Here is a 53,778-nt window from a genome sequence, read left to right as displayed (position 1 = left end):
AGGCGCGCCATCTGCGCATCCGTCAGCCAGAAAAGATCAGACATGTTCTCCGCTCGGTTTTCGAACCGTGAATCACGCCCCTACGCGGAAATCAATGGGTCCTGACCCTAGTCGGGGAATCATACGAAGTTCCGCTCCATAGTGCGAAACAAATCTCCTGTCTTCTAAAAAGAGAATTGCCCTTTCAACATCAAACAAATACCTGTCACACGGTGGCAGAGATCGACCCCACCAAAACCAGTAATCAGATTGATAGTTTATGACAGCCACTGCGCTACTCAGGCTTTTATTTGCGTGAAGGAGCTTCTTTTTTATGTTTAGGTTTATTTTGACCATTGGAGTGCGCGATCTTATGTCTATGGATCTGAAATGAATTTGCCAAGGCTTAGCAAGACAGTGACGAGAAGCCAAGCACCCCACACTCCACCCTTGCAGCCCAGCGCCCTCTCCTCCACGTTTGAAATCACAAATTGTGATTCCAAACGGACGCTATGACGAACGCCAAGAACCTGCCCTCCACGCATGAGGTCCAAAGCGCCATTCACCGGGTGCGCGGCACCCGCGTGGTGCTGGCCGAGGATCTGGCACGGTTCTACGGAAAATCCGTGAGCGCCTTCAATCAGGCCGTCGCGCGCAACAAGGACCTGTTCGAGGGCTACCGCTTTCAGCTGACCGATGCCGAGGTCGCCGATTTGATATCACGGAATGTGATTTCAAAGCCCAAAGGCCGCGGTGGGCGGCGGGTCAATCCGTGGGTCTATACCGATTACGGCGTGGCCATCGCCTCGACCCTGTTCAAGGACCCGCGTGCGATCAAGATTACCCGGATGATCACCGAGGCCTTCGTCGACGGCGCCAACGCCCTGGCTGAAACCCCACGCAGCGCGCCCGAGATCCTGCCGCCCGAAGGTACACCCGCCCCACTGCTGCCCAATGGCGAGCAGTTGAGGGCGCTGGCCGAAAACATCCTCGATTCCGGGCAGCAGAGCCTGGTCGACTACATCGCCAACCCCACCACCAAGCGCCAGCAGGCGGTGGCGGTGATCATGAAGACGCTGGCCGAAACCGCAGGCGAAGAGGTGCGCACCCAGCACGAGCGCCTGCGCCTGCGCATCGCCGAACGGTTGGCCGCGGGCGATTACGCCGATGACGATGATCGCAAGCGGCTGATCGAACTGTTGCAGGCGATGAAGGGCTAAAGCCCCAGCTCTGCCCGCATCTTTTTCGTCAGCCTGGCCACGACCATCTCGTAGGACGTCACGATGTGGTCGCGCAGGGACGCGTCGCTCATCCCGCGTTCGTCGTAAACCTGCAGCCATTTCATGCCGCGCGAGGCCAGGTAGGGCGCGGGCCGGATGCCGGGCTGATCCTGCAGTACTTCGTAGGTCAGATCGGTGGCCTTGAAAGTAAAGGCGTCCTTGCCGTCGTTCCAGCCGCAGATCGCAAACACCTTGCCGCCCACCTTCCACACATCCGCGTTGCCCCACTGCACAACGTGGCTCGTGGCCTTGAGAGAGGCGCAGAAGGCGTTGAATTCGTCCCGGGTCATGGGGCGCAGTGTCACCGACCCGCTCAACACTGGCAAGCGGGTAGCGATGGCCATGCCAAAGGGATCAGCCCTTGTCCCAGTGCGCCACCACATCAAAACCGGCCGGCGAGGGCGGTCCTTCCATGAATTCGGCGAAATGGCCCCACAGCTCGGCCACCTTCGGCGCATTCGCGTTCGAGGTTTCCTCGCTCTCGACCACCGAAATCACATATCCGCTGCCGTCTTCGTTCATCACGTTGGTAAAGCTATGCATGCCGGGCATGCCCATTATTTCGGCCTTCAATTCATTCATTTTTGCCGTGGCCGCCTCACGCGTTCCAGGCTTCATCTTGAATTGGGTAATTCTTGCAAACATGGTTTTTCTCCCTGTCTGTGGGCGAAATTGCCGCTTGCAGCTTAGCATACACGGGCAATTTTCCGTACAGACACAGGCAGAACGATCGCTGCATGCGGACGAGACAACCGCAGGTCAATCCACTTGGGGACGAACGAATTTGGCAGCGCCAATCTTACGTTGAGTTTGGCTGTTGGACCGGTCGGGCCTCGGCGCGACCGATTGAACTGGCGCCGGCGCGTTGAACCGATCTGTCGCGCCGGTTTCGCAGGCGATCCCGTTGCCACCGGGGTCGTTGCGCTCGTGATACCCCAATTGCCCCTTGCGCATCGGGCCAAGCCCGACCGAACGCGCCGCCTCGCAGCCCGCCAGCGCCCAAAGGTGCATCATCGCACCGGTGCGGTCATACTCGGACGTGCGCAGGTAGATACCCAAGGCGATGCCCGCAACGGTCACCGGCAGGGTCAGCACCATGAACAGGATGCGCCACGGTGAAAGCGCCCGCCGCCGCGTGGCATCCGCCCTGCGTTGCCTCCGCAAGACACGTCTGTCGGTAGCCGAGCCTTGGGCGGCCTTCGTTTCATCGATCATGCGCCGTTTCTGAACCAACACTGTGGCAATGCCGTGGCGCCGACACCGAACCGGCCCACGGCGTCAACGCACCACATGCACCGCGCATTTGGCGTGGCGCACCACATGGGTCGCCGTCGACCCCAGCAGCAGATCCTGCATGCCGGGCCGGTGCGAGGCCAGAATGATCAGGTCAGGCTTGTTGGACTCGGCCCAGTCAAGGATCGTACGGCCTGAATGACCCTCAACCACGACGCCCTTGGCGTTTGGCAGCTTTGCGGCCAGGGTGTTGAGCTCGTCCTGGATCGCCTTGCGCGCCTCGGTCAGATATTCTGCCGGCATATAGGAAATCGCATAGTCGGGAATGTGCTCGACCACATGCAACAGCGTCACCTTCGCATCCGGTGTCGCCAGGATCTTCGCCAGTTTCAGCGGCGCCGAGGTGTCACGCTCGGCATCGAAGGAAATCGGGACAAGAATATTGTGATACATGGCTCGCGCCTCCTTGAGTTTCGCCGGCAGAATGAAACGCCCGGCGGAAACGGACCTTGATCCAGGTCACGGTCAGTCGAAAGTTTCGGCAACGTCGTACATCACCGGCTCGAAACTTTTGCACAGTTCGTTGATCCGACGGTTGCGCTCTCGCATCTCGGGCGTCCGCAGCATGGCCAGAAAGTCCTCGCGCCGCCGCCACTGGGAATAGTTCGCGATCCGCGTCTGGGCGTCGTTGACATGCAAGCCCGCGGCAATGAACCCGGGCTGCTTGGAAATGAAGTTCGCATAGGCGTCCGTCAGCGCTTCGAGCAGGTCCTGGCATGTGCCCGGCGTCATCTCGAACGTGGTGATAACGGTCTGAACATTCGCATCTTTTGAAATCCTGGGCATCTTGCTCCTCCTGTTTTGAGATCAAGATTATCACAGCTTTTCGTAAGGTCTCGGTTTTCCTGCATTGGCGGGAACGCCCCGGTTCAAATGGCATTCAGAGAAATGAAAGCAAAGCTAACACTCTGTTAACCAAGATTGACGAATTTGCCTTCATGACCCGTTTGATCGCGCTTCTGCTCTCTTGTCTTCTTGCGTCCGGCCCGGCGCTGGCCGGTGCCTGGCTGCGCGAACAGAACAAGGCGTTCACGGCCCTGTCCGTGACCGGGTTCCGCCAAGAGGATGGCGCAACCGCCTACAAGACGTCGCTGTATGCCGAATGGGGGCTGCGGCCGAACCTGACCATAGGGTTGGACGCCGAGGAACACCGCGATCTCTACGGCCATGCGCTGGTGTTCGCGCGGGTTCCTGTGGCGGATCTCGAAGAGGCGGGGCGTTTTGCCGCCGAATTCGGCATCGGCGCCCATCATCGGCAGCTTCAGGCCTGGGCGATGTACAAGGCGACATTGTCGTGGGGAAAAGGGTTCAAGACCCGGGTCGGCGGAGGGTGGATGGCGGTGGACGCGTCTTTTGAATACCGAACCCACGAGGCGGTGATCCGAAAGCTGGACTTTACCGCAGGCCTGTCCTCGCCGCGGCGCATCGACCCGCTGTTGCAGGTCGAAACCTCTTATGTGTCCGGGCGCCCGTTCTATTGGAGCGCCCGGCCATCCATCATGTATCGCCCGAAAGACGGCCCAAACACCTGGCTCGTGGGGCTCGAGAAGAACTCGTTCAAAGATTCGGTCGGCCTCAAGCTATCCCTGTGGCGCGATTTCTGATCGCAGGCGACCGGCAGCGCCGAGACTGCCGGTCAACGGGCGATCACCTCTCGACGCGCATGACCACAGTGACCTGACCACTCAGGCTTTCTGGCCACCGCAACCGCACCCGATCCTCTGCGCCACCCTGTTGCAATTGTACGTAAGGGGCCGCATAGCGAACCGCGCCCAGCGATGACTTGAGCGCCGCAACGGCCACGACACTGTCGCAACCGCGGGCTTGCCCGCCAAAGGGCAAGGCGCCACCGGAATCGACCAACCAGGCTTGCGCGGCCGAGTTCTGTTCGTGGCGCACCCGCAGAGGGTTGGCGGTTTTAATGGTCACGTTGTGATAGGTATTGTTGGCGAAGGTGACGTTGACAAAGCGGTCTGGGTCCAGCCCGGCAAAGCTGGTGTCGACGCGATCCACCCGATCGATCTTCCCATTGGCGGTACGGAACTTGTTGCCCGTAACCGTCAGCCCGTTCAGGAAGTGGCCGCTTCCATAGGGCCGGATAACGATATAGCTGAACCAGGCCGCGACATCGCTGCTGTAGAAGATGTTGTCAGTGATGCTCATGGCGCTGAACGAAAAGCCCGAGGCATAGTCAGGCGCGGCATCTCGTTCGTTGGTCCATTCGACAAAGCAGTTGTCAATGTAATTCTCGGCAATGGCCGAGCTGTTGTACGTGCCGGTCATGACCAACCCGGCGTTCCGCACCCCGTTCGGAACGCTGTCCCCCTGAAAGAAGTGGTTGCCTAGAACAAGGTTGTTGTCGCCGCCCAGCACCGCAAAGTGATGGAACCGCACCGCCCGGTTGTGGCGCAACTTGACGTCATTGGCGTTGGCATTCAGCGCGATCGAACTGCGATCCGGCACATCAAGGGCCTCCTCGCTGGACAGAAACTGACACCCGTCGATCAGCATCCCCTGGCAGCCCACCCCGATCGAGGTGATGCCGCGATCCTTGGGCCGGCTGACGAAACAGTTCTTCAATACGAAGGTGTTGCCACCCGGTGCCAAGCGAATGCCGCTGGACCGGCCGTTGCACTGGAATTCGATGTCCTCCATGCCGAATTTCTGCAACGCGCTGAAGCCGCTGAAGTCCAGCAGATACTTGAAATCCACGAAAGTGTAGGTCTGTGTTCCGGCGGCGTCATGGATCGGAGCGTTCAACGTGATCTCGCCCGCGCCTTCGTTTTTGGACCGCACATAGATTTCGCGTCCGACGCCGCTTCCCTGGACCAGGGCGCCGACCGGAATGTTGGCAACGTTTGCCACGTTGGTCAGCCTGTATGGATCCGCCGGATCATAGGTCGCGGTCGAGGTGAACGTCTGGGTATCCCACGCAGTGCTGTCCTTGACGTCGAACTGCCCGTTTCGGATCACGCGGCGGGTGGAATAGCTGGAGCGGTTTGGCACGGCGGCCTGCATGTCGATGGGGGCCGAGACCGAAATCTTGCGGCCGCACAGATCCAACGACTCATGATCGACGTTGTTCAACAGCGCCTGAAACGCCTTCTTGAAGGCAAGTGTTTCGTCGCCAAACGCTGTGACATAGGTCGACAGGTCGAAATTCTTGGTCAGCAGCAGCATCCGGTCATCGGGCATAATGACCGTACCTTCGAAATCGACCTCCGAGTCCAGCCCCACGTCCTGCCCAAGGTAATAGACGCCCTCGGGCACATAGACCCGGCGGCCGTTGGCGGCTTGATCGGCGGCCTTGAAAGCCGCGGAATCATCGGTGACCCCGTCGCCCACGGCACCGAAATCGCGCACGTCCACCAGGCTGATCATGTCGCGCAGAAACACGCCAGTTACGTCGGTGATCTCGATGTCATCGACGCGCACCACGGCCCCGTTGGCGCCTTCGATATCCAGCCCGAAATGCCCATAAATGGCCGACATGCCCCACGGCATGTCCACGCCGGAGCGCTGGCCGGTGCCGACGATGGCCGTGATCTCGTGAACCAAGCCATAGGCCGTCAGTTGCGTGTCAGGCCCCTGTTCAACCAGTCCCGGAACATGCATGTCGCCGGCACCGCCGGCCCAACCTGCAATCCGTACTCGCGGCAGCGGACCGCTGACCGCCTTGACCCGTGCCTTGATCTGCAAATAGCACCCTGGCAACAGCGGTGTCTGTCCCATATAGCGCAGCTGCTGGATTGTATTGACCTTCAGGATCTCCAGGCACCCGCCGAAATCCGCATCCGCCGGCACGAACGCCCCCGAACCCGATCCATCGTATGTGGGCGTACCGGGCGTCCCGTCGCCGCTTGACCATACATCCAGACCATTCGCGAATTGCGGCGGCATGAACACGATGCCGTCGGTGATTGCCTTGTTCATTGAATACCCTTTCCCAATCGCGCCACGCTCCAACGCGGCACAGGCCAACTCCCCGGCCCGGATGTTTCCGGACACGCGGGCTTGAGATATCGGAAAGGATTTAACCGCCGCTCACGGCACCGTGACGGTGGGTGTTGCGTCAGGCCGCGGGGTCGGCGTTGCCCAGAAGGAGAACGCCATTGATTTTCCAACCGTTCTCCCGCTGCACCATCTGATAGTCCAGGATATGCGCCCGACCGTCACCATCGACCACCATAACCTTTTGCCACCACTGGCCGTCGATCTGACGCAGGTCGAGAAACCTGACATCGGCAGGTCGCCAAACCATCGGATAGCCGTTGCGCACCATGGCACCGAAGTTTTCGGGCGTACGAAACAGGGTCTGGATTCCGGGGCTGGCGTAGGTGAAAGCGGTAACGAAGTCATCCGCCTGGAACGCCCGCATCTGGGCGCGGATATTCGCCTCGATCTCGGCGTTCTGGGCCAGGGCACCGGTTGCCATACCGGCGATCAGAGAAACGGCAATCAACAAACGACGCATGGGGCCACCTCCTGTGTCAGAGCGTAGCCCCGGGCGCGTTCGGGTCAAATCAGGCCAATTCTCCGGCCAGGGCCTTATCGATCAGGGCGATGGTTTCCGGCACGCCATAAAGCGCGATGAACCCGCCGAAGCGCGGCCCCTGGCTGGCGCCCAGCAGCACCTCGTACAGCGCTGTGAACCAGGCGCGCATCGGATCGAACCGTTCGCGGCCGATCGCATAGACCACCGATTGCAACGCTTCGTCTTCGACCGGGCCGTCATAGGTTTCCAACGCCGCCTGCAATGCCTCCAGCGCCTCGCGCTCCTGCTCGGTCGGCAGGCGGAACGTGCGGGTCGGCTTGACGAAATCGTTGTAGTAACGCACCGCGAACCCGGCCGCCTGATCCAGGTCGGGATGGGTCTCGGGTGTGGCCTCGGGCGCATAGCGGCGGATGAAGCCCCACAGCGTCTCCTTGTCCTCGGCGCCGGATACCGAGGCCAGGTTCAGCAGCATGGCAAAAGGCACGATAAGGGTAGATTCAGGCACCTCGCCGCCGTGGATATGCCAGACGGGGTTGTTCAACTGCGCCTTCAGCTCCTGCCCCGGATAGGCCCGCAGTTGCTGATGATATTCGTCCACCGCCTTGGGGATCACGTCGAAATACAGCCGCTTTGCCGTCTTGGGCTTCTGGTACATGAAGTACGACAGGCTCTCGGGCGCGGCATAGGTCAGCCACTCCTCCATCGACAACCCGTTGCCCTTCGATTTCGAGATCTTCTGACCGTGCTCGTCGTTGAACAGCTCATAGCTCAGCGACTCGGGCGGCTGCTTGCCCAGCGCCCGGCAGATCTTGGAGGATTGCGTGACCGAGTCGATCAGGTCCTTGCCCGACATCTCATAATCCACGCCCAGAGCGGCCCAGCGCAGCGCCCAATCGGGCTTCCACTGCATCTTGACGTGACCACCGGTGACCGGGATCTCGACCCGCTCGCCATCGGGTTCTTCGTAGACGATGGTGCCCTTGGCGACATTGCGCTCCAGCGTCGGCACCTGCAACACATGGCCCGTCTTGGGCGAGATCGGCAGGAACGGCGAATAGGTCTCGCGCCGCTCGGGGCCGAGCGTCGGCAGCATGATCTCCATGATCTTGTCGAACCGTTCCAGCGCCACCAGCAGCACCTCGTCAAAGCGACCGCTGGTGTAATACTCGGTGGCCGAGGCGAACTCGTAGTCGAACCCGAAACTGTCGAGGAATTCGCACAGCCGCGCGTTGTTGTGCTGGGCAAAGCCCTCATGCGTGCCAAACGGGTCACGCACCTTGGTCAGCGGCAGGTTCAGGTCCTGCTTCAGCTCTTCCTGCATCGGCACGTTGCCGGGCACCTTGCGGAACCCGTCCATGTCGTCGGAAAAGCAGATCAGCTTGGTGGGGATGTCGCTCAGCTGCTCGAAGGCGTGACGCACCATCGAGGTCCGCGCCACCTCGCCGAAGGTCCCGATATGCGGCAGGCCCGAGGGGCCATAGCCGGTCTGGAACAGCACATATCCCTTTTCCGGCGGAGCCTTCTGATAGCGTTTGAGCACCCGGCGCGCCTCTTCGAAAGGCCAGGCCTTGGACGACATCGCGGCTTCACGCAGTTCAGACATTTGATCGGGTCTCCATCGGGACAAACAGCGCCGGCCACCCCATGCAACCGGACCACCCCTCCTATTGTGCCGGTGCAGCATAAGTCAATAAAGCACGCCCCCTCTTGCCCGACAAAACTGCTGTTTTTCGCAGCAACCTCGCACCCGCCAGGTCCTGCCGCACACCAGGGTCGTTCGGCGCGTTCGCAAGAAGCGGTTGAACCCTGCTGCGCGCGCTCCTATCGTGCCGCGGCAGACAGCGCAATTCAGGACGAACCGATGACCCAAGCCGTTGCCCACCCCATGTCGCCCCAGGACTGCCTCGTGGCAATCATGGTGGCCGTCTCCGCATCTGACGAGAACATCCGCACGGCCGAACTGGTCAAGATCGAGGCTGCGGTGAACATGCTGCCGGTTTTTGCCGAATACGACATCGACCGCATGCGGCGCGTCTCGCAGATCGTGTTCGACCTTTTCGAGCAGGAAGACGGCTTGGATGCGCTGTTCGGTCTGATCCGAGACAACCTGCCGGAGCGGCTGCATGAAACGGCCTATGCGCTGGCCTGCGACGTGGCTGCCGCAGATGGTGCGCTAGCCGAAACCGAGCTGCGCCTGCTGGAAGAAATTCGCTATGAACTGAGCATCGACCGCCTGCATGCCGCCGCGATCGAACGCGGCGCCCGGGCCCGGCACACGGTCTGACGCGGTTCGGCTCAGCTTCCGTACAGCGCGCCCCAGCGTTCGATCAGCGCCTTCTGCAGCCTGCGAGACCGACGGTTCCAGCTGCGCGCGCCGTCGGGACGTTCCCGGGCTTGACGCGGGATAGTCGCACGGTGCGCCATGTCGGCGGTGAAGATCGCAAAAGCCAGATCGGTTCCGCCGGCCGTGGTCAGAAACCCGCCAAGACCGGACACGAAGTTCAACGTCCCGGTCTTGGCATCGACCCGGACCGGGTTTCCGACCACACGCCTCCCCTTGGCGTCCGTCAACGTGAACGGCTTGAGTAACGGCCGCAGCAGCCCATCCTGCCGGGCGGCGACCAGCGCCTTGACCAGATCCGAAGGCGCCATACGAGACGCTTCACCCAGACCCGAATGATCCACCATCGCAATCCGTCTGGTCCCGTATTTTGCGGCGGCCCAGCGGTTCATTTCGGCGGCGGATGCCGCCAATGAACCCGGGTACACCCCGCGCGCCCTTGTCGCAGCCATCCCCACCATCTCGGCCGTCAGGTTCGTGGAATATTTGAGCATGCCCTTCAGGATGCTGTCCAACGCATCGCTCTGATGCACAACCAGCACCTGTCCCCGTGGGGCCTGCCGCGTGACCTGCACCCGGCCCAGAACGATCCCGTTCACCCGGGCCAGCGTTCGGAAAACGTCGCCGGCATAAAGCGCCGGCTTGCGCACCGGCAACCACCGCGCGCCGCCCTTGCCCAACGCGCCCTTGGCCACGGTCCACCGGTCCTGCCGGGCGCTGCGTTTATATGTGTAGATCGGCAGACTGCGCGGCTCGACCCGAATCCGCGCCATGTCCACGGACGGGGTGTAGTTGGCACTTCGCGCATCCATCGACACGTCGTACCCCGAAGTCCCCAGTTTCCACTCGAAATGCACGCGGTTGAAGTTCAGCGAGATACCGCTGACCGACGGACTGTAACCCACATGGTCCGGCTGACCCGGGTCAATGCTGAACACATAGGGCAAGGCTCCGTCATACACCTTGAAGGCGCCGCGCACCTCGGTCACCCCGGCCTTGCGCAGATTGGCGGCCATACCTGCCAGCGCATCGGTATCCAACAGCGGATCACCGCCGCCCGCCAGAATCAGATCGCCCTTCAGGATACCGTTCTCGATGGGGCCATCCGCAATCAGCGCCGTCTCGAACCGATGGTCTGGTCCGAGCACATCCAGCGCGTAAAGCGCCGTCAGCGCCTTGGCGACGCTGGCTGGCGGCAACCCCTGATCGCCCCCGAAAGCCTCAAGTTCTGCGCCTGTTTCGACATCGGCTACGGCAAAGACCACCTCGCCTTTAAGGCCCGCCGCCGCAACGATCCTCTCGGCCGCGGAGAGCTCGGCACCCCGAGCAATCGGCCGCAACGACACCGCTGGCGCACCGGCCGCGCCGACTGTGGGGATCAAACTGGCCCCCAATCCCCCCAAAAATACACGGCGCGAAAAACGATCAGGCATGGGTCAATTAAAATCCCATAGATCAGAGCAGACAACTACTCAAATCCAATATGCGCCAACAGGGGCCATTCCGGCAACACTTCAACCTGTCCATTCGCCGCTGGAACGAATCTGGGTCGAACTGACGTCAATCATCGGCACGTTCACGAAACACCAAGCAGGAGAGTCGGCACGACCCAGCAGGTGCCGTGCAGTCCCGTCGATGCGATACCGCGCATAGATCCGCGCCGCGGGCGACATCCGCGCCGAGATCCTGTCTCCGGGCCGGGCAACAACACCGACCGAAACGTTGTCCATGATCCAGCGCCAGTCCTTCCAAAGGTGGAACTGCGCGAGGTTGTCGGCGCCCATCAGCCAGACGAACCGAACGCCGGGATACAGGCGGCGCAGGGCGGCCAGCGTATCGGCCGTAGCCCGCGTGCCGATGCGCGCCTCGATATCCGTGACCGCGACGCGGGGATGACGCAAGATCGCGCGCGCCGCCTCCATGCGGCGCATCAATGGCGCGGGACCGCGCTCCTTCAGCGGGTTGCCCGGCGTTATCAACCACCAAACACGGTCCAGCCCGAAGGCCTTCATCGCCTCCAACGTCGCGTGGACATGCCCCGCATGCGGCGGATCGAATGACCCGCCGAACAAGCCAACGACCTGCCCGGGCCGCGCGAATGGGATGGCGCTGCGAAACATCCTCCGTGGATGTTCAGAACCGGGCGGACTTGTCAATCCAAGGCCGCCACCGGACGGCGAGCGAATGCACGGAACGCATCAGCTTGCCCCGCCTGCCATGCTTGGCTATCAAGCGGGTCAACCCGAATTCCCCGATCCAGAGGACGTGACATGGCCGCCTATCAATATGTCTACCACATGCAGGGTGTCTCGAAGACCTATCCCGGTGGCAAGAAGTGTTTTGAGAACATCCACCTGAGCTTTCTGCCCGGCGTGAAGATCGGTGTCGTCGGCGTCAACGGCGCCGGTAAATCGACCCTGCTCAAGATCATGGCCGGCCTCGACAAGGACTTCACTGGCGAGGCGTGGGCCGCCGAAGGCGCCAAAGTGGGTTATTTGCCGCAGGAGCCGCAGCTGGACCCGAACCTGACCGTCCGTGAAAACGTCATGCTGGGCGTGGCCGAGAAAAAGGCCAAGGTCGACCGCTTCAACGAGATCGCGATGGAAATCGCCGAGAACTACTCGGACGAGTTGATGGAAGAGATGACCGCCCTGCAGGACGCGATCGACGCGGAAAACCTGTGGGATCTGGACAGCCAGATCGACGTGTCGATGGAGGCGCTGCGCTGCCCGCCCGACGATGCCGATGTCACAACCCTTTCGGGCGGCGAGAAACGCCGAGTGGCGCTGTGCAAGCTGCTGCTCGAAGCGCCTGACATGCTGCTGCTCGACGAACCGACCAACCACCTAGATGCCGAGACCATCGCCTGGCTGCAGCAACACCTGATCGACTACAAGGGCACCATCCTGATCGTCACCCACGACCGGTACTTCCTGGATGACATCACCGGCTGGATTCTGGAACTCGACCGTGGACGCGGCATCCCGTACGAGGGCAACTATTCCTCGTGGCTGGAACAGAAGGCCAAGCGGCTGGAGCAGGAAGCCCGCGAGGACAAGTCCAAGCAGAAGACCCTACAGCGCGAACTGGAATGGATGCGTCAAGGTCAAAAGGCCCGCCAGGCCAAATCCAAGGCCCGCATCAACGCCTACAACGAACTGGCCCAGCAATCCGAACGCGAAAAGCTGTCGCGCGCCCAGATCGTCATTCCCAACGGCCCGCGCCTGGGCAGCAAGGTGATCGAGGTCAACGGGTTGTCCAAGCACATGGGCGACAAGCAACTGATCGAGGATCTCTCGTTCAGCCTTCCGCCGGGCGGCATCGTCGGCGTCATCGGCCCCAACGGCGCCGGCAAGTCGACCCTGTTCAAGATGCTCACCGGCCAGGAAAAGCCCGATGCAGGCACCATCGAATACGGCGATACGGTGCAGCTGTCTTATGTCGATCAATCGCGTGACGACCTCAACGACAACGACACCGTGTGGGAGGCCATCACCGGCGGCGCCGAGATCATCCAACTGGGCGATGCACAGGTCAATTCCCGCGCCTATTGCTCGTCGTTCAACTTCAAGGGCGGCGACCAGCAGAAAAAGGTCTCGCTGCTGTCAGGGGGCGAGCGCAACCGCGTCCACATGGCCCGCCTGCTGAAAGAGGGCGGCAACGTCCTGTTGCTGGACGAACCCACCAACGATCTTGACGTCGAAACCCTGCGCGCGCTGGAAGACGCGCTGGTCGATTTCGCCGGCTGCGCGGTCGTGATCTCACACGATCGTTTCTTCCTCGATCGGATCTGTACGCATATCCTGGCCTTCGAAGGTGACGCCCATGTCGAATGGTTCGAGGGCAACTTTGCCGACTACGAGGAAGACAAGAAACGCCGTCTGGGGCCGGATGCGCTGGAGCCCAAACGGCTGAAGCACAAGAAGTTCGCGCGATGAGACGAAAGCTGATGCGCGGCGTTGCGGCTCTGCCGTCGCGCTTCGAAAAATGGCGACGCAGTGCGCAAACGACGGCGTATCGCACAAAGCAGTTTGTGCGGAAGTCCATCAAACCCGACCGCTGCGTCATTGTTGCCAGCAATGGCAGGTCGGGTAGTACAATGACCTACGAAGCCCTGTTGGAAGGGCTTCGGAAGCAGGACGTCGGCGCAGCAAAAAAAGCGACCTTCATCGCTCGGCTCCGAGACGCTGAATTCAGCGCCCCGTTCTTGTACAAGACACATGATTTTCCTGACGCCTTGAAAAGCGGTCCCAAGAATGTCCGTGTGGTTTTCTGTTTCGGCCCCACCAAGGATTCGACCTTTTCCGTCTACACCGCCAAGGACCGCTATGGGCCGGACTGGATCCGCCAGCACTTTTATCACCTGCATGCGACGGGAACCTTTGACGATCTATTTGCCAAGGACGTGCTGCAGCAGGCCCGTCAGATTCGCGAATGGACGACGTTCGAAGATGTTCCCGTGCTGTGTGTTCGCTATGATGCTATCTGGAAACACAAGGACGACATTGCCAAATTCACGGGGCTTCAATTCCAGCCCCCCGAACGTCGCGCACGCGAACCCAAGCAGATTCCGGAAGAACTGCAGCAGGCGGCAAGCCAGATCTATGATCCGATCGATAAGGTTATCGACGCATTGCCGGATTGCTTCCTCGCATCTCGGTCATATGAAAGGGTTGTCTGCAAACTTCCGATCTAGGCGAGCCTTTACGACACCATTCGGACTGTGCGTTTTTCTCTACCTCAGACTATGCTGACGAAAAGTGAAATCGCGATGAGAAATTGGTAACATTCACCAACACAACCGCCCGATACCGGTCGAACCAGAGTAAAAGAATACCGTCCATGAAGAAATTTCGTAATCTATTCAATAAGAACCATGAAAACGGGCCATCGGATACTTCAGCGGTCGCCCCGAATGTGGTCGCCCCATCTATCATAAACGCGCAAAAACGCATTTTGTTTGCACAGAACAGGAACAAGTCCAGATCCTCAGTTTTGTTCTTCACGACGCACAAATGCGCATCCACATTCGTGACTGCTCTGCTGGACGAACTGGCAGATCAAAGCGACTATGAAACCTTGAACCATGAAGCCGCATATTGGGAACTTGGCGACCAAGTAGACGCAAGCAATATGCACATCAGCGATTTCCTTATGCAGAACTACGACGCTATGTTTCGCAAGCACGGAGAGATCTATGGCCCGTTGCGGTTCGCCGTCGACTTTCCCGGCCGAAAGAATTTCAAGCACATCTTTTTCTTTCGGGATCCACGCGATGTTCTGGTTTCCATGTATTATTCCTTCGGGTTCACACATCCCGAACCGATCAATGCGGAAGTCCGGCAACGTTTCCTCAAGAACCGTGCGGAAATTCAAGCCCAAGGAATTGATGAGTATGTCCTTAAGAAGGCTGCAGAGAACCTCATTCCTAGATTTGAAGGATTTCGAGAACTGGCCGAAAACTCTCCGGGTTTCTTGAATCTGAACTACGATGAGTTCTCGCAACACACGGATGTCTTCCTGCGCAAGGTCACCGACTATCTTGAGATCGACCTGAGCGAGGAAAGCATTGAAAAACTGTCGAATTTTGCAAGCCCCATCCAGAAAGGCGCGCCAAAGCTGGAACACAAACGTTCGGGCAAAAGCGGGCAGTGGAAAAATGAGCTCAAGCCGGAAACCGCCGACGAACTGAATCGGATTCTTGCTCCGATTCTGGACTATTGGCGTTTTTGATCCCGACATGTTCGCCCCGGTCGTGGTGACAATCGCCCTTGTCACCTGACCCGGGCAATGCCATATACGGAAGGCTTACGTTTTTCTACTTCGACCTACTGTCTCCGATCTCGGCGTTCAGTCTATCGATACAGACAACGACGCCAGGCTGCCGCACTTCCGCGGGCAGCACCAAAACAGGAGACTACGGAATGCCTGCAGGCACCGTGAAATGGTTCAACACCACCAAAGGCTATGGCTTCATCGCACCCGAAACAGGCGGCAAGGACGTGTTCGTGCACATCTCGTCCGTCGAGCGTTCGGGCCTGACCGGCCTGGCCGACAACCAGAAAGTGACGTACGAGCTGCGTTCGGGCCGTGACGGCCGCGAAAGCGCCGACAATATCGAACTGGTGTAAGACCCTAAGGGTGGGCGCTCAAGCCCACCCTATCCCTTCACCCACGCCACGATCTGCCCGTCCCGCATCGCGCCGGACTGCCGCTTGGTCTCTTTCCCCCGCTGAAACTCCACCATCGTCGGGATACCCCGTATCCGATACCGCGCACCGGCGGATTGGTGTTTCTGAGTGTCCAGCTTGACCAACCGGGCCTGCCAGGCCAGCGTGTCGGCCGCTTTCGAGAACTCGGGTGCCATCATGCGGCAGGGTCCGCACCACGGCGCCCAGAAATCGACCACCAACGGCAGGTCGTCATGTTTTGCCGCCTTCTCCAATATGGCCGGGTCCACTTCGACCGCCTTGCGCGGAACCAACGCAGCGCCACAGGTCCCGCATTTAGGACCGGCCGCCAGTTTTTCTGCGGGTACGCGGTTGAGTTGACCGCATTCCAGACAGGTCAATGTCTTGTCAGCCATTCCGGCCCTCCATATTCAACTTCTCGAATGCATATAGGCAGGATGGCCGACCGTGCAATGGCCGCACCAAACACGCTCCATCCGTATTTCACGACCAAGCAGCACAAGGCAATCAGTACTGAAACGTCGGTGCATCAGAAAGCCCGCGCGAACTTTCTAGCGATCCTCTTTGACGGCTTCGACCAGCTCCAGAACCCTCGGGCCAAGGTTTTCCACGATCAACGCCACCCCTCGAGAGTTGGGATGAATGCCATCGGGCTGCATGTATGCCCGGGCCGCGCCCGGGTCGCCCCCAGCCGACAGCCCGGCAAAAAAACTGGGCGCAAAGATGGTGCCGTATTGTTGGGCCAGCTCCGGATAGATGGCGTCGAACGCGTCTTTGTAGTCCGCCCCGTAATTGCCCGGCGCCTGCATGCCGATCAGCAGAACCGGAACGCCCGCGGCCTGGGCCGTCTGCAGAATGCCCTCGAGATTGGTGCGCGACACTTGCGGCTCGATCCCTCGCAACAGGTCGTTGCCACCCAGCGCGACGATCATGGCGTCGACATCCGGCGTCAGAGTCCAGTCGACCCGCGCCGCGCCGCCCGCCGTGGTATCGCCCGAGACCCCGGCATTGATCACCCGCGCCTCAACGCCGCGTTCCCGCAACCAGCGGGTCAACTGCGGTACGAACCCGTCCTGCTCGATCAGCCCATAACCCTGCGTCAACGAATCCCCCAGCGCCGCGATGACGACCTGCTCGGCTGTGGCCGCAAAGCCGCAAACGGCAAATGCGCCCGCCGTCAGCACCTTGCGCAAATTCCGCATCGCTCCATATCCCATCTAAATCGCTCCAGCCGGATTGCCCGATGACTACACCCGTTCTGACCCTTGAAAATGCCGCTTTGACGCTGAATGGCAATGCCGGACCCATCGAAATCCTGCACGACATCTCCCTTTCGGTAGGCCGGGGCGAGTCTCTGGGCCTGATCGGCCCGTCCGGATCGGGCAAGTCGTCTCTGCTAATGCTGATGGGGGGGCTCGAACGGGCCTCGGCGGGCCGAGTTACGGCGCTGGGGCACGACCTGACCACGATGGACGAAGACGCGCTGGCCCGCTTCCGCCGTGATGCAATGGGTGTCGTCTTTCAGAATTTCCACCTGATCCCGACCATGACCGCTTTGGAAAACGTCGCCACACCGTTGGAACTGGCCGGCCACCGCGATGCCTTTATCCGGGCCGAGGCCGAGCTGGACGCGGTGGGCCTGTCGCACCGGCGCGATCACTACCCCGCGCAGTTGTCCGGGGGCGAGCAGCAGCGGGTCGCCCTGGCCCGCGCATCGGCGCCGCGCCCGCGGATTTTACTGGCGGACGAGCCCACCGGCAACCTGGACGAAGCCAACGGCGCCGCGATCGTCGATCTGCTGTTCGGCCTGCGCGACCGCCACGGCGCGACGCTGATCCTTGTCACCCACAGCCGAAGTCTGGCCGCCAGATGCGACCGGGTCGTGCACCTGCGCGACGGCCGCATAAACGAAGATACCGCGCAAGAGGCCGCGGAATGAGCCTGGGTCAGGCCGCGCGGCTGGCCCGGCGCGAATTGCGCGGCGGGCTGAACGGATTCCGGGTATTCCTGGCGTGTCTGACCCTCGGCGTGGCGGCGATTGCCGCGGTGGGGTCCGTCCGCCAAGCCATTCAAACCGGCCTGACGCAAGAGGGCGCGGCCCTTTTAGGGGGCGACGCGCAGATCGAGCTGACCTATCGCTTTGCCGATGATGCCGAGCGCGCATGGATGGAACGCACCGCGGCGCAGGTGTCCGAGGTAGTCGATTTCCGCTCGATGGCCGTGACCCGAAACGGGCCCGGCCCCCTGCGCGGACTGACGCAGGTCAAGGCGGTAGACGACACCTATCCCCTGATCGGCACGGTTGTCCTGAATCCCGATATCCCGCTCTCCCGCGCGCTCGATGGTGAAGGCACCCGTCCCGGTGCTGTGATGGATCCGGTTCTGATCGAACGGCTAGGTCTGGCTATCGGCGACCGTTTTGCGCTGGGAACCCAGGAATTCATCCTGACCGCCGCCTTGATCCACGAACCCGATGCCGCTGGCGACGGGTTCACGCTGGGCCCGCGGACCCTTGTCCGCACGCGGGATCTGCGCGCCTCTGGCCTGCTGCAACCCGGCACGCTGTTTTCCACCAAGTACCGGCTCGACCTGCCGCCCCAAGCGGATCTGGCCGCTGTATCGGCGCAAGCGGCGCAGGTCCTGGACGGGTCCGGCATGCGCTGGACAGATGCGCGCAACGGGGCGCCGGGCATTGCTGAATTCGTGGCGCGTCTGGGCGCGTTCCTCGTACTGGTCGGCCTGTCCGGGCTGGCAGTGGGTGGTATCGGCGTCTCGGCCGCGGTGCGCGCCTATCTTGCCCGCAAGATCGAAACCATCGCCACGCTGCGAATCCTAGGCGCCGACCGGGCCACGATCTTTCAGACCTACCTGATCCAGATTGGCGTTCTGTCGGTCTTCGGAATCGCCGCCGGCGCCTTGCTGGGCGGTTTGGCACCGGTTCTGCTGGCCCCGGTGATCGAGAGCCACCTTCCCGTTCCTGCGGTATTCGCGCTCTATCCCATGCCCCTGTTCGAGGCCGCGCTTTATGGCCTGCTGACCGCGCTTGTATTCACGCTCTGGCCGCTTGCCCGCACCGAAGACGTCCGTGCCGCTACCCTGTTCCGCGATGCGCTGTCCGCGGCCCGGTTCCTGCCGCGCCCGGCATTCCTGTTGGCCACGGCCATGGCCCTTACTGCACTGATCGCCACCGCTGCAGTGTTCAGCGGATCCACGCGGCTGACGCTCTGGACGGCTGCAGGGTTCCTTGGCGCCCTGACGCTGCTGGCCCTTTCGGCCTTCGCTATCCAGCGGGTTGCACACTGGTCTGCCCGGCGGGCCCGAGGCCGCCCGGCCTTGCACTGGGCACTGGCCGCCATTTCCGACCCGCGCGAAGGGGCGGCCCCGGTCGTTCTGTCGCTGGGGCTGGGCCTGTCGGTTCTGGCAGCCGTCGGCCAGATCGACGGAACCCTGCGCAACGCGATCTCGGGCAACCTGCCCGACGTGGCGCCCTCGTATTTCTTCGTGGACATCCAGAAGGACCAGATGTCCGGGTTTCTGGACCGGCTGGAAAACGATCCCGGCGTTACGCGGGTGGAAAGCGCGCCGATGCTGCGCGGCATCATCACCCGGATCAACGGCCGTCCCGCGCACGAGGTGGCCGGAGACCATTGGGTTCTGGAAGGCGACCGCGGCGTGACCTATTCGGAACGTCCACCGCGGAATGCACGCATCACGGCAGGCGACTGGTGGGCGCCGGACTATTCCGGCCCGCCGCAGATCAGCTTTGCCACCGAAGAGGCCGAAGAGATGGGCCTGAAACTGGGCGACACCCTGACCGTCAATATCCTGGGCCGAGACATCACGGCCACGATCACCTCGCTGCGCGAGGTGGACTTCTCGACCGCCGGCATGGGCTTTGTCATGTCGATGAACCCGGCCGCACTGGCCGGCGCGCCGCACAGCTTCATCGCCACCGTTTATGCCGAGGAACGGGCCGAGGCCGCCATCCTGCGCGATTTGGCCGATCAATTCCCCAACATCACCGCGATCCGCGTGCGCGACGCGATCGACCGCGTCTCGGGCCTGTTGGCGGGGCTGGCGTCGGCCACATCCTATGGGGCGGGCGTGTCGCTGCTGACCGGGTTTCTGGTGCTGATCGGGGCGGCGGCCGCCGGTGAACCCGCCCGGCGCTACGAGGCCGCGATCCTCAAGACCATCGGCGCGGACCGCCGAAAGATCCTACTCAGCTTTGCGCTGCGCTCGGCCTTGCTGGGCTTGGCGGCAGGCAGCATCGCGCTGGCTGCAGGCGTACTGGGCGGGTGGGCCGTGGCGACCTACATTTTCGATACCCGGTACACGATCATCTGGCCCGCGGCCCTGGGGATCGTGGCGGGGGGGTTGATCGTCACACTGCTGGCGGGCCTTGCCTTCGCACTGCGCCCGCTGTCCGCCAGCCCGGCGCGCATCCTGCGCGCCAGTGACTGATAATCACCGAGCGCAAGTCACGGGCTGCAGAATCTTCAACAACGGATCGTTGTCACAGACCAACGCATCCAGCGTGATTTCGTCCAACGAAGCAAAAAACACCTCGGCCGCATCCTGCAGGGCCAGGCGCAACCGGCAGGCATCAGTCAACGGGCAGGTGTTGTCGGCATCCGCAAAACATTCGGCGATCGGCAAGTCGCCCTCGACATGGCGAAAGACCGACCCGATCCGGATCTGATCGGCCGAGCGGCCCAGTTCCATCCCGCCGTTCCGGCCACGCTGCGTGCTCAGATACCCCAGCTGGCTGAGCTGGTTGATCACCTGCGCCAGGTGGTTTTCCGAGATGTTGCACACCTCGGCGATTTCCGACTTGGTCACCAGCCGGTCGGGATGGGCGGCGCAATACATCAGCAGCCGCACCGCGATATTCGTTCGTTTGGTGATCCGCATGAGATCCTCCCCCCGAAAAACAAGATGCAGCCTTATTGCACGCACCGCAAAAAAACGGTTTGACATACATCAATCGAAACTTCGGACAGCGCGTGAATGACTGACCCGTATTTCTTTGGCTATGGCAGCCTCGTGAATCTGGCCACACATGACTTCCCCGACCCGCATCCGGCCCGTCTGCGCGGCTGGCGGCGCGCCTGGTGCCACACCGACCTGCGCCCGGTGGCCTTCCTGACAGCGGTCCCCGACGCAAAGTCCGAGATCGACGGGATGATCGCCCATGTTCCCAAGAACGACTGGGCCGCGCTGGATGAACGCGAATGGGCCTATGACCGGGTCGCGGCCACCGAGCAGGTCAGCCATCCCCTGCCGCGCGAGATCGAGATCGCGGTCTATGCCGTCCCGCTACAGCGGCAGAATGATCCCAACCGGAATCATCCGATCCTGCTCAGCTATGTCGACGTGGTAGTGCAGGGCTATCTGCGCGCCTTCGGTGAAACGGGTGTCCGGGATTTCTTTGACACGACGGATGGCTGGAACGCCCCAATCCTGAACGACCGGGCCGAGCCGCGCTATCCGCGTCACCAGCAACTGCGCCCGGAAGAAACCGACCTGGTGGATGCCCACCTGAACCGCATCGCTGCGCAGATCGTTCAGGCCGCATGACAAAGGCGGGTCCAGTTCGAGCCCGCCTTGTCGTTTGTTCGAGTTCACTCACGCCTGCACGGCACGGGCCTATGTGCGCGCGCGGATAACCTGCAGCAACGGCATCAGAGCCGCCATCTCGGGCCCCCGCTCCATACCGGTCAGCGCCTTGCGCAGGGGCATGAACAGGCCCTTGCCCTTGCGGCCGGTCGCCTCTTTCACAACCGCCGTCCACTTGCCCCAGGTCTCGCCGTCAAACGGCCCCTCGGGCAGCAGTTCCATCGCCTGCGCAACGAATTCGCGGTCCTCCTCGTCGATAAGCGGCTCGGCCCCGTCGCGGCACAGCTCCCACCAACCCTTCAGGTCGTTAAGCGTGGTGATGTTCTCGCGCGCCATCATCCAGAACGGTTCGGCCAGTTCATCGGGCACACCGGCCCCGGCAACCGCGTCGGCAACCTTCTCGAGCGGCAGCGTCTGCAGATACCGGGCCGTCAGCGGGAACAGGTCCTGCACGTCGAACTTGGTCGGCGCCGACCCGAACCGGGTCACGTCGAAACCTTCGATCAGCTCAGCCATGTCGCTGCGCAGTTCCACCGGATCTGACGACCCCAGACGGGCCATCAGGCTCAACAGCGCCATCGGCTCGACACCCTGCTCGCGCAGATCGCGCAGCGCCAGAGTCCCCAACCGTTTGGACAGCGCCTCGCCCTGCGGGCCGGTCAAAAGCGAATGGTGCGCAAAGTTCGGAACGGTTCCGCCCAGGGCCTTGATGATCTGGATCTGGGTCGCGGTGTTGGTGACATGATCGGCGCCGCGCACCACGTCCGTCACGCCCATCTCGGTGTCATCCACCACCGAAGCCAGCGTATAGAGAACCTGCCCGTCGCCGCGGATCAGCACCGGATCCGACACCGAGGCCGCGTCGATCGACACGTCGCCCAGAATGCCGTCTTTCCATTCGATGCGCTCGTGATCCAGCTTGAACCGCCACACGCCGTTGCCGCGCTCGGCCCGCAGCGCCTCTTTCTCGGCCTCCGACAGGTTCAGGGCGGCCCGGTCATAAACCGGCGGCTTGCCCATGTTCAGCTGCTTCTTGCGCTTGAGGTCCAGCTCGGTCGGGGTCTCGAAGGCCTCGTAGAACCGGCCGATCTCGCGCAGCTTGTCGGCGGCCTCGGCATAGCGGTCCAGCCGGTCCGACTGCCGCTCGACCCGGTCCCAGTGCAGGCCCAGCCACTCGAGGTCCTGCTTGATCGCATCGACATATTCCTCCTTCGACCGCTCGGGGTCGGTGTCGTCGATGCGCAGGATGAACGTGCCGCCGGCCTTGCGGGCGATAAGATAGTTCATCAGCGCGGTGCGCAGGTTGCCCACATGAATGTAACCGGTGGGCGACGGGGCGAAGCGGGTCGTTGTCATGGATGTCTCCTGTTGGCGCGGCTCTTGTCATATGGGCGCGTTTTTGTCCAGCGATTGCTGGGTGGCCGACGCCGCCCAGGGTTGCCGGGACGCGCGGCCACCCTAGTTCATCACGCGTGATCACACAGGGAGACAGTTCAATGACACCGAAATTCACCCGCCGCGCCGCTTTGGGTGCCGCAGCTGCGCTGCCCCTTGCCGCCTCGGTCAAACCAGCCCTGGCCGCCGGACCGGGGGCCATGGCCAATTCGGCCGCCGCCCGCAGCTTCATGCTGGGCGATCTCACCGTGACGACCCTGCTTGACGGCAGCCTGCCACGGGACGGCGCCAAGGAAATCTTTGGGGGAGGCGCCTCGGACGAGGAATTCGCCCGAGTGTCGGCGGAAAACTTCATCCCTGCCGACAAGGCCCAGTTCTTCTTCACGCCCACGCTTGTGAACACCGGCAGCGAAATGATCCTGTTCGACACGGGCCTGGGCCAAGGCGGCATTCAAAAGGCCTTGGCCGATGCCGGCGTTTCGCCCGATGACATCGACGTGGTGGTTCTGACCCACATGCACCCCGACCACATCGGCGGGATGACCACGAATGACGCTCCGACCTTTGCTAACGCGCGTTATGTCACGGCCGCGACAGAATATGACTTCTGGTCGGCGCAAGAGACCGGCAACCGCGTCGGTGACATGGTGGCAGCCAAAGTCACGCCGATGGCGGACAAGATGACCTTCGTGGAAGATGGCGCCGAGGTCGCGCCGGGCATCACCGCCATGGCCGCATTCGGCCACACGCCCGGGCATATGGTCTATCACCTGGAAAGCAACGGTCAGCGGTTGATCCTGACTGCGGATCTGGCCAACCACTATGTCTGGTCCTTCGCCCATCCCGAATGGGAGGTTCGGTTCGACATGGACAAGTCTGCGGCGACCGCGGCGCGGCGCAAGGTTCTGGGCATGCTGGCCGCCGACAAGATACCGATGATCGGGTATCACATGCCGTTCCCGGCCGCAGGCTTCGTCGAACAGCGCGGTGAAGGCTTCCGCTTCGTGCCCGTCAGCTATCAGATGATGGGGTAAACGACGGCGCACCATTGGACTGCCCGCGCTTAGCGCGGGCTTTTCATGGCTGGAAGTTCGACAAACAACAGTTGCTGGGTGCCGCTCTGCTGCTCTCAACGCTCGGTCTCGACGCACCCCGCCCGGGCTCAGGCCGCGCCTGCCAGTTCCGCCAGTTTCTGCCTGAAGGTCCCCACCAGGCTCGGCGCGGACTTCCCATCGTCGGGTTCCTCGTCGGCACGCAGATCAGGAAATTCCGGGCGCTTGATCGCTGCGGCCGGTGTTCGGCGTCGTTCCTTTTGCATAATATCCGCGATCGCGGCATCCACGTCCGCCACATCCAAATCTTGCGGCGGCGAATCCATCGCTTTGTACTGCAAAGGAGCATGCAGCGGCTTGTCATAATCGTTAAACATCTCAACACCAACCAACTAACGTTTGGCACCCCACCACGGATGCTTTACCAGCGGCCCTGTCTTTCAAGATGCACGCGGCCGAAACGGCCAATCAAGGCAGGACCTGTACCAAATTATGTCGAAAAGATGTCATCGCAGCAAGGATCTGCGGGGCCAAAGCCTCTATCCGGCCAACAAAACACACAATGATGGATATTCAGATGACATTGTTTCTTTTCGCAAAACTAAACTGTGCATTTTGCCGCCCAAGGCTCATCCCGGGCGTGCGGCTCACCCGCGATCCCGCCAGCGGTTCACGATCGGATAGCGCCGGTCCAGCCAGAAGGCCCGTTTGGTTAGCCGGGTGCCCGGCGCCGACTGGAATCTCTTGTATTCGCTGATGTAGATTAGATGCTCGACCCGGCGGGCATCGGCCTCGTCGAACCCGGCGGCGACGCAATCGGCGATCGAACCGTCCCGATCCACGAGAATCTCAAGAATGCCATCCAGCACCGGATAGTCAGGCAGGCTGTCGCTGTCCTTCTGATCCTCGCGCAGCTCGGCACTGGGCGGCTTGTCGATGACCGAGGAGCGGATGACCTCGCCCCCCGGCCCTTTCATCCAGTCGCGGTGATTGGCATTGCGCCAGCGGCAGGTTTCGAACACCCGTGTCTTGTACAAATCCTTGATCGGGTTGTAGCCGCCATTCATGTCGCCATAGATCGTGGCATAGCCCACGGCGACCTCGGATTTGTTGCCGGTGGTCAGCAGCATCTCGCCGAACTTGTTCGAGATCGCCATCAGCAGCAGACCGCGCAGACGGGACTGGATGTTCTCCTCGGCAATGTCGGCCGGTCGACCCGCGAACAGCGGCGCCAAGGTCTCGGTCACGGCGGCGCGCGATTGGCTGATCGGCACATAATCGTACTGCACGCCCAGCGCCTTGGCGACGGCCTCGGCGTCCTCGAGCGACGCGGCACTGGTATATTCCGACGGCAGCATCACGCAGCGCACGTTTTCAGCCCCCAGCGCATCGACCGCGATTGTGGCCACCAACGCAGAATCGACCCCGCCCGACAGGCCCAGCAACGCCTTGGAAAACCCGGTCTTGGCCATGTAGTCGCGCAGCGCCTGCACCATAGCGCGATAGTCCTGCTCCCACGTGTCGGGCTGTTCCGCGACCGCGCCCGGCGCGATGGTCCAGCCCTGTTCGCCGCGCTGAAGATCGACATGAGTCACCGCCTCGTCGAAAACCGGCATGCGGAAGGCCAGCGCCCCGCCGGGATTCAGGCCAAAGCTGCCCCCGTCAAACACCTGGTCGTCCTGCCCACCGACCATGTTGAGATAGATCACAGGCAAACCTGTCTCGACCACGCGCGCGACCATCTGGTTCAGGCGCACATCGTATTTGTCGCGGAAATATGGGGATCCGTTAGGGATCAGCAGGAACTCGGCGCCGGTCTCGGCCAGCGTCTCTGCCACGTCCTCGTGCCAACCATCCTCGCAGATCGGGCTACCGATCCGGGTGTTGCCCACGGCATAGGGCCCGCCCAGCGGCCCGGCATCGAACAGGCGCACTTCGTCGAAAACCGTTTCATTGGGCAGGTGATGCTTGAATACCTTGCTGACGATCCGCCCCTGGTTGAGGATCAGATAGGCGTTGTAGAGCTTGCCGTCCTCGACCCAGGGCCCGCCGATGGCCATGGCCGGCCCGTTCGCGCAGTCTTTGGCCAGTTGCCGCAACGCGTCCATGGCGGCGGCGTGAAAGGCAGGCTTCTGCACCAAGTCCTGCGTGTTGTAGCCGGTGACGAACATCTCGGGCAGTGCGACCAGATCGGCGCCCGCCGCACAGCCCTGCTCCCACGCGGCCCGGGCCTTGGCTACGTTGCCCGCGATGTCGCCCACCGTTGGGTTCAGCTGTGCCAGCGTGATGCGGAAATGGTCGGCCATGTTTGCCCTCTTGCCCTCGTCACCTGCCAAGGCATTTAGCAGATCGGGCCGCAAGTGAAAGGCCATAGCGGCAAAACCCGTTGCCCGACCGGATGCTGTGTCATAGTTTTGCACGAGCGAACCCAACAGATGACAACCGGGCAGGCGGGACCCAGATGAAACTTCTCAGGAATTCGATTGCCATCGCCGCGATGGGTGTGGCCGGCCAGTCTCTGGCGCAGCAGGGCCAGGTCATCGTTGCCGATGACGACGTGGGCGGTGTCTACGAGGGCACCTTCGAAAACGGTCTGCGCCACGGCACAGGCACCTACCGGCTGCCGGACGGGTTCGAGTATACCGGCGAATGGGTCGAAGGCGAGATCCAGGGCAAAGGGATCGCGCGCTACGCCAACGGCTCGGTCTACGAGGGCGACTTCGTCAAGGGCCGGCCCCACGGCAAGGGCAAGATCACCTTCGCCGATGGCGGCACCTACGAAGGCGAATGGGTGGACGGCGCGATCAACGGCACCGGTGTCGTGACCTATGCCAACGGCATACGTTACGAGGGCGGGTTCAAAAACGCGCAACACCATGGCAAGGGCGTGATGACCGACCCCGGAGGCTATGTCTATGACGGCGACTGGGTCGATGGCGTGCGCCAGGGCAAGGCCAAGATCACCTATGCCGATGGCGCCGTTTACGAGGGCGACATCAAGGCCGGGCAGCGCTTCGGTCAGGGCACGCTGACGATGCCCGACGGGATGATCTATGCAGGTGAATGGTCCGAGGACCGGATCAACGGAACCGGACGCCTGACCCAGCCTAACGGAGACGTCTACGAAGGCCCACTGGTCGACGGCCGGCGTCAGGGCGCGGGCAAGGTGACCTATGCCAATGGTGACATCTACGAAGGCGAATTCGACGATGACCGGCGCGACGGCAAGGGCACCTACACGGGCACCGACGGATATGTCTATTCGGGCGAATGGAAGGACGGCCAGATTCACGGGCTGGGCGAGGCGACCTATCCCGACGGGTCGGTCTATGTCGGCGATTTCAAAGCAGATCTGGCCGACGGGCAAGGGCGCATCACCTATCCCGACGGCTCCTCGTACGAAGGCGACTGGGTTGCCGGGGTAATCGAAGGCCGGGGTACCGCCACCTATGCCAACGGCACGATCTATAAAGGCCAGTTCAAAAACGCCCGCACTCACGGAAAGGGTGTTCTGACCCGCGCCGACGGGTCCAGCTATGACGGAGACTGGGTGGACGGCGTGCGCCAAGGCAAGGGCAAGGCGACCTATGCCGACGGCACCGTATACACCGGCGATTTCCTGAACGGCCAGCGCCACGGCCAGGGCGAGGTGGTGATGCCCAACGGGTTCAAATATTCGGGCGCGTGGTCCGAGGGCAAGATCACCGGATTTGGCGTTGCGACCTACCCCAACGGCGACGTGTACGAAGGCAATTTCGTCAATGGCAAGCGTCAGGGCAGCGGCACGATGCGCTATGCCAACGGGGAAGAAGAAACAGGCACCTGGGAAAACGGCGCGCTGACCGAATCCGGCGCCGAACAGCCGACTGAGGCTGAACCGCAAGCGCCCGAAGCCGAAACGGACCCGGATGCCGCCCCGTCGGACGGGTAGAACGTCACCATGGCACCAGCTTTCCGGCCCAGTCGAAGAACTGCCCTGTCTGCTCGGGACGTAGACCATCGACAACCTGCATCAGGTTGCTCGCCGCCTCGTCCGGCGGGACCGCAGGGTGCCGGCCCAGGTATTTCTGCGTGAACGGGGTCTTGACCGTTCCGGGGTGCAGGGCGACGCAGATCGCATCCTTGTGGGTTCGGGCCAGTTCGATTGCGGCCGTATGCACGATCTGGTTCACCGCTGCCTTGGCCGAGCGATAACTGACCCAACCGCCCAGACGATTATCCCCGATCGAGCCCACACGTGCCGACAGTACCGCGAACACCGACCGACCGTTGCGCGGCAACAGGCGATGCGCGTGTTTCAGCACCAGAGCCGGTCCCACCGCGTTCAGGGCGAATTGATCCATCATGGCCTTAGCCGAAACCGCCCGAATAGTCTTTTCCGGTTCCGCCCCGTCGATCTCGAGCGCACCGGATGCCACCAGAACAAGGTCGAACGGCCCTTCGACACGGCCCAGCATCTCGTCGGCTAGTTCCGGCTGCATCAGATCCAGCCCGTTTTCCGACCGCGACAGACCGACGACATGAACCGACCGCGACAGAAGCTCATTGCAGACGGCCCGGCCGATCCCGCCGCTTGCACCTATGACCAAAGCATTTCTCATCGCTCTCCAGCTAGCGGAGTTGCCTGCGCAATCAATCCCCGTTTCCGATCCTTTCGCGAAATCGGACGGCCGCGCATTTTCCTTCTTTTCATTCCCGGTTCGGGGTGTATAACCTCGAACCCATGATCAACCGCGCAGATATCCCCTCGTTCGACGCCACCGCCCGTGGCGCGTCCCTGCGTGGCCTACTGATCCTAATCCGCCTCTGAGCGTGCCATCCGGCGCGCCCGCTCAGAGGAGGACGCCTGCGCGCCAATGGCTTTAGGACAGACAAGAAAGTGACCCCCATGACCAACGTGACCGACCAAGACCGCGTCTTGATCTTTGACACCACTTTGCGCGACGGCGAGCAAAGCCCCGGCGCAACCATGACCCATGACGAAAAGCTGGAAATCGCCGAGCTGCTGGACGACATGGGCGTCGACATCATCGAGGCCGGCTTTCCAATCGCTTCCGAGGGGGATTTCAAGGCCGTGTCGGAAATCGCGCAGCGCGCGAAGAACGCCCGCATCTGCGGCCTGGCCCGTGCGAATTTCGCCGATATCGACCGCTGCTGGGAGGCGGTGAAACACGCCGAGAAGAACCGGATCCACACCTTCATCGGCACCTCACCACTGCACCGGGCCATTCCGAACCTGACTCAGGACGAGATGGCCGAAAAGATCCACGAGACCGTCAGCCACGCCCGCAACCTGTGCGAAGACGTGCAATGGTCGCCGATGGATGCGACCCGGACCGAATGGGACTATCTGTGCCGCGTGATCGAGATTGCGATCAAGGCCGGCGCGACCACGATCAACATTCCCGATACGGTGGGCTATACTGCTCCGGCGGAGTCGGCCGATCTGATCCGCAGGTTGATCGAAACCGTTCCGGGCGCTGACGAGGTGGTCTTTGCCACCCATTGCCACAACGATCTGGGCATGGCGACCGCAAACGCCCTGGCCGCGGTTGCCGGCGGCGCACGGCAGATAGAATGCACGATCAACGGCCTGGGGGAACGCGCGGGCAATACCGCGCTGGAAGAAGTCGTGATGGCCCTGCGTACCCGCAATGACATCATGCCGTGGAAAACGGGCATCGACACCACCAAGATCATGCATATCTCGCGCAGGGTGGCGACGGTTTCGGGCTTTCCGGTGCAGTTCAACAAAGCGATCGTCGGCAAGAACGCCTTTGCGCATGAAAGCGGCATCCATCAGGATGGCATGCTGAAGAACCGCGAGAATTTCGAGATCATGCGCCCCGAGGATATAGGCCTTTCGGGCACCTCGCTTCCGCTGGGCAAGCATTCGGGCCGGGCCGCGCTGCGCGACAAGCTGGAGACACTCGGCTACGAGGTCGGGGACAACCAGCTCAAGGACATCTTCGTGCGGTTCAAGGAACTGGCCGACCGCAAGAAAGAGGTGTTCGACGACGACCTGATCGCGCTGATGAGCGCTGATGACGCGACCAACGACCACCTGCAGCTGGTCTCGATGAAAGTCACCTGCGGCACCGGCGGTCAGGCCGAAGCCACGGTCGAACTGGAGGTCGACGGCAAGGATGTCATCGCCACCGAGCACGGGGACGGGCCGGTCGACGCCACCTTCAAGGCGATCCGAGTGATCTACCCGAACAAGGCGCATCTGCAGCTGTACCAAGTGCATGCCGTGACCGAAGGCACCGACGCGCAGGCCACGGTTTCCGTCCGTCTGGAGGAAGACGGCATGATCGCCACGGGCCAATCCGCGAACACGGATACCGTGGTGGCGTCGGCCAAGGCCTATATCAGCGCGCTGAACCGCTTGATCATGCGCCGCGAAAAGGCCGGCCCGGGCGCGGATGCACGCGAGATCAGCTACAAGGATCTGACCTGATCAGAAATGGCAGGCAGGGCTCCCGCGCCCGCGGCAGCCCGGCTTCGCCGCGCAGCCTGACGGCCTTGGGCCTGGCACCGCTCCCAAGGCGCGGTGCCGGGCCCAACACGTTTGGCGGCATCTTTGATGCTGTCAGACGGGGCGGGAGACCATCGCCCCTGAAGCGCAGTCAGATCTTTGCGAACAGGTCGGAAAGACGCGCCGCCTCGTCTTCGATCCCGAAGGGTGCATTGACCACGAACATGCCCGAACCGATCATCCGGTGCCCCTTCCGCGCAGGCGGAAACCGAACTTCGTGCACGAACGTTTTGGGAAGATCCAGGCTCTTCAGTGCCGACACCATCGAAACGTGCCGATCGTCCGTCAGGATCGGGTACCACAGGGCAATGAGGCCCACGTTCCACTTGCGGTGCAACTTGGCGATCAGCCCAGGCAGGCGGCCATAATCCGCCTTTACCTCGTAGCTGGGGTCAATCAGCATCATCCCGCGCCGAGGTGTGGGCGGCAGAACCGACTGAGCCAGCTCGAACCCGTCTTGTCTGTACGTCTTGGCACCGCGCCCAGTCAGAGCCTGGTTCAGCGCCGCGTATTCCTGCGGGTGAAGCTCGGCGAAATGCAGACTGTCCTGCGGACGCAGCAGGCTTGCCGCAATCAGCGGCGATCCGGGATAGGCCGTTTCGCCAAACTGCGCCTGAACCGAGTGCAACGCGCGTGCCAGCGGGTGATCATCGGCAAACCACCCGTTGCTCAGCGCGCGCCCGATCCCTGCCGCTGCCTCTCCGGTCTGCACGGCCTCGGGGGCATTCAGGTGATACAAGCCCCGCCCCGAATGAGTCTCGAGATAGCTGATCGGCTTGTCCTTGCGGGTCATGTAGTCCAGCATCCATGCCAACAAAGCGTGCTTTTGCACGTCCGCCAGATTTCCCGCGTGGTAAATGTGTTGATATGAGAGCATGTTGCCTTCTAAAGTCCCTGTCAGAAAGGCGGAAAGGCGCTGACTTACGCGGAATCAGCCCTTTTACCGGGCGTCTTGGCACCCTATAAGTCATCCGTCCCGGAACCGTCGAGTCGCGGGCAGTAGAAATTTCTGACAGACAGGATCAGGGGAAATATGGGGATCTTCGACAGTTTGGGCGGCCTGTTCACAGCGGATATGGCCATCGACCTCGGGACGGCCAACACGCTGGTCTATGTCAAGGGGCGCGGCGTGATCCTGTCGGAGCCCTCGGTTGTCGCCTACCATGTCAAGGACGGGGTCAAGAAGGTTCTGGCCGTGGGCGAAGATGCCAAGCTGATGCTGGGCCGTACTCCTGGCTCGATCGAGGCCATCCGCCCAATGCGCGAGGGGGTGATCGCCGATTTCGACACCGCGGAAGAGATGATCAAGCATTTCATCCGCAAGGTGCACAAGCGTTCGACCTTTTCGAAGCCCAAGATCATCGTCTGCGTGCCGCATGGCGCAACGCCAGTTGAAAAACGCGCGATCCGTCAGTCGGTTCTGTCGGCGGGCGCCCGCCGCGCGGGTCTGATTGCCGAGCCAATTGCCGCCGCCATCGGCGCCGGGATGCCGATCACCGATCCCACCGGCAACATGGTCGTGGATATCGGCGGCGGCACCACCGAGGTGGCCGTTCTGTCGCTGGGCGACATCGTCTATGCCCGATCGGTCCGCGTGGGGGGCGACCGCATGGACGAGGCGATCATCTCGTATCTGCGCCGTCAGCAGAACCTGCTGGTGGGCGAATCCACCGCCGAGCGGATCAAGACCACCATCGGCACGGCCCGGATGCCCGATGACGGGCGCGGCCAATCGATGCATATCCGCGGACGCGACCTGCTGAACGGTGTTCCCAAGGAAATCGAGATCAGCCAGGCTCAAGTGGCCGAGGCTCTGTCGGAACCCGTCCAGCAGATCTGCGAGGCGGTGATGACCGCACTGGAAACCACCCCACCAGATCTGGCTGCGGACATCGTGGACCGGGGCGTGATGCTGACCGGCGGCGGCGCGCTGCTGGGCGATCTGGACCTGGCCCTGCGCGAACAGACCGGATTGGCCGTGTCGATTGCCGACGAAAGCCTGAACTGCGTGGCTTTGGGCACCGGCAAGGCCCTGGAATACGAAAAACAGCTGCGCCACGCGATTGACTACGAAAGCTGAGGCGCGCACCCTCTGATCTGAGGGTCAACGATCGGGCACGAGCAGCACGGGAAGGAGTCCTGTGGCAAAAGACCGGGCACAGCGCGACGACTATACCACCCCCCTGCGCCGCTTGTTCACGGGGATCGTCGTCTTGTGCCTGCTGGGCATCTTTCTGGTCTGGCGCATCGACAGTCCTCGGGTCGAGCGGTTCCGGGCGCAGGTGGTCGATACGGTGGTGCCCTCGATGGATTGGGCCATGGTGCCGGTGACGGCCACCGTTAACCTGGTGCGGGATTTTCAAAGCTATCAGCGGCTCAGCGAACAGAACCGCGAACTGCGCAGCGAACTGCGTCGCATGCGCGCCTGGAAAGAAGCCGCGCTACAACTGGAGCAGGAAAATGCGCGCCTATTGGACCTGAACAATGTTCGACTTGATCCGCGTCTGACTTACATCACCGGCGTCGTCATGGCCGACAGCGGGTCACCGTTCCGGCAATCGGTTTTGCTGAACGTCGGCGAGCGCGATGGCATCGTCGACGGCTGGGCCACGATGGACGGCATCGGGGTGGTGGGGCGTATCTCGGGCGTGGGGCCAGACACGGCGCGGGTGATCCTGCTGACGGACGCGTCCAGCGCGATACCCGCCACCATTCAACCGTCCGGCCAGACGGCGCTGATCCAGGGGGACAACACCCCGGCGCCCGTGGTCGAATTTCTGGAAAACCGCGAACTCGTGCGTCCTGGCGACCGCGTGGTGACCTCGGGCGATGGCGGCGTCTTTCCGGCGGGCCTGCTGATCGGCCAGATCGCGGAAGACCCCAGCGGCCGCCTGCGCGTACGCCTGTCGGCAGATTTCGAACGCTTGGAGTTCCTGCGTGTGCTGCGCTATCACGCGGCCGATCCAATCCGCGATCCGGGCGGGTTGGTCGGTCCGAAACGCCCCGAAGCGTTGCTGCTTCCCAATGACGAGGCCGCCGATGGATAGGGCCGCGTCGCGCTTGTGGATGATGCGGGGCCTCTATCTGGCCTTGGGCATGCTGGTGATGTTTTTCCACCTATTGCCATTGGACACCCGCCCCGATCGCTGGCCGTTTCCCGAATTACTGATCGCCTTGACCTTCGCATGGGTCCTACGGCGGCCTGACGACGTTCCAACCCTCAGCGTGGCGTTCGTCATGTTGATGGAAGATTTGTTGCTGCAACGCCCACCGGGCCTGCTGGCAGCGCTGGTGGTCATGGGCGCGTCCTATCTTCGGTCGGCTGGGCCGGGCATGCGCGATATGGGCTTTGTAGCGGAGTGGACATCGGTCGGGGCGGTCATTGCGGCTATTTTCCTGTCAAACCGCATCGTGCTGGGGCTGCTATCGGTCGAACAGGGGGCGTTGGCGCCGGTTCTGGTCCAGGCGGCTCTGACCGTGATGGTCTACCCGCTTGTCGTCATCTTCGGCCAGGGCGTTCTGGGCGTCCGGCGCCCGTCGGCGGTCGACCCGACGATCCGGGGGGGGCAGGCATGAAACGCCCCACCAGGGACAAAGGCCTGGCCCACAAACGCCTGACCCGGCGGGCCCTGGTACTGGGCGGCATGCAGCTTGCCTTTGCCGGGGGGTTGGCGGCGCGCATGCGGTACATGCAGGTCGAACAGGCCGATCAATACCGGCTGCTGGCCGAAGAGAACCGCATCAACATCCGGCTGATCCCGCCGACCCGAGGTCGTATTTATGACCGGAACGGACAGGTGATCGCGCAGAATTCGCCTTCGTACCGGATCGTCATCGTGCGCGAGGACGCCGGCGACGTCGACAAGGTGATCGCTGATCTGGCGCGGCTGATCCCGTTGAAGGAAGAAGAGATCGAGCGCGCCAAGACCGAAATGCGGCGCACGGCCCCGTTCCTGCCCGTCACCTTGGCCGACCAGGTGACGTGGGAGGATATCTCGAAAGTGGCGATCAATGCCCCGGCCCTTCCTGGCGTCACGCCCGAGGTCGGCCTGACCCGCCAATATCCCCGCTACGAGGATTTCGCCCATGTGGTCGGCTATGTCGGACCTGTCAGCGACTACGACCTGAGCAAGATGGAAGACCCCGAGCCGGTGTTGATGATCCCGCGCTTTCAGATCGGCAAGGTCGGGCTTGAGGCCAAGAAGGAAGACCTGCTGCGCGGCAAGGCGGGCGCCAAGCGGGTCGAGGTCAATGCAACCGGCCGGGTCATGCGGGAACTTGACCGCCGCGAGGGCCAGCCCGGCGCTGACCTGCAATTGACCATCGACGCCGACCTGCAGGAATACGCGCAGGCCCGGCTGGCCGGCGAAAGCGCCGCCGTGGTCGTGATCGATTGTGAGACGGGCGATCTGCGGGCAATCAGCTCTACACCCAGCTTCGACCCCAACCTGTTCGTGCGTGGGATCTCGGTGGCGGATTACCAGGCCCTGACTCAGAACAACCATCGCCCGCTGGCCAACAAGACGGTTCAGGGCACTTATCCGCCCGGTTCGACCTTCAAGATGATCACCGCGCTGGCCGCGCTCGAGGCCGGCGTCGTGGGCCCGGGCAACACCGTCTATTGTCCCGGCTACCTGAAGGTGGGCAGCCGGCGATTCCACTGCTGGAAACGCGGCGGGCATGGGACCGTCGACCTTGAAACCTCGCTGAAGCGCAGCTGTGATGTCTACTACTATGACGTGGCCCTGCGCGTTGGGATCGACAGAATCTCGGACATGGCGCGCAAGTTCGGTCTGGGCATCAAACACGACCTACCGATGTCGGCCGTGGCCGCGGGTCTTGCCCCGAACCAAGAATGGAAACGGCGCGTCCACGGCCAGGAATGGCTGATCGGCGACACGGCCAACGCCTCGATCGGGCAGGGCTACATGCTGGCATCGCCCTTGCAGCTGGCCGTCATGTCGGCCCGGATCGCCACAGGGCGCGCGGTCACGCCGCGTCTGATCCGCAGCGTCAACGGGGTCGAACAGCCCACGGGCGAGGGCGCGCCGCTGGACGTGAACCCCCGCAACCTTGAACAGGTCCGCAAGGCGATGTTTACGGTCTCGAACGACCGTCGCGGGACGGCCTATCGCAGCCGCATCATCGCCGACGAGTTCCGGATGGCGGGCAAGACTGGCACCAGCCAGGTGCGCAACATCACCAAGGCCGAGCGCGCCGCTGGCGTGATCCGCAACGAGGACCTGCCGTGGGAGCGCCGCGACCATGCCCTGTTCGTCAGCTTCGCGCCCTATGACAATCCGAAATTTGCGGTGGCGGTGGTCGTCGAGCACGGCGGCGGCGGTTCCAAGGCGGCGGCGCCGGTCGCCCGCGACGTGATGCTGCAGGCGCTGTACGGTGGCACGCCCCCGCTCGAGGCCTATCCGGTGGCCGACCGAGAGCGTATCAAGGAACAGCAAAAACGCCTGGAAGGCGATCGGCGTCCCAAGGCGCGGCCCGAGAAGAAGGATCGCGCATGAGCTATTTAGAATATGCCGTAAAGACCACGCCGACCGGGCTGCGCAAGTTTCTGTACATGAACTGGCCCCTGACCCTGTTGCTGATCAGCGTCGCCAGCGCCGGCTTTCTGATGCTGTATTCGGTCGCCGGAGGGTCGTGGCGCCCTTGGGCGGAACCGCAAATGGAGCGTTTCGGCCTCGGCCTTGCGGTCATGTTCATCGTGGCGCTGATCCCGATCTGGTTCTGGCGCAGCATGTCCTTGCTGGCTTATCTCGGCTCTCTTGGCCTGTTGGTGCTGGTCGAGCTGTTCGGCACGGTTGGCATGGGCGCCCAGCGCTGGATCGACTTGGGGTTCATGCGGCTGCAGCCCTCCGAACTCACCAAGGTCACGCTGGTGATGGTGTTGGCTGCCTACTACGACTGGCTGCCTTCGGAAAAGACGTCGCGACCGCTCTGGGTGCTTCTGCCTCTTCTCCTGATCCTGATCCCGACCGCGCTGGTGTTGAAACAGCCGGACCTGGGAACCGCGATCCTGCTGCTGGCGGCCGGAGGTGGGCTGATGTTTCTGGCAGGCGTGCATTGGGCCTATTTCGCCGCCGTCATCGCGGCGGGGGTGGGCCTGATCACTGCCGTGTTCAAAAGTCGCGGTACCGACTGGCAGTTGCTGAAAGACTATCAGTTCCGCCGCATCGACACCTTTCTCGACCCCTCAAGCGACCCTCTGGGCGCCGGATATCACATCACCCAGTCGAAAATCGCGCTGGGGTCCGGCGGCTGGAACGGACGTGGGTTCATGCAGGGCACGCAATCGCGCCTGAACTTCCTGCCCGAAAAGCACACCGACTTCATCTTCACGACCCTGGCCGAAGAATTCGGCTTCGTCGGGGGCATCACGCTGCTGACGCTCTACGGGCTGATTCTTGTCTTCTGCCTTGTCACCGCCCTGTCCGCCAAGGACCGGTATTCGTCCCTGGTGACCTTGGGCATCTCGCTGAACTTCTTTCTGTTCTTTGCGGTCAACATGTCGATGGTCATGGGTCTGGCCCCGGTGGTGGGGGTGCCGCTGCCGATGGTCAGCTATGGCGGCTCGGCCATGCTGGTGCTGATGGTCGCCTTCGGCATCGTCCAGAGCGCCCACATCCACCGCCCCCGCTGACCCGAAAGGCTTGCGATGTCGATCAATGTCCTGTTCTCTGCCCGCCCTGCCCTGTGGCCGGTCTATGAACCGCTCTTGACCAAGGGCCTGTCGGGGATGGACGCCACCATCGCCATCGATCTTCCGCCGGAACAGGTGGACTATGTCGTCTATGCCCCCAATGGCGGTCTGCAGGATTTCACCCCGTTCAAGCGGTTGAAGGCGGTGCTCAGCCTCTGGGCGGGGGTCGAGAAGATCGCCGGAAACGAAACCCTGACCGTTCCGCTGGCCCGGATGGTCGATCACGGCCTGACTCAGGGTATGACCGAATGGGTGGTGGGCCACGTCCTGCGCTACCATCTGGGCATGGACCGGCACATCACGGTGCAAGACGGTGTCTGGGCCCCGGACCCTCCGCCTTTGGCGTCCCAGCGAACGGTCTGCGTGCTGGGACTGGGGGCGCTGGGGCAGGCGGCGGCCGTGGCGCTGTCCAGTCTCGGGTTCAACGTCATCGGTTGGAGCCGCACCGCCAAGACCATCCCCGGAGTCAGCGGCATGCATGGGCCTGACGGCCTGCGCCGCGCGTTGCGACAGGCCGACATCGTGGTTCTGTTGCTGCCCGATACCCCGGCGACCGAAAACACCCTGAACGCCGAGACGCTGGCCCTGCTGCCCAAAGGCGCCCGGATCATCAATCCGGGGCGCGGAGCGCTGATCGACGATCAGGCCCTGCTGCAAGCGTTAGACACGGGCCAGATCGCCCATGCAACGTTGGACGTGTTCCGCACCGAACCCTTGCCGCCCCAGCATCCCTATTGGGCGCATCCGAACGTGACGGTCACGCCCCATATCGCCTCGGAAACCCGGCCCGAGACCGCAGCCCAGGTCATCTGCGAGAACATCCGACGCAACGAAGCCGGACAGCCGCTTTTGCATCTGGTCGATCGCGACCTGGGCTACTGACGGCGCAGGAACAGCGCCGCATGCCAATCTCACTTGGTCCGTCGCCCGGCCCGCAATGGGCAGCGCGCGGCGGGGCGCAACCGGTCGGTCACGCCGCGATCAGGCCCCGCCCTTTCAGCAAGGCATCAACGCCCGGCAAGCGACCGCGAAACGCCAGATACAGATCTTCGGCCTCTTTCGAGCCGCCGGTCGACAGGATGTGTTCTTCCAGCGCCCGCGCCTTTTCGGGGTCGAACGCACCGCCGGCCTCTTCAAAGGCCGCAAAGGCATCCGCGTCCATGACCTCGGACCACATATAGCTGTAGTAGCCCGAGCTGTAGCCGTCCCCGGCAAAGACATGCGCGAAATGCGGGGTCGCGTGGCGCATCCCGATCGCATGCGGCATCCCGATCTCGGCCAGAACCTCGGCCTGCCGCGCCATCAGATCGGCCGGAGCCGGACCGTCGTGAAAGGCCAGATCGACCAGCGCCGAGGCCACATATTCCACCGTCTGGAAGCCCTGATCGAAGTTGGCGGCACCCAGAACCTTTTCCAGCATCTCGGGCGGCATTGGCTCACCGGTTTCGGCATGGGTCGCGAACTGGGCCAGCACCTCGGGCACTTCCAGCCAATGTTCGTACAGCTGGCTCGGCAGCTCGACGAAATCCCGCGCGACGCTGGTGCCCGAGATGCTTTCATAGGTCACGTTCGACAGCATCTGATGCAGGGCGTGCCCGAATTCGTGGAACAGGGTCCGCGCGTCGTCATAGGACAACAGGGCCGGGTCACCCTTGGCGAAATTGCACACGTTGATGACAATCGGCGTCTGCACCTTGGGAAACTTGGCCTGCGCCCGCATCGCGCTGCACCATGCGCCAGACCGTTTCGAGCCGCGCGCGAAATAGTCGCCGATGAAAACGGCCACATGCTGGCCATTTCGGGTGACCTCCCAGGCCCGGCAATCGGGATGATACAGCGGCACATCCAGCGGCGCGAACTCCAGCCCGAACAGACGGTTGGCACAAGAAAACGCGGCCTCGATCATCCGGTCCAGTTGCAGAAAGGGCTTCAGCGCCGCCTCATCAAGGTCATGCTCGGCCTTGCGGCGCTTTTCAGCATAATAGCGCCAGTCCCACGGTTCGAGCGGACCGTTGATGCCGTCGGCCTGCATCATCTGCGTCAGCACCGCGGCATCGGCCTCGGCGCGGGCCTTGGCGGGGGTCCAGACCTGCATTAGCAGTTCGCGCACGCGCTGGGGGCTGCGGGCCATCTCGGTCTCCAGCTTGAAGGCCGCGAAATTCTCATAGCCCAGCAGCCGGGCGCGTTCCTCGCGCAGCTTCAGGATCTCGGCCGCGATGTCGCGGTTGTCGGTTTCACCCCCGTTCGCCCCACGCGCCGTCCAGGCGCGATAGGCCTTCTCGCGCAGGTCGCGCCGGGGCGAGAATTGCAGGAACGGCACGATCAGCGACCGCGACAGGGTCACGATAGGGCCATCCGCCCCCTTTTCCCGGCCCGCGGCCCGCGCGGCGTCGATCACGAAATCGGGCAGCCCGTCCAGATCATCCTCGGACAGCGGCATGAACCAGTTGCGCTCGTCCGCCAGCAGGTTCTGGGTGAAGGCGGTGCCAAGGCTGGCCAGACGCGCCTTGATGTCCTGCATGCGGGCATCCGCCTTGCCCTGCAGGGCCGCCCCCGAGCGGACAAAGCCGCGATGGGTCAGCATCAGCACCCGCGCCTGTTCCTCGGTCAAGCCCAGGTCGTCCCGCTGCGCCCACAGGTCCGCCACCCGCCGGAACAGGGCCTTGTTCGACGAGATCGCCGCGAAATGGGCCGCCAGCTTGGGCGAAAAGTCGCGCTGCAGCGCCTCGCGCGCCGGATTGCTGTCGGCTCCGGCCACGGTGTAGAATACCGACAGAACCTTGCTCAGACCTTCACCGGCGGCCTCGAGCGCCTCGATCGTGTTGGCAAAGCTTGGCGGTTCGGGGTTAGCTGCAATCGCCGCGATCTGGTCGGTATGCGCCTGCAGCGCCTGCTCGAGCGCCGGGGCGAAGTCATCATCCGAGATCTCGGCAAAAGGCGCGATTTCAAACGGGGTCGTCCAGTCGGACAGGATCGGGTTGCTCATCGAATACTCCTTTGAGCGTCAAGCTAGGAATAGCGGCAAGGATCGTCCAGAGGCGGACGCCAGGTTTCTGGAGCGGGTGCTCTCAGCCCAATTGCCCGCAGACGGGGCAATCGGCGCGCCGTGACAGGGTGATCTTGCGGCTTTCACCGTAAAGCGCGTCATAGATCAGCATCTCGCCGCGCAGGGCCTGACCGGCACCGGCGATCACCTTGATCGCCTCGACCGCCATCATTGCGCCCACCACGCCGGGCAGCGGCCCGATCACCCCGGCCTCGGCGCAAGAGGGCGCAAGACCCGGGGCCGGAGCCTCGGGGAAGATGCACTGGTAGCAGGGCGCGCCGCTGGCCGGATCAAACACGCTCAGCTGCCCCTCCCACTGCGACAGCGCGCCTGAGATCAGCGGTTTGCCCAGCGCCACGGCGGTGCGGTTGGCCAGATGCCGGGTCTCAAAATTGTCGGTTCCATCGAGGATCAAGTCATAGTCGGAAAACAGCTCGGCGGCGATCTCCTCGGTCAGACGACGGTGATAGGGGCGCACGATGACGTTGGGGTTCTGCGCCTCCATCGCCTGCTGCGCGGAGAAGACCTTGGGCATGCCGATGTCGGTATCGCGATGGATCACCTGCCGCTGCAGGTTGGCGTTTTCGACCACGTCGTCATCGATCACCCCGATCGTACCGACACCCGCGGCCGCCAGGTATTGCAAGGCCGGCGCGCCAAGCCCCCCGGCGCCGATCACCAGCACGCGCGCCGTCTTCATGCGTTTCTGGCCCGGTCCGCCCAACTCACGCAGGACGATGTGACGGGCATAGCGTTCCAGTTCGGTCTGGCTGAACTGCCCGGCGGGGGCGGGCGCAGGCTCGGCCTGCACCGAATGGGCACGACGGCGCAACGCTTTCACGATCGCGCCATACCCCGTCACCAAAGCCACCGCCCCCACCAGAATCAACCACATCGCGGCCGACCCGCCGGTGGCCAGACGGACCGGGTGCCCATCGGGCAGCACCAGATGCGACAGCACGACTCCCGCCAGTAGAACCACAATCGAGACCCATCGCGCGGTTCGGGATGCGCCGGTCAGATAGCCCAGCCCCCACAGCCCCGCAGCCAGAATCAAGACCAACAGCATCAGCTGCGCCCGGTGGAACCGAACCCACCGGCTCCGCGTTCCGTCTGCCGCAGGCGGCCGGTCAGCTCGAACCGGGCCTGCACGACCGGCGCGACGACCAGCTGCGCGATCCGGTCGCCATGGGCGATCTCGAACCGGTCCTGCCCCGCGTTCAGCACGATCACCCCCAGCGGGCCGCGATAGTCGCTGTCGATCGTGCCCGGCGCGTTGGGCAGCGTGATCCCATGTTTCAAGGCAAGCCCCGAGCGTGGGCGGACCTGCACCTCGTATCCATCCGGTATCTCGATCCGCAGGCCGGTCGGCACCAGGGCGCGCTCTCCGGGCATCAGAACGATTTTGCCCCGATCCGGCAGGTTGGCCCGCACATCCGCACCGGCGGCACCGGCCGTTTCATAAGACGGCAATGCAACCGCCGGATCGGCCCCGTCTTCCCGGATCACCCGAATTGCCACCATCGCTGCCCCCTCGTTTTCCAACTGCGTGCACCTGCAATGGGCCGGTCACCCGGCCAAAGCCGCCGCAATCCGTTCCGCCAACTGCGCGGCCACCGCGTCCTTGCCCATGCGCGGCCATTCCTCGGCGCCCTGGTCCGTGATCAGCACAACCGCGTTCTCGGCCCCGCCCATGATCCCCGTCGCCGGGCTAACGTCATTGGCCACGATCCAGTCACAGCCCTTGCGCGCCCGCTTGGCGGTTGCATGGGCGATCACGTCGTCAGTCTCGGCGGCGAAACCCACGACCAAGGCGGGCCGGCCAGCACCCAAGTGCGACACCCGCTTCAGGATGTCCGGGTTCTCGGCAAACTCCAGTGCGGGCGTGCCATCGCGGCTTTTCTTGAGCTTGCGGTCCGAGGCCCCGTCAACGCGCCAGTCGGCCACCGCGGCGGCGAACACGCCCGCATCCACCGGCAAGGCGGCATCCACCGCATCCGACATCTGCTGCGCGGTCTCGACACGCACCACCTGCACGCCGTCGGGCGGCGGCACCTCGGCGGGACCGGTGACAAAGACCACCTCGGCCCCCAGCGCCGCCAGAGCCCGGGCAATCGCGGCACCCTGCGCGCCCGAGGACCGGTTGGCGATGTACCGCACCGGGTCGATCGGCTCGTGCGTCGGCCCCGAGGTCACCAGAATCCGCTTGCCCGTCAACGGACCGTCCGCCAGCGCCGCCTCGACCGCCGCGACGATCTCCAGCGGCTCGGACATCCGCCCGGGCCCGTATTCGCCGCAGGCCATGTCGCCATCGTTCGGCCCCACGAACCGAACCCCGTCGGCGATCAACTGACGGTGGTTGCGTTTGGTCGCCGGGTGGGTCCACATCCGCACGTTCATCGCCGGCGCGCACAGAACCGGCGTGTCCGTCGCCATCAACAGGGTCGAGGCCAGATCGTTGGCCAGCCCTCCGGCCATCTTGCCCATCAGATCGGCCGTCGCGGGCGCGACTACCACCAGATCGGCCGAGCGCGACAGTTGGATGTGCCCCATCTCGGCCTCATCCGTCAGGTCGAACAGATCGCGATAGGCCTTTTCCCCGGCCAGGGCCGCCACCGAAAGCGGTGTCACGAATTCTTCGGCCGCGCGGGTCAGGACCGGAGTGACCGAGGCGCCCCGCTCGCGCAGGCGGCGGATCAGGTCGAGCGACTTGTAGGCCGCGATGCCTCCGCCGATGATCAGGAGAATCCGTTTGGATGCCAGCATGTTCAGCCTTTCCCGGTCGCAGTCGGACCCGACACTATGCCACGCATGGCCCGAGTTCCAGCGGTTAATCCTGCGTCTCGAACGCCTTGCAGGGGTCCTCGCGATCGGCGGCGGGACTGTTGATCACCGCATCGAATTCACCGGTCAGCGCACCGTCTTCGGCCTGCCCCAACACGAACAGCCTCAGCCCCGGCTGCAGACGGCTCAGGAAGGTCGGAATGCCCTGATCCTTGCGCGCATGCCCATTGCCCGTGATCACCGCCACCGGTCCGCCGGTCTCATCCACCGCGCGCAGGATGGCGCGGGCCAGAACCGCATCGCGCAGGCGTTGGATGGCGACCAGCTGTGGCAAAATCTCGGCGGGCATGGCGTTGCAGTGGGCCGCCTGCTGCTCGGCCTCGCGCGCCGCCTGATCCTCGGGGGCCAGCGGCACGGTCAGGCCGTATCGCGCCGCATCCGCGCCCAGCGCGGTCGCGGCCCCGCGCTCCATCGCGGCCCGGGCAGCCGCACGGGGCACCATAGCTCCATAGACCGGGGCGTTCGAAGCCTGAAAAACCGGATAATACATGCTGAGCGGTGGCCATCCGGATTCGGCCCAGCGCAGGATGCGCGACAGTTCCTCGGGGTTTGACGCGGCCGTCTGCGCCAGACGCTGCGCGCCCTCTTCGGTGACCATTTCCCAAACGACGGCCGACGGCTCGATCGCTGCAATTGCCTCGGTCTGCACCACGTGATGGCGCGGGTTGTCGTGAACCTCGCCCAGGATGACCACATCGGCCTCTTTCATCAGGGCTAGAACATCGTCGGGTATGTATTCACCGGCCGCCGCCGCGCGCGCCAAACCGGTGAGGGAAACGGCAGCCGCCGTCAGAATCGCAAGAAATCTCATGCGAAGAAGTGTTGCACCTCGCGCGATTGCCCTTCAAGGCTCTTGCGCATTTTCACGAAGGCCGCCGCCTCGAGTTGGCGCACGCGCTCTTTCGACAGGCCCAATTCCTGACCGAGGCTTTCCAGCGTCCGCGCCGGGTCGCGCAACTTTCGCTCGCGCACGATGAACCGTTCCCGGTCGTTCAGCGCCTGCATCGCCGTGATGAGCCATTCCCGTAATTGGCGGGTGTCGTGTCCATGTTCCACGAGTTCGGCGGCCTGCGCGCTGTCATCCTCCAGCGCGTCGATCCATTCGCGTCCATCTTCGTCGGCCGACTGCACGGCGTTCAGAGAAAAATCGGACCCAGCCAGCCGGCCATGCATCATTTCGACATCACGCAGCGGAACACCAATCTCGGCCGCGATCATCTGGTAAAGCTGGTGCCGGTCCAGTTCCAAACCATCGGACGCAGCTTCGCGCTCCAGCCGCGCCTGCACCCGGCGCATATTGAAGAACAGGGATTTCTGGGATGACGTCGAACCGGTCCGCACCATCGACCAGTTGCGCATCACGTAGTCCTGAATGCTGGCCTTGATCCACCACACCGCATAGGTCGAGAAGCGAACCCCGCGATCCGGGTCGAACTTGTCTGCTGCCTTCATTAGGCCCAGCCCGGCCTCTTGGATCAGGTCATTCATCGGCGCGCCATAGCGTTTGAACTTGGCCGCCATTGAAATTGCCAATCGCATATAGGCCATAATCAATCGGTGTAGGGCCTGTTCGTCGCGCTCGTCGCGCCAAGCGTAGGCCAGGCGCAATTCGGTTTCCGCATCCAGCAATTCGGCTTTCATAGCCTGCCGGGACATCGAGAAGTCGTTCGGGTTATCCAGTGCCATGCAGCTCTCCCATCTGTCGTAGGCGCCGCCGGTCTTGCCTTGCCGACGTATGGTCGATACGCAAGGGCGCACCGGGTGGATCACTGTAAAGGTAGTAAAAAATGCATCCCGATTTAACCTTTGTGCTGGGTGGCGCGGCGTCGGGAAAATCTGCATTTGCCGAGCAACTCTCTGTTTCAACAGGAAAAACCCGCGTCTACCTTGCAACATCACAAGTGTTTGATGATGAGATGCGCCTAAAAATCAGGCGCCATGTGGACCAAAGAGGCGACGGCTGGCACACGATCGAAGCCCCGATGGACCTGCGTCCGGCGCTGGCGGGGCTGAGCCCGGATCAGGTCTGCCTGATCGATTGCGCCACGATGTGGCTCAGCAATCACTTGCTTGCCGACAGCGATCTTGAACGGGAACAGGCCGCCCTTTTGGCCGCGCTACGGACCTGCCCCGCGCAGGTCGTGATGGTCTCGAACGAGGTGGGACACGGTATCGTTCCCGACAATGCGCTGGCCCGCAAATTCCGCGAGGCGCAGGGGCGGCTGAACATTGCCCTCGCCGCCCAAGCCGATCTGGTGGTTCAGGTCATCGCGGGACTACCGCAGGTCTTGAAAGGCCAGTTGCCGTGACCCGGTTGCATTTGGTCCGTCACGGCCCGACCCATGCCAAGACGATGGTGGGCTGGTCCGATATTCCCGCCGACCTGAGCGACCACGCGGCCCTCACGCGCCTGCACGACCACCTGCCGCGGGATGCGCTGGTCATTTCCTCGGACCTGTCGCGCGCTGCGGATACGGCCACGGCAATTCAAGGCACGCGCCGCCGCCTGCCGCACCACCCCGACCTGCGCGAGATCCATTTCGGCACTTGGGAAATGCGCACCTTTCCCGAGATCGAGGCAGAAGACCCCGAACTGGCCTTTGCCTATTGGGACAGCCCAGGCGACGTGCGTCCGCCCAACGGCGAAAGCTGGAACGCGGTCCGCGCGCGGGTCGACGCGGCGATCGACGGTTTGATCGCTACGCATACAGGCGCCAATCTGGTCATCGTGGCTCATTTCGGCGTGATCCTGACCCAGATACAGCGTGCCTTGGATCTGGACGCGCAACAGGCCTTTGCCCATCGCATCGACAACCTGTCGGTGACCGAGTTGGCGTTTGACGGCAAAACCTGGTCGGTCGGCCGGATCAATCATCTTCCGTGAATACAACGCACACAAATCAGCGTTTTACCGATGTCAGGCGTTCGGCCATCCTTGAGCCATGACATATGACCTTTTCATCGGGGACCGCCTGTTTTCAAGCTGGTCCATGCGCGGATGGCTGATGCTGGAAAAATTCGGCCTGCCCTACACGACCCACATGATCGGCCTGTATTCGGGCACGATGGCCCGGGACATGCAGCCGCTGGCCCCGGCCCGTCTGGTCCCTGGGCTGCGCCTGCCCGACGGCACGGTGGTCGGCGAAAGCCTCGCCATCGCCGAGACGCTGGCCGAACGCCATCCCGATGCCCAGCTTTGGCCGCAAGACGCCGCCGGCCGCGCAACCGCCCGTTGGCTTTGTGCCGAGATGGCCGCCGGGTTCCATGCACTGCGGTCGGCCTGCCCCATGCAACTCAAACACCGCTGGAAAGGGTTTGAGCCGTCCGGCGAAACCCGCGCCGATCTGACCCGGATCGAGACCCTGTGGGCGCATGCGCGCAAAATTTCGGGCATGGAGTCCGGCCCGTTGTTCGGCAGCTATTCGCTGGCCGATGTGTTCTATACACCGGTCGCGGCCCGGATCATCGGCTACGGTCTGCCCGTATCCGCGCAGAACCACGACTATTGCATGGAGTTGTTGTCGGACCCGGCGGTTCGACAATGGCGCGCGATGGGTCTAACGGTCGACTACGACCCGTTCCCCTATGACCAGCCGCTCGACGCCGAGCCTTGGCCGATCGGCGAGGCCTCGACAGCCCGCGCAGTTGAGGCGGGGCCGTCGGTCAATGACCTCTGCCCCTATTCCGGCGAACCGGTGACCGCATTTCTCGAACTGGACAGCAAACGATGGGGCTTCTGCAACACTTTCTGCCGCGACAAAACCGTGGCCGACCCCGGAGCGTGGCCGAAATTCACGCATATGATCCGGCAAGCGATGTGACCGTTAACCATTCCTAAACCGGCGCCATGGCAGCAAGGCCCTGTTAACCACGAACAGGATCGCCATGGTCGCCCGCGCTCATACCGTTGCTTTTCAGGGGGTCGAGGCCCGCCCGGTCGAGGTGCAATGCGCCGTATCCCCCGGGCTGCCCGCCTTTTCAATCGTCGGCCTGCCGGACAAGGCCGTGTCCGAGGCCCGCGAACGCGTGCGCAGTGCGCTCAGTGCAATGGCCATTGCGCTGCCATCCAAACGCATCACGATCAACCTGTCGCCCGCCGACCTGCCCAAGGAAGGCAGCCATTTCGACCTGCCGATCGCGCTGGCCCTGCTCTGTGCCATCGACATCCTGCCCGCCGACGCCGCCGAAGGCACCATGGCTCTGGGCGAGCTTTCGCTGGACGGCTCATTGGTACCCGTGGCCGGCGCCCTGCCCGCCGCGATGACCGCCGCGGCCGAGGGCCGCACGCTGCTGTGTCCGCGCGCGTCGGGCGCCGAGGCGGCCTGGGTTGACGCAACCCAGGTGATCGGGGCCGCGTCCCTGGGCGACGTCGTGCGCCATTTTACGGGTCAGTCGCCCCTGTCGGTCGCCCAACCCGGCGAGGTCAGGTTGGAGCCCTCGACCCGCGATCTGCGCGACGTCAAAGGGCAGGAACGGGCAAAACGCGCGCTGGAAATCGCGGCAGCCGGCCGTCACCACATGATCATGATCGGCACGCCGGGATCGGGCAAATCCATGCTGGCTGCCCGCTTGCCCGGCATACTGCCGCCGCTGACGCCCACCGAGGCGCTCGAGACCTCGATGATCCAATCGCTGTGCGGTATGCTGGACGAGGGCGGCATCAGCAGGACCCGCCCGTTCCGCGAGCCGCATCACACGGCATCGATGGCGGCGATCGTAGGCGGCGGAAAAGGCGCGAAACCCGGAGAGATTTCCCTGGCCCACAACGGCGTCCTGTTCATGGACGAGTTCCCCGAGTTTCCGCGTACGGTTCTGGAAACCCTACGCCAGCCCATCGAGACCGGCGAGGTCATGGTCGCCCGCGCCAACGCCCATGTGAAATACCCCTGCCGGTTCATGTTGGTGGCGGCAGCGAACCCCTGTAAATGCGGATATCTCAGCGACCCGTCCCGCGCCTGCTCGCGCGCACCCGTCTGCGGCGAGGACTATCTGGGCCGCATCTCGGGGCCGCTGATGGACCGGTTCGATCTGCGGATAGAGGTGCCGCCCGTGGGCTTTACCGACCTTGACCTGCCCCCATCCGGAGACAGCTCGGCCACCGTTGCCACGAGGGTGCAGCAGGCGCGCGTTGTTCAGGCCCAGCGCTTTCAGGACACGCCCGGCATTCGCCAGAACGCCGATATCGAGGGCAATCTGCTGGAAGAGGTCGCCGCTCCAGACGCCGAGGGCAAGGACCTGCTGGTCAAGGCGGCCGAACGGTTCGGCCTGTCGGCGCGGGCCTACCACCGTATTCTGCGTGTGGCCCGCACCATTGCGGATCTCGAGGGCGCGCCCGATGTGCGTCGCCCCCATGTGGCCGAGGCGCTGAGCTATAGGATCAGCGCCCGAGTTGCGGCTTAGACCTTGGCCTCAATCGCCTGCCAGATCTTTTCGGCAATATTGGTTCCGTTGAACCGCTCCAATTCCTGGATTCCTGTGGGCGAAGTCACGTTGATTTCGGTCAGATAGTCGCCGATCACGTCGATGCCTACGAAGATCTGGCCCTTTTCCTTCAGCAGCGGTCCGATGGCCGCGCAAATCTCAAGATCACGGTCGGTCAGGCCAATCTTTTCGGGGCGACCACCCACATGCATGTTCGACCGCGTCTCACCCTCGGCTGGAACGCGGTTGATCGCGCCGACCGGTTCGCCATCTACCAGGATCACCCGCTTGTCGCCGTTGCGCACATCCGGCAGGAATTTCTGAACGATCAGCGGCTCTCGCGAGAAACCGGTGAACAACTCGTGCAACGAGGTCAGGTTGCGGTCATCCGCATCGAGGCGGAACACGCCGGCCCCACCATTGCCATAGAGCGGCTTGAGGATGATGTCGCCGTGCTTTTCCTTGAACGCCTTGATGGTCCGCAGATCGCGGGCGATCGTGGTTGGCGGAGTCAGGTCAGGGAAATCCAGAACCAGCAGTTTTTCCGGGTAGTTGCGCACCCAGAACGGATCATTCACAACCAGCGTCTGCCCGCGCAGCCGATCCAGCAGATGGGTCGAGGTGATATAGTGCATGTCGAACGGCGGGTCCTGCCGCAGCCAGACGACATCGAAATCCGCAAGATCAACCTCGCGCTCAGGCCCCAGAACCGCGGGCTGGTCAGCAACCCGCTGCACCGTCATATCGTGACCGCGGGCGGTGATGCGCCCCTCTTGATAGGCCAGTTGATCGGGTCCGTAGTAAAACAGCTGGTGGCCGCGGGCCTGGGCTTCTTCGGCCAGCCGGAACGAGCTGTCGGCATTGATGTCCACGGCCCCGATCGGGTCCATCTGAAAGGCGATTTTCATGGCGTGTCCCTCGTGTTCACGCCAGATACATGGCCCAGCGGGGACGGGTGTTCAATGGCGATCAGCCCTGACCAAAGGCGTTTTCGACGATTTGCACTGCGCCCGTTGCATCCACCAGAGCCGCATCGAACCGGACATCGGTCAGCTGTCCGCCCGGTTCCTGCGCCAAATACTGCGCCGCCGAGGCATATATCCGGTCGATCTGGCGCTTGCTGATCCGAGCGGCGGCGCTGTCAAAGGTTTGGCTTTTCTTGACCTCGACGAACACAAGGCCTTGCGCATCCCGGACGATCAGGTCGATCTCGCCCCCCGCGCCGCGCCAACGCCTGTGACAGACCTCGAACCCTCGTCTTTCGTAGTCGGCAGCGACGCTGTGCTCGGCCGCTTGCCCGGCGTGATAGGAAACCGAGCCCTGGACCGACCGTCGCGCCATATCATCCCTTTCCCAGTTGCAGAGCCTTTTGGTAAATCGGCCGCCTTGGCAAATCATACATCTTGGACACCAGATCTGCCGCATCCCGCACCGAGTGCGTTTCCAGAGCCTGTCGCAGCGCCTCTTCTACATCCGAATCGTTAACGGCTTGTGAATGGGCGCGCTCCACCAGCAAGACGATCTCGCCCTTCACGGTGGCATCTCGATACTGCTCGGACAGCTCTACCAAGCTACCCCGCCGGACTTCCTCGAACTTTTTGGTCAGTTCACGACAGACCGCGGCCTGTCGCTCGTCGCCCAAGACTTGCGCCAGATCCGACAGGCATGCCCCCAAACGCTTGGGGGATTCGTAGAATACCAGCGTTCCGGGAATGTCGCGCAGCGCCTCGATCCGTGTTCGGCGGGCGCCTGACGCATTCGGCAGGAAACCGGCGAAAAAGAAGGCGTCCGTCGGCAGGCCCGCCAGGGTCAGCGCCGTCACTACAGCTGACGCACCGGGGGCGCAGGTCACGGTGAATCCGGCCTCGGCCGCCTGCTTGCCCAGGTCGTATCCCGGATCGGCGATCAGCGGCATCCCCGCCTCGGAGGCGTAGGCCACCGACTTGCCCTGGGCCAGTTCGGCCATGATCCGCTCGCGTGCGCCCGTGCCGCTGTGATCGTGATAGGACAGAATGCGCCGCCCTTCGAGCGGCACGCCGTGAATCTCCATCAGTTTGCGCAGGCTTCGTGTGTCTTCCGCGGCGATCACATCCGCCGAGGCCAGAACATCCAACGCCCTCAGCGTGATGTCGCGCGCCGTTCCGATCGGTGTGGCAACGAAATACAGCCCCCCCGCCAATCTAACCTTTTGGAAATTCAATGCTGGACCCTCGCAGCGTGACGTTTATTATCGCGGCGGCACCAAACAGCAGCGCCCCGTGCCGCCGGATCAGGGAGTTTTCATCGAGATGTCCACCGTTTGCAACCCCGTTCGCAAGATCGCGAAAATCGCCATCGGCATTGCCACTGCTGCGCTTCTGGCCGCCTGCGAGCCGGGCGCGACCGGCCGGGGCCCCTCGATCGATACCTCCGAGCCGGTTCCCGTTGCGCTGCTGGTGCCTCAGTCCAGCGATCCGTCGCTGGCCCAAAGCCTCGAGAACGCCGCGCGTCTGGCGATGGCGGATCTTCAGAACGCCCGGATCGACCTGCGGGTCTATGACACGGCCGGAAATCCGAACACCGCGACCGCGTCGGCGCAGCAGGCGGTGGCCGACGGCGCCAAGGTCATTCTGGGGCCCGTCTATGCCCAGGCCGCCAATGCGGCGGGGCTGGCAGTGCTGAGCAAGAACGTGAACGTGCTTTCGTTTTCGAACAATACCAGCATCGCGGGCGGCAATGTCTTCGTGCTGGGGCCGACCTTCGACAACACGGCCCGCCGGCTGATCAATTTCGCAGGCCGGCAGGGCAAATCGAAAATGGTTGTCGTCTACAGCAACGACGCCGCCGGGCAGTTGGGACGCGCCGCGATCGCCAACGCCCTTAGTGGCAGCCGAGTCGCCAATGCCGGCGAGGTCGGCTTTGACCGGTCTCAGCAAGGCGTGATCGACGCGGTTCCGGCGATCAAGGCCACGGTGGATCAGACCGGAGCGGATTCGATTTTCCTGACCGCCACGACCGCCGGCGCGCTGCCGTTGTTCACCCAATTGCTGCCCGAGGCCGGCGTGTCCCCCGCCCTGGTGCAATATATCGGCCTGACACGGTGGGACATCCCGGCGCAGACTCTGGAGTTGCCCGGGGTCCAGGGCGGATGGTTCGCCCTGCCCGATCCGGCCAAGGCCCAAGCCTATCGGCAGCGCTACAACGCGACCTATGGCGAGGCCCCGCACCCGATCAGTGGGTTGGCCTATGACGGTATCGCAGCCATCGGCGCCTTGGCCAGCCAGGGCAATTCGAACGCCCTGTCAGCGGCCGCGTTGACGCAGAACGCCGGGTTCCAGGGGGTGGGCGGCATCTTCCGTCTACGACCGGACGGCACCAACGAACGCGGTCTGGCGGTTGCCACGATCCAGAACAAACAGGTGGTTGTGATTGACCCTGCCCCACAAAGCTTCTCCGGCGCCGGTTTCTGAACCGCTTGCGCTGGCTCTGCAGCCCAGCGGCCCGCTGATCTGTGACGCCTCCGAGATTTTCGACTGCGATGCGATCGGCGCCCGGTTGTCAGCGGCCCTTATGGATAGCTCTGACACGGCGGCGGCCCGCGCTGCGGTGGTGCGCGTGTTGCGCGACGCGCAAAAGGCCGGGCGTCAGGCCATTGCCGAAGCGTTCACCGCCCGCCCTTTCGACGCCCGTCCATTGACCCGGTCCTACACCTATCTGACCGACGGGCTGGTCTGCACCGCGTTGCAGGTGGCCAGCACCCGGCTGCATCCGCTGGCGAATCCGACCCAGGGTGAAAAGATCGCCGTGATGGCGGTCGGCGGGTATGGGCGTGGGGAAATGGCACCGTTCTCGGATGTCGATCTGCTGTTCCTGACGCCCTACAAGATCACCGCTTGGGCCGAAAGCGTGATCGAATCCATGCTGTACATGCTGTGGGATCTGCGGCTGAAGGTCGGTCATTCGTCGCGCACGATCCGCGACTGCCTGCGCCTGGGCGAGGATGATTTCACGATCCGGACCGCGATGCTGGAGCACCGGTTTCTGGGCGGCGACGCGGCCCTGGCCGCCGAGCTCGAACAGCGGCTGAAATCTGACCTGTTCAAGGGCTCGGAACGCGAATTCATCGAGGCCAAGCTGCACGAACGGGACGCGCGCCACCTCAAACAGGGCGAGCGCTACGTGGTCGAGCCCAACGTGAAAGAAGGCAAGGGCGGGCTGCGCGACCTGCAGTCGCTGTACTGGATCGCCAAATATATCTACGGCGTGCAAGATGTGGCCGAGCTGGTGCCTCTCGGTCTTTTTACCGCCGACGAGCTCAGAACTTTCTCCCAAGCTGAAGAATTCCTGTGGGCGGTGCGCTCCCACCTGCATCTGGTTACCGGGCGGGCGACCGAGAAATTGACCTTTGATCTTCAGGTCGAAGTTGCCGAGCGTATGGGATACGAGGACCGCGCGGGACGTCGTGCGGTCGAAATCTTTATGCAGCGCTACTTCCGCGAGGCCACCCGAGTCGGTGAGTTGACACGGATTTTTTTGACGAAGCTCGAAGCGGCCCACATGAAGAGCGCGCCCCTGCTGGAACGTATCTTCAGCCGCAAACCGCGGGTCAAGCCGGGGTACAAGGTGGTGCACGGGCGTCTGGACGTGGCCGACCCCGACAGCTTCCTGTCCGACAAGCTGAACCTGCTGCGCCTGTTCGAAGAGGGCCTGCGCACCGGTATGCTGATCCACCCCGATGCCATGCGGCTAGTCACCGCCAACCTGCACCTGATCGACGATGACATGCGTAACGACAAAGAGGCGCGGCGCATCTTTCTGGATCTGATGCTAAAACACGGCAATCCCGAACGCGCGCTGCGCCGCATGAACGAACTGGGCGTTCTTTCGGCCTTCATCCCCGAATTCGAGCCCATCGTGGCGATGATGCAGTTCAACATGTACCACAGCTACACCGTGGACGAACACACGATCCAGTGCATCACAAACCTGGCGCAGATCGAACGCGGCGAGTTGGTCGAGGCGCTGCCCTTGGCCTCGTCGATCCTGAAGGGCGGCGTGAACCGTCGGGTGCTGTATGTCGCGCTGTTGCTGCATGACATCGGCAAGGGCCGCCCCGAGGATCATTCGATTCTGGGGGCCCGGATCGCCCGCACGGTGGCGCCGCGGCTGGGGCTAAACAAGAAGGAATGCGAAACCGTCGAGTGGCTGGTGCGCTATCACCTGCTGATGTCGGACATGGCGCAGAAGCGCGACATTTCCGACCCGCGCACGGTCCGCGACTTCGCCAAAGCGGTGAAAACCGTCAAACGGCTGGACCTGCTGACTGTTCTGACGGCCTGCGACATCCGCGGGGTGGGGCCCGATACCTGGAACAACTGGAAGGCCACCTTGCTGCGCGCGCTGCACGCCGAAACCAAGCGGGCGCTGGAAACCGGGATGGAGGATCTCAACCGCGCCAACCGGGGCGCCGAGGCCAAGAAGGCGCTGCGCGAGGCGCTGGCGGGCTGGTCCAAGGCCGATCTCAAGACCGAGACCGCGCGGCACTATGACCCGTATTGGCAGGGTCTGAACCTCGAAACCCATGTCGAGT

The 53,778-nt window shown here is 63.1% G+C and carries 52 protein-coding genes; 25 read left to right on the top strand and 27 right to left on the bottom strand.

The genetic code is table 11. The features are described from left to right. The first annotated feature begins 491 nt into the window (after positions 1-491). Positions 492-1,199 (top strand): ORF6N domain-containing protein, encoded by a 708-nt coding sequence (locus tag AC2FME_RS16320; RefSeq protein WP_496681943.1) that lies wholly within the window; start codon positions 492-494, stop codon positions 1,197-1,199. Here the strand turns inward: AC2FME_RS16320 and AC2FME_RS16315 are convergent. The 5 genes from AC2FME_RS16315 to AC2FME_RS16295 all read right to left on the bottom strand — a co-directional run bounded on the left by AC2FME_RS16315 (position 1,196) and on the right by AC2FME_RS16295 (position 3,338). After that, complete coding sequence (locus AC2FME_RS16315; protein ID WP_496800997.1) at positions 1,196-1,549, bottom strand: MmcQ/YjbR family DNA-binding protein; 354 nt, start codon at positions 1,547-1,549, stop codon at positions 1,196-1,198. The genes AC2FME_RS16320 and AC2FME_RS16315 overlap by 4 nt on opposite strands. A 64-nt stretch (positions 1,550-1,613) precedes the next feature. After that, positions 1,614-1,841: a hypothetical protein gene (locus AC2FME_RS16310; RefSeq protein WP_496800996.1), complete on the bottom strand. Its 228-nt coding sequence runs from the start codon at positions 1,839-1,841 to the stop codon at positions 1,614-1,616. A gap of 177 nt (positions 1,842-2,018) precedes the next feature. Further along, positions 2,019-2,474 (bottom strand): excalibur calcium-binding domain-containing protein, encoded by a 456-nt coding sequence (locus AC2FME_RS16305; RefSeq protein WP_496800995.1) that lies wholly within the window; start codon positions 2,472-2,474, stop codon positions 2,019-2,021. Between the two features lie 63 nt (positions 2,475-2,537). Continuing rightward, the gene (locus AC2FME_RS16300; RefSeq protein WP_496742234.1) at positions 2,538-2,945 is read right to left on the bottom strand and encodes a universal stress protein; all 408 of its coding nucleotides are present in this window, start codon (positions 2,943-2,945) and stop codon (positions 2,538-2,540) included. A 72-nt stretch (positions 2,946-3,017) separates the two neighbouring features. Beyond that, a complete protein-coding gene (locus AC2FME_RS16295) occupies positions 3,018-3,338 on the bottom strand; it encodes an antibiotic biosynthesis monooxygenase family protein (RefSeq protein WP_149777133.1) in 321 nt (106 codons plus the stop codon). A gap of 152 nt (positions 3,339-3,490) precedes the next feature. Here AC2FME_RS16295 and AC2FME_RS16290 point away from each other — a divergent pair, with 152 nt between their 5' ends. Beyond that, positions 3,491-4,156, top strand: coding sequence for a hypothetical protein (locus AC2FME_RS16290; RefSeq protein ID WP_496800994.1), 666 nt, complete (start codon positions 3,491-3,493; stop codon positions 4,154-4,156). Positions 4,157-4,199: 43 nt separating this feature from the next. Here AC2FME_RS16290 and AC2FME_RS16285 read toward each other — a convergent pair whose 3' ends face one another. The 3 genes from AC2FME_RS16285 to AC2FME_RS16275 form a co-directional block, all read right to left on the bottom strand. After that, positions 4,200-6,485, bottom strand: a complete 2,286-nt coding sequence (locus AC2FME_RS16285; protein ID WP_496800993.1) for a glycosyl hydrolase family 28-related protein — start codon at positions 6,483-6,485, stop codon at positions 4,200-4,202. 139 nt (positions 6,486-6,624) lie between these two features. Continuing rightward, the gene (locus AC2FME_RS16280; protein WP_496742232.1) at positions 6,625-7,026 is read right to left on the bottom strand and encodes a DUF4864 domain-containing protein; all 402 of its coding nucleotides are present in this window, start codon (positions 7,024-7,026) and stop codon (positions 6,625-6,627) included. 49 nt (positions 7,027-7,075) lie between these two features. Continuing rightward, positions 7,076-8,650 carry a lysine--tRNA ligase gene (locus tag AC2FME_RS16275; protein ID WP_496800992.1) on the bottom strand — a complete coding sequence of 525 codons (1,575 nt, stop codon included), beginning with the start codon at positions 8,648-8,650 and terminating at the stop codon, positions 7,076-7,078. A gap of 258 nt (positions 8,651-8,908) precedes the next feature. On the opposite strand from AC2FME_RS16275, the gene AC2FME_RS16270 reads away from it, so the two are divergent. Beyond that, the gene (locus AC2FME_RS16270; RefSeq protein ID WP_040633393.1) at positions 8,909-9,331 is read left to right on the top strand and encodes a tellurite resistance TerB family protein; all 423 of its coding nucleotides are present in this window, start codon (positions 8,909-8,911) and stop codon (positions 9,329-9,331) included. 11 nt (positions 9,332-9,342) lie between these two features. Here the strand turns inward: AC2FME_RS16270 and dacB are convergent, their stop codons facing one another. Together dacB and AC2FME_RS16260 are read right to left on the bottom strand one after the other, a co-directional pair. Then, a complete protein-coding gene (gene dacB / locus AC2FME_RS16265; protein WP_496800991.1) occupies positions 9,343-10,821 on the bottom strand; it encodes a D-alanyl-D-alanine carboxypeptidase/D-alanyl-D-alanine endopeptidase in 1,479 nt (492 codons plus the stop codon). A gap of 81 nt (positions 10,822-10,902) precedes the next feature. Further along, on the bottom strand, positions 10,903-11,508 hold the full coding sequence (locus AC2FME_RS16260; protein ID WP_496800990.1) for a nicotinate-nucleotide adenylyltransferase: 606 nt from the start codon (positions 11,506-11,508) through the stop codon (positions 10,903-10,905). Between the two features lie 150 nt (positions 11,509-11,658). Here AC2FME_RS16260 and ettA point away from each other — a divergent pair, with 150 nt between their 5' ends. The 4 genes from ettA (at position 11,659) to AC2FME_RS16240 (ending at position 15,519) form a co-directional block, all read left to right on the top strand. Continuing rightward, positions 11,659-13,326 (top strand): energy-dependent translational throttle protein EttA, encoded by a 1,668-nt coding sequence (gene ettA, locus AC2FME_RS16255; protein WP_496681918.1) that lies wholly within the window; start codon positions 11,659-11,661, stop codon positions 13,324-13,326. Further along, positions 13,323-14,084 carry a hypothetical protein gene (locus tag AC2FME_RS16250; protein ID WP_496800989.1) on the top strand — a complete coding sequence of 254 codons (762 nt, stop codon included), beginning with the start codon at positions 13,323-13,325 and terminating at the stop codon, positions 14,082-14,084. The genes ettA and AC2FME_RS16250 overlap by 4 nt, the downstream gene beginning before the upstream one ends. Positions 14,085-14,230: 146 nt before the next feature. Then, positions 14,231-15,121, top strand: a complete 891-nt coding sequence (locus AC2FME_RS16245; RefSeq protein ID WP_496800988.1) for a sulfotransferase domain-containing protein — start codon at positions 14,231-14,233, stop codon at positions 15,119-15,121. A gap of 191 nt (positions 15,122-15,312) precedes the next feature. Further along, the gene (locus AC2FME_RS16240) at positions 15,313-15,519 is read left to right on the top strand and encodes a cold-shock protein (protein ID WP_149777124.1); all 207 of its coding nucleotides are present in this window, start codon (positions 15,313-15,315) and stop codon (positions 15,517-15,519) included. Positions 15,520-15,548: 29 nt separating this feature from the next. On the opposite strand, the gene AC2FME_RS16235 is transcribed toward AC2FME_RS16240, so the two are convergent. Together AC2FME_RS16235 and AC2FME_RS16230 are read right to left on the bottom strand one after the other, a co-directional pair. Beyond that, positions 15,549-15,974: a thioredoxin domain-containing protein gene (locus tag AC2FME_RS16235; protein WP_496800987.1), complete on the bottom strand. Its 426-nt coding sequence runs from the start codon at positions 15,972-15,974 to the stop codon at positions 15,549-15,551. 156 nt (positions 15,975-16,130) lie between these two features. After that, positions 16,131-16,781, bottom strand: a complete 651-nt coding sequence (locus tag AC2FME_RS16230; RefSeq protein WP_496688155.1) for an arylesterase — start codon at positions 16,779-16,781, stop codon at positions 16,131-16,133. A 41-nt stretch (positions 16,782-16,822) separates the two neighbouring features. Here AC2FME_RS16230 and AC2FME_RS16225 point away from each other — a divergent pair, with 41 nt between their 5' ends. Both AC2FME_RS16225 and AC2FME_RS16220 read left to right on the top strand, forming a co-directional pair. After that, on the top strand, positions 16,823-17,518 hold the full coding sequence (locus AC2FME_RS16225; protein WP_496800986.1) for an ABC transporter ATP-binding protein: 696 nt from the start codon (positions 16,823-16,825) through the stop codon (positions 17,516-17,518). After that, the gene (locus AC2FME_RS16220) at positions 17,515-20,043 is read left to right on the top strand and encodes an ABC transporter permease (RefSeq protein ID WP_496800985.1); all 2,529 of its coding nucleotides are present in this window, start codon (positions 17,515-17,517) and stop codon (positions 20,041-20,043) included. Before AC2FME_RS16225 ends, AC2FME_RS16220 begins: the two co-directional genes overlap by 4 nt. 3 nt (positions 20,044-20,046) lie before the next feature. Here AC2FME_RS16220 and AC2FME_RS16215 read toward each other — a convergent pair whose 3' ends face one another. After that, positions 20,047-20,493, bottom strand: coding sequence for an RrF2 family transcriptional regulator (locus tag AC2FME_RS16215; protein WP_496688149.1), 447 nt, complete (start codon positions 20,491-20,493; stop codon positions 20,047-20,049). 96 nt (positions 20,494-20,589) lie between these two features. Here AC2FME_RS16215 and AC2FME_RS16210 point away from each other — a divergent pair, with 96 nt between their 5' ends. Next, positions 20,590-21,159 (top strand): gamma-glutamylcyclotransferase family protein, encoded by a 570-nt coding sequence (locus tag AC2FME_RS16210; RefSeq protein ID WP_496688147.1) that lies wholly within the window; start codon positions 20,590-20,592, stop codon positions 21,157-21,159. Between the two features lie 69 nt (positions 21,160-21,228). Here AC2FME_RS16210 and gltX read toward each other — a convergent pair whose 3' ends face one another. Beyond that, complete coding sequence (gene gltX, locus AC2FME_RS16205) at positions 21,229-22,554, bottom strand: glutamate--tRNA ligase (protein WP_496800984.1); 1,326 nt, start codon at positions 22,552-22,554, stop codon at positions 21,229-21,231. A 140-nt stretch (positions 22,555-22,694) separates the two neighbouring features. Between gltX and AC2FME_RS16200 the strand changes: the two genes are divergently transcribed. Beyond that, positions 22,695-23,627 carry an MBL fold metallo-hydrolase gene (locus AC2FME_RS16200; RefSeq protein ID WP_496688144.1) on the top strand — a complete coding sequence of 311 codons (933 nt, stop codon included), beginning with the start codon at positions 22,695-22,697 and terminating at the stop codon, positions 23,625-23,627. A gap of 128 nt (positions 23,628-23,755) precedes the next feature. Here AC2FME_RS16200 and AC2FME_RS16195 read toward each other — a convergent pair whose 3' ends face one another. Together AC2FME_RS16195 and AC2FME_RS16190 are read right to left on the bottom strand one after the other, a co-directional pair. Continuing rightward, positions 23,756-24,022 carry a hypothetical protein gene (locus tag AC2FME_RS16195; RefSeq protein ID WP_496800983.1) on the bottom strand — a complete coding sequence of 89 codons (267 nt, stop codon included), beginning with the start codon at positions 24,020-24,022 and terminating at the stop codon, positions 23,756-23,758. 270 nt (positions 24,023-24,292) lie between these two features. Further along, entirely contained in the window at positions 24,293-25,951 is a 1,659-nt protein-coding gene (locus AC2FME_RS16190) for an NAD+ synthase (protein ID WP_496711676.1), read from the bottom strand. 155 nt (positions 25,952-26,106) lie between these two features. On the opposite strand from AC2FME_RS16190, the gene AC2FME_RS16185 reads away from it, so the two are divergent. Beyond that, complete coding sequence (locus tag AC2FME_RS16185) at positions 26,107-27,576, top strand: 2-isopropylmalate synthase (RefSeq protein ID WP_496800982.1); 1,470 nt, start codon at positions 26,107-26,109, stop codon at positions 27,574-27,576. Positions 27,577-27,580: 4 nt separating this feature from the next. Here AC2FME_RS16185 and AC2FME_RS16180 read toward each other — a convergent pair whose 3' ends face one another. Continuing rightward, the gene (locus AC2FME_RS16180) at positions 27,581-28,246 is read right to left on the bottom strand and encodes an SDR family NAD(P)-dependent oxidoreductase (RefSeq protein WP_496800981.1); all 666 of its coding nucleotides are present in this window, start codon (positions 28,244-28,246) and stop codon (positions 27,581-27,583) included. 287 nt (positions 28,247-28,533) lie between these two features. Here AC2FME_RS16180 and AC2FME_RS16175 point away from each other — a divergent pair, with 287 nt between their 5' ends. After that, positions 28,534-30,105 carry a 2-isopropylmalate synthase gene (locus AC2FME_RS16175; RefSeq protein WP_496797068.1) on the top strand — a complete coding sequence of 524 codons (1,572 nt, stop codon included), beginning with the start codon at positions 28,534-28,536 and terminating at the stop codon, positions 30,103-30,105. A gap of 169 nt (positions 30,106-30,274) precedes the next feature. Here the strand turns inward: AC2FME_RS16175 and AC2FME_RS16170 are convergent, their stop codons facing one another. Next, positions 30,275-31,060 carry a 23S rRNA (adenine(2030)-N(6))-methyltransferase RlmJ gene (locus AC2FME_RS16170; protein ID WP_496800980.1) on the bottom strand — a complete coding sequence of 262 codons (786 nt, stop codon included), beginning with the start codon at positions 31,058-31,060 and terminating at the stop codon, positions 30,275-30,277. A 156-nt stretch (positions 31,061-31,216) separates the two neighbouring features. Between AC2FME_RS16170 and AC2FME_RS16165 the strand changes: the two genes are divergently transcribed. The 6 genes from AC2FME_RS16165 to AC2FME_RS16140 all read left to right on the top strand — a co-directional run bounded on the left by AC2FME_RS16165 (position 31,217) and on the right by AC2FME_RS16140 (position 37,780). Further along, a complete protein-coding gene (locus AC2FME_RS16165) occupies positions 31,217-32,263 on the top strand; it encodes a rod shape-determining protein (RefSeq protein WP_093963423.1) in 1,047 nt (348 codons plus the stop codon). A gap of 61 nt (positions 32,264-32,324) precedes the next feature. After that, positions 32,325-33,230, top strand: a complete 906-nt coding sequence (mreC, locus tag AC2FME_RS16160) for a rod shape-determining protein MreC (RefSeq protein WP_496688136.1) — start codon at positions 32,325-32,327, stop codon at positions 33,228-33,230. Continuing rightward, the gene (locus tag AC2FME_RS16155; protein ID WP_496800979.1) at positions 33,223-33,759 is read left to right on the top strand and encodes a rod shape-determining protein MreD; all 537 of its coding nucleotides are present in this window, start codon (positions 33,223-33,225) and stop codon (positions 33,757-33,759) included. The genes mreC and AC2FME_RS16155 overlap by 8 nt, the downstream gene beginning before the upstream one ends. Beyond that, positions 33,756-35,702 (top strand): penicillin-binding protein 2, encoded by a 1,947-nt coding sequence (gene mrdA / locus AC2FME_RS16150; RefSeq protein ID WP_496688133.1) that lies wholly within the window; start codon positions 33,756-33,758, stop codon positions 35,700-35,702. Before AC2FME_RS16155 ends, mrdA begins: the two co-directional genes overlap by 4 nt. Beyond that, on the top strand, positions 35,699-36,838 hold the full coding sequence (gene rodA, locus AC2FME_RS16145) for a rod shape-determining protein RodA (RefSeq protein WP_496681881.1): 1,140 nt from the start codon (positions 35,699-35,701) through the stop codon (positions 36,836-36,838). Before mrdA ends, rodA begins: the two co-directional genes overlap by 4 nt. Positions 36,839-36,853: 15 nt before the next feature. After that, positions 36,854-37,780 carry a 2-hydroxyacid dehydrogenase gene (locus tag AC2FME_RS16140; RefSeq protein ID WP_496800978.1) on the top strand — a complete coding sequence of 309 codons (927 nt, stop codon included), beginning with the start codon at positions 36,854-36,856 and terminating at the stop codon, positions 37,778-37,780. A gap of 88 nt (positions 37,781-37,868) precedes the next feature. Here AC2FME_RS16140 and AC2FME_RS16135 read toward each other — a convergent pair whose 3' ends face one another. The 6 genes from AC2FME_RS16135 to AC2FME_RS16110 form a co-directional block, all read right to left on the bottom strand. Next, positions 37,869-39,884: a M3 family metallopeptidase gene (locus tag AC2FME_RS16135; RefSeq protein ID WP_496800977.1), complete on the bottom strand. Its 2,016-nt coding sequence runs from the start codon at positions 39,882-39,884 to the stop codon at positions 37,869-37,871. Between the two features lie 82 nt (positions 39,885-39,966). Next, complete coding sequence (locus AC2FME_RS16130) at positions 39,967-41,013, bottom strand: HesA/MoeB/ThiF family protein (RefSeq protein WP_496800976.1); 1,047 nt, start codon at positions 41,011-41,013, stop codon at positions 39,967-39,969. Beyond that, entirely contained in the window at positions 41,013-41,468 is a 456-nt protein-coding gene (gene dut / locus AC2FME_RS16125) for a dUTP diphosphatase (protein ID WP_496711668.1), read from the bottom strand. The genes AC2FME_RS16130 and dut overlap by 1 nt, the downstream gene beginning before the upstream one ends. Positions 41,469-41,513: 45 nt before the next feature. Continuing rightward, complete coding sequence (gene coaBC, locus AC2FME_RS16120; RefSeq protein WP_496800975.1) at positions 41,514-42,710, bottom strand: bifunctional phosphopantothenoylcysteine decarboxylase/phosphopantothenate--cysteine ligase CoaBC; 1,197 nt, start codon at positions 42,708-42,710, stop codon at positions 41,514-41,516. Positions 42,711-42,774: 64 nt separating this feature from the next. Then, complete coding sequence (locus AC2FME_RS16115) at positions 42,775-43,599, bottom strand: ChaN family lipoprotein (protein ID WP_496682064.1); 825 nt, start codon at positions 43,597-43,599, stop codon at positions 42,775-42,777. Continuing rightward, positions 43,596-44,474 carry an RNA polymerase factor sigma-32 gene (locus AC2FME_RS16110; RefSeq protein WP_496682065.1) on the bottom strand — a complete coding sequence of 293 codons (879 nt, stop codon included), beginning with the start codon at positions 44,472-44,474 and terminating at the stop codon, positions 43,596-43,598. Before AC2FME_RS16110 ends, AC2FME_RS16115 begins: the two co-directional genes overlap by 4 nt. A gap of 101 nt (positions 44,475-44,575) precedes the next feature. Here AC2FME_RS16110 and cobU point away from each other — a divergent pair, with 101 nt between their 5' ends. The 4 genes from cobU to AC2FME_RS16090 all read left to right on the top strand — a co-directional run bounded on the left by cobU (position 44,576) and on the right by AC2FME_RS16090 (position 48,188). After that, on the top strand, positions 44,576-45,097 hold the full coding sequence (cobU, locus tag AC2FME_RS16105; protein WP_496682068.1) for a bifunctional adenosylcobinamide kinase/adenosylcobinamide-phosphate guanylyltransferase: 522 nt from the start codon (positions 44,576-44,578) through the stop codon (positions 45,095-45,097). After that, the gene (locus AC2FME_RS16100; protein ID WP_496800974.1) at positions 45,094-45,672 is read left to right on the top strand and encodes a histidine phosphatase family protein; all 579 of its coding nucleotides are present in this window, start codon (positions 45,094-45,096) and stop codon (positions 45,670-45,672) included. The genes cobU and AC2FME_RS16100 overlap by 4 nt, the downstream gene beginning before the upstream one ends. A gap of 58 nt (positions 45,673-45,730) precedes the next feature. After that, a complete protein-coding gene (locus AC2FME_RS16095) occupies positions 45,731-46,609 on the top strand; it encodes a glutathione S-transferase (protein ID WP_496742215.1) in 879 nt (292 codons plus the stop codon). Positions 46,610-46,673: 64 nt separating this feature from the next. After that, complete coding sequence (locus AC2FME_RS16090) at positions 46,674-48,188, top strand: YifB family Mg chelatase-like AAA ATPase (RefSeq protein WP_496800973.1); 1,515 nt, start codon at positions 46,674-46,676, stop codon at positions 48,186-48,188. Here AC2FME_RS16090 and gshB read toward each other — a convergent pair. The 3 genes from gshB to rsmI all read right to left on the bottom strand — a co-directional run bounded on the left by gshB (position 48,185) and on the right by rsmI (position 50,409). Next, positions 48,185-49,117: a glutathione synthase gene (gene gshB / locus AC2FME_RS16085; protein ID WP_496688115.1), complete on the bottom strand. Its 933-nt coding sequence runs from the start codon at positions 49,115-49,117 to the stop codon at positions 48,185-48,187. The two genes, AC2FME_RS16090 and gshB, sit on opposite strands and share 4 nt — an antisense overlap. Before the next feature lie 61 nt (positions 49,118-49,178). Then, positions 49,179-49,550, bottom strand: a complete 372-nt coding sequence (locus AC2FME_RS16080) for a YraN family protein (RefSeq protein ID WP_496682081.1) — start codon at positions 49,548-49,550, stop codon at positions 49,179-49,181. A gap of 1 nt (position 49,551) precedes the next feature. Next, positions 49,552-50,409: a 16S rRNA (cytidine(1402)-2'-O)-methyltransferase gene (gene rsmI / locus AC2FME_RS16075; protein WP_496712949.1), complete on the bottom strand. Its 858-nt coding sequence runs from the start codon at positions 50,407-50,409 to the stop codon at positions 49,552-49,554. An 88-nt stretch (positions 50,410-50,497) separates the two neighbouring features. Here rsmI and AC2FME_RS16070 point away from each other — a divergent pair, with 88 nt between their 5' ends. Continuing rightward, entirely contained in the window at positions 50,498-51,658 is a 1,161-nt protein-coding gene (locus AC2FME_RS16070) for a penicillin-binding protein activator (RefSeq protein WP_496800972.1), read from the top strand. Beyond that, on the top strand, positions 51,618-53,778 hold a 2,161-nt coding region (locus tag AC2FME_RS16065), incomplete at its 3' end, for a [protein-PII] uridylyltransferase (RefSeq protein WP_496800971.1). The genes AC2FME_RS16070 and AC2FME_RS16065, both read left to right, overlap by 41 nt.

Source organism: Ruegeria sp. BHSC026, assembly GCF_059613065.1.
The sequence above is the reverse complement of the archived record's forward strand: the minus strand, read 5'-3'. Positions and strand labels throughout refer to the sequence as shown.

What these genes read in the sequence shown, in the direction of transcription:
- AC2FME_RS16320 (WP_496681943.1), top strand. Translation starts at nt 492, where the DNA reads ATGACGAACGCCAAGAACCTGCCCTCCACGCATGAGGTCCAAAGCGCC.
- AC2FME_RS16315 (WP_496800997.1), bottom strand. Translation starts at nt 1,549, where the DNA reads ATGACCCGGGACGAATTCAACGCCTTCTGCGCCTCTCTCAAGGCCACG.
- AC2FME_RS16310 (WP_496800996.1), bottom strand. Translation starts at nt 1,841, where the DNA reads ATGAATGAATTGAAGGCCGAAATAATGGGCATGCCCGGCATGCATAGC.
- AC2FME_RS16305 (WP_496800995.1), bottom strand. Translation starts at nt 2,474, where the DNA reads ATGATCGATGAAACGAAGGCCGCCCAAGGCTCGGCTACCGACAGACGT.
- AC2FME_RS16300 (WP_496742234.1), bottom strand. Translation starts at nt 2,945, where the DNA reads ATGTATCACAATATTCTTGTCCCGATTTCCTTCGATGCCGAGCGTGAC.
- AC2FME_RS16295 (WP_149777133.1), bottom strand. Translation starts at nt 3,338, where the DNA reads ATGCCCAGGATTTCAAAAGATGCGAATGTTCAGACCGTTATCACCACG.
- AC2FME_RS16290 (WP_496800994.1), top strand. Translation starts at nt 3,491, where the DNA reads ATGACCCGTTTGATCGCGCTTCTGCTCTCTTGTCTTCTTGCGTCCGGC.
- AC2FME_RS16285 (WP_496800993.1), bottom strand. Translation starts at nt 6,485, where the DNA reads ATGAACAAGGCAATCACCGACGGCATCGTGTTCATGCCGCCGCAATTC.
- AC2FME_RS16280 (WP_496742232.1), bottom strand. Translation starts at nt 7,026, where the DNA reads ATGCGTCGTTTGTTGATTGCCGTTTCTCTGATCGCCGGTATGGCAACC.
- AC2FME_RS16275 (WP_496800992.1), bottom strand. Translation starts at nt 8,650, where the DNA reads ATGTCTGAACTGCGTGAAGCCGCGATGTCGTCCAAGGCCTGGCCTTTC.
- AC2FME_RS16270 (WP_040633393.1), top strand. Translation starts at nt 8,909, where the DNA reads ATGACCCAAGCCGTTGCCCACCCCATGTCGCCCCAGGACTGCCTCGTG.
- dacB (WP_496800991.1), bottom strand. Translation starts at nt 10,821, where the DNA reads ATGCCTGATCGTTTTTCGCGCCGTGTATTTTTGGGGGGATTGGGGGCC.
- AC2FME_RS16260 (WP_496800990.1), bottom strand. Translation starts at nt 11,508, where the DNA reads ATGTTTCGCAGCGCCATCCCATTCGCGCGGCCCGGGCAGGTCGTTGGC.
- ettA (WP_496681918.1), top strand. Translation starts at nt 11,659, where the DNA reads ATGGCCGCCTATCAATATGTCTACCACATGCAGGGTGTCTCGAAGACC.
- AC2FME_RS16250 (WP_496800989.1), top strand. Translation starts at nt 13,323, where the DNA reads ATGAGACGAAAGCTGATGCGCGGCGTTGCGGCTCTGCCGTCGCGCTTC.
- AC2FME_RS16245 (WP_496800988.1), top strand. Translation starts at nt 14,231, where the DNA reads ATGAAGAAATTTCGTAATCTATTCAATAAGAACCATGAAAACGGGCCA.
- AC2FME_RS16240 (WP_149777124.1), top strand. Translation starts at nt 15,313, where the DNA reads ATGCCTGCAGGCACCGTGAAATGGTTCAACACCACCAAAGGCTATGGC.
- AC2FME_RS16235 (WP_496800987.1), bottom strand. Translation starts at nt 15,974, where the DNA reads ATGGCTGACAAGACATTGACCTGTCTGGAATGCGGTCAACTCAACCGC.
- AC2FME_RS16230 (WP_496688155.1), bottom strand. Translation starts at nt 16,781, where the DNA reads ATGCGGAATTTGCGCAAGGTGCTGACGGCGGGCGCATTTGCCGTTTGC.
- AC2FME_RS16225 (WP_496800986.1), top strand. Translation starts at nt 16,823, where the DNA reads ATGACTACACCCGTTCTGACCCTTGAAAATGCCGCTTTGACGCTGAAT.
- AC2FME_RS16220 (WP_496800985.1), top strand. Translation starts at nt 17,515, where the DNA reads ATGAGCCTGGGTCAGGCCGCGCGGCTGGCCCGGCGCGAATTGCGCGGC.
- AC2FME_RS16215 (WP_496688149.1), bottom strand. Translation starts at nt 20,493, where the DNA reads ATGCGGATCACCAAACGAACGAATATCGCGGTGCGGCTGCTGATGTAT.
- AC2FME_RS16210 (WP_496688147.1), top strand. Translation starts at nt 20,590, where the DNA reads ATGACTGACCCGTATTTCTTTGGCTATGGCAGCCTCGTGAATCTGGCC.
- gltX (WP_496800984.1), bottom strand. Translation starts at nt 22,554, where the DNA reads ATGACAACGACCCGCTTCGCCCCGTCGCCCACCGGTTACATTCATGTG.
- AC2FME_RS16200 (WP_496688144.1), top strand. Translation starts at nt 22,695, where the DNA reads ATGACACCGAAATTCACCCGCCGCGCCGCTTTGGGTGCCGCAGCTGCG.
- AC2FME_RS16195 (WP_496800983.1), bottom strand. Translation starts at nt 24,022, where the DNA reads ATGTTTAACGATTATGACAAGCCGCTGCATGCTCCTTTGCAGTACAAA.
- AC2FME_RS16190 (WP_496711676.1), bottom strand. Translation starts at nt 25,951, where the DNA reads ATGGCCGACCATTTCCGCATCACGCTGGCACAGCTGAACCCAACGGTG.
- AC2FME_RS16185 (WP_496800982.1), top strand. Translation starts at nt 26,107, where the DNA reads ATGAAACTTCTCAGGAATTCGATTGCCATCGCCGCGATGGGTGTGGCC.
- AC2FME_RS16180 (WP_496800981.1), bottom strand. Translation starts at nt 28,246, where the DNA reads ATGAGAAATGCTTTGGTCATAGGTGCAAGCGGCGGGATCGGCCGGGCC.
- AC2FME_RS16175 (WP_496797068.1), top strand. Translation starts at nt 28,534, where the DNA reads ATGACCAACGTGACCGACCAAGACCGCGTCTTGATCTTTGACACCACT.
- AC2FME_RS16170 (WP_496800980.1), bottom strand. Translation starts at nt 31,060, where the DNA reads ATGCTCTCATATCAACACATTTACCACGCGGGAAATCTGGCGGACGTG.
- AC2FME_RS16165 (WP_093963423.1), top strand. Translation starts at nt 31,217, where the DNA reads ATGGGGATCTTCGACAGTTTGGGCGGCCTGTTCACAGCGGATATGGCC.
- AC2FME_RS16155 (WP_496800979.1), top strand. Translation starts at nt 33,223, where the DNA reads ATGGATAGGGCCGCGTCGCGCTTGTGGATGATGCGGGGCCTCTATCTG.
- mrdA (WP_496688133.1), top strand. Translation starts at nt 33,756, where the DNA reads ATGAAACGCCCCACCAGGGACAAAGGCCTGGCCCACAAACGCCTGACC.
- rodA (WP_496681881.1), top strand. Translation starts at nt 35,699, where the DNA reads ATGAGCTATTTAGAATATGCCGTAAAGACCACGCCGACCGGGCTGCGC.
- AC2FME_RS16140 (WP_496800978.1), top strand. Translation starts at nt 36,854, where the DNA reads ATGTCGATCAATGTCCTGTTCTCTGCCCGCCCTGCCCTGTGGCCGGTC.
- AC2FME_RS16135 (WP_496800977.1), bottom strand. Translation starts at nt 39,884, where the DNA reads ATGAGCAACCCGATCCTGTCCGACTGGACGACCCCGTTTGAAATCGCG.
- AC2FME_RS16130 (WP_496800976.1), bottom strand. Translation starts at nt 41,013, where the DNA reads ATGCTGTTGGTCTTGATTCTGGCTGCGGGGCTGTGGGGGCTGGGCTAT.
- dut (WP_496711668.1), bottom strand. Translation starts at nt 41,468, where the DNA reads ATGGTGGCAATTCGGGTGATCCGGGAAGACGGGGCCGATCCGGCGGTT.
- coaBC (WP_496800975.1), bottom strand. Translation starts at nt 42,710, where the DNA reads ATGCTGGCATCCAAACGGATTCTCCTGATCATCGGCGGAGGCATCGCG.
- AC2FME_RS16115 (WP_496682064.1), bottom strand. Translation starts at nt 43,599, where the DNA reads ATGAGATTTCTTGCGATTCTGACGGCGGCTGCCGTTTCCCTCACCGGT.
- AC2FME_RS16110 (WP_496682065.1), bottom strand. Translation starts at nt 44,474, where the DNA reads ATGGCACTGGATAACCCGAACGACTTCTCGATGTCCCGGCAGGCTATG.
- cobU (WP_496682068.1), top strand. Translation starts at nt 44,576, where the DNA reads ATGCATCCCGATTTAACCTTTGTGCTGGGTGGCGCGGCGTCGGGAAAA.
- AC2FME_RS16095 (WP_496742215.1), top strand. Translation starts at nt 45,731, where the DNA reads ATGACATATGACCTTTTCATCGGGGACCGCCTGTTTTCAAGCTGGTCC.
- AC2FME_RS16090 (WP_496800973.1), top strand. Translation starts at nt 46,674, where the DNA reads ATGGTCGCCCGCGCTCATACCGTTGCTTTTCAGGGGGTCGAGGCCCGC.
- gshB (WP_496688115.1), bottom strand. Translation starts at nt 49,117, where the DNA reads ATGAAAATCGCCTTTCAGATGGACCCGATCGGGGCCGTGGACATCAAT.
- AC2FME_RS16080 (WP_496682081.1), bottom strand. Translation starts at nt 49,550, where the DNA reads ATGGCGCGACGGTCGGTCCAGGGCTCGGTTTCCTATCACGCCGGGCAA.
- AC2FME_RS16070 (WP_496800972.1), top strand. Translation starts at nt 50,498, where the DNA reads ATGTCCACCGTTTGCAACCCCGTTCGCAAGATCGCGAAAATCGCCATC.